The organism is Oceanobacillus profundus, assembly GCF_003515705.1.
Taxonomy (GTDB): domain Bacteria; phylum Bacillota; class Bacilli; order Bacillales; family Amphibacillaceae; genus Oceanobacillus; species Oceanobacillus profundus.
Genome location: NZ_QWEH01000006.1, coordinates 115,344 through 173,014, shown reverse-complemented (window position 1 = coordinate 173,014; position 57,671 = coordinate 115,344). Strand labels below are relative to the sequence as shown.

At 38.7% G+C, this 57,671-nt stretch carries 51 protein-coding genes and 2 pseudogenes (1 of these 53 only partly in view); 12 read left to right on the top strand and 41 right to left on the bottom strand.

Annotation, left to right across the window (positions count from 1 at the left end):
• On the top strand, positions 1-713 hold the 3' portion of the coding sequence (locus D1B32_RS11115) for a polysaccharide deacetylase family protein (RefSeq protein WP_118889346.1). 148 nt of this gene lie to the left of the window's left edge; only the last 713 of its 861 coding nucleotides appear in the window; its start codon lies off the left edge, out of view; it ends in the stop codon at positions 711-713.
• Between the two features lie 48 nt (positions 714-761).
• On the opposite strand, the gene D1B32_RS11110 is transcribed toward D1B32_RS11115, so the two are convergent.
• From D1B32_RS11110 to D1B32_RS11100, 3 genes and pseudogenes are all read right to left on the bottom strand, one after another.
• The gene (locus tag D1B32_RS11110; RefSeq protein ID WP_118889345.1) at positions 762-1,181 is read right to left on the bottom strand and encodes a MarR family winged helix-turn-helix transcriptional regulator; all 420 of its coding nucleotides are present in this window, start codon (positions 1,179-1,181) and stop codon (positions 762-764) included.
• A 71-nt stretch (positions 1,182-1,252) separates the two neighbouring features.
• Positions 1,253-1,987, bottom strand: coding sequence for an SDR family NAD(P)-dependent oxidoreductase (locus tag D1B32_RS11105; protein ID WP_118889344.1), 735 nt, complete (start codon positions 1,985-1,987; stop codon positions 1,253-1,255).
• Positions 1,988-2,000: 13 nt separating this feature from the next.
• Positions 2,001-2,749 (bottom strand): annotated as a pseudogene (locus tag D1B32_RS11100) (SDR family NAD(P)-dependent oxidoreductase).
• 268 nt (positions 2,750-3,017) lie between these two features.
• Between D1B32_RS11100 and D1B32_RS11095 the strand changes: the two are divergent.
• Positions 3,018-3,980, top strand: coding sequence for an aromatic acid exporter family protein (locus D1B32_RS11095; RefSeq protein WP_158586241.1), 963 nt, complete (start codon positions 3,018-3,020; stop codon positions 3,978-3,980).
• A 282-nt stretch (positions 3,981-4,262) separates the two neighbouring features.
• Here the strand turns inward: D1B32_RS11095 and D1B32_RS11090 are convergent, their stop codons facing one another.
• The 5 genes from D1B32_RS11090 to D1B32_RS11070 all read right to left on the bottom strand — a co-directional run bounded on the left by D1B32_RS11090 (position 4,263) and on the right by D1B32_RS11070 (position 11,775).
• Positions 4,263-5,513 carry a nickel pincer cofactor-dependent isomerase, group 22 gene (locus D1B32_RS11090; protein WP_118889343.1) on the bottom strand — a complete coding sequence of 417 codons (1,251 nt, stop codon included), beginning with the start codon at positions 5,511-5,513 and terminating at the stop codon, positions 4,263-4,265.
• 140 nt (positions 5,514-5,653) lie between these two features.
• Positions 5,654-6,652: a 4-hydroxythreonine-4-phosphate dehydrogenase PdxA gene (gene pdxA / locus D1B32_RS11085; RefSeq protein WP_095310108.1), complete on the bottom strand. Its 999-nt coding sequence runs from the start codon at positions 6,650-6,652 to the stop codon at positions 5,654-5,656.
• An 85-nt stretch (positions 6,653-6,737) separates the two neighbouring features.
• On the bottom strand, positions 6,738-8,057 hold the full coding sequence (locus D1B32_RS11080) for a four-carbon acid sugar kinase family protein (protein WP_118889342.1): 1,320 nt from the start codon (positions 8,055-8,057) through the stop codon (positions 6,738-6,740).
• Positions 8,058-8,311: 254 nt separating this feature from the next.
• A complete protein-coding gene (locus D1B32_RS11075; RefSeq protein ID WP_118889341.1) occupies positions 8,312-10,084 on the bottom strand; it encodes a sigma-54-dependent Fis family transcriptional regulator in 1,773 nt (590 codons plus the stop codon).
• Between the two features lie 344 nt (positions 10,085-10,428).
• Entirely contained in the window at positions 10,429-11,775 is a 1,347-nt protein-coding gene (locus D1B32_RS11070) for a gluconate:H+ symporter (RefSeq protein WP_095310102.1), read from the bottom strand.
• Positions 11,776-12,373: 598 nt separating this feature from the next.
• Between D1B32_RS11070 and D1B32_RS24030 the strand changes: the two genes are divergently transcribed.
• Positions 12,374-12,541: a hypothetical protein gene (locus D1B32_RS24030; protein ID WP_187393145.1), complete on the top strand. Its 168-nt coding sequence runs from the start codon at positions 12,374-12,376 to the stop codon at positions 12,539-12,541.
• Positions 12,542-12,750: 209 nt separating this feature from the next.
• Here the strand turns inward: D1B32_RS24030 and D1B32_RS11065 are convergent, their stop codons facing one another.
• The 8 genes from D1B32_RS11065 to rlmH all read right to left on the bottom strand — a co-directional run bounded on the left by D1B32_RS11065 (position 12,751) and on the right by rlmH (position 20,566).
• Positions 12,751-13,536, bottom strand: a complete 786-nt coding sequence (locus D1B32_RS11065; protein ID WP_118889340.1) for an SDR family oxidoreductase — start codon at positions 13,534-13,536, stop codon at positions 12,751-12,753.
• A 317-nt stretch (positions 13,537-13,853) separates the two neighbouring features.
• On the bottom strand, positions 13,854-14,012 hold the full coding sequence (locus tag D1B32_RS23730; protein WP_158586240.1) for a hypothetical protein: 159 nt from the start codon (positions 14,010-14,012) through the stop codon (positions 13,854-13,856).
• A gap of 102 nt (positions 14,013-14,114) precedes the next feature.
• A complete protein-coding gene (locus tag D1B32_RS11060; RefSeq protein WP_118889339.1) occupies positions 14,115-15,560 on the bottom strand; it encodes a carbon starvation CstA family protein in 1,446 nt (481 codons plus the stop codon).
• A gap of 310 nt (positions 15,561-15,870) precedes the next feature.
• Complete coding sequence (locus D1B32_RS11055; protein WP_118889338.1) at positions 15,871-16,755, bottom strand: VOC family protein; 885 nt, start codon at positions 16,753-16,755, stop codon at positions 15,871-15,873.
• Between the two features lie 87 nt (positions 16,756-16,842).
• Complete coding sequence (locus tag D1B32_RS11050; RefSeq protein ID WP_095310095.1) at positions 16,843-17,283, bottom strand: SRPBCC family protein; 441 nt, start codon at positions 17,281-17,283, stop codon at positions 16,843-16,845.
• 204 nt (positions 17,284-17,487) lie between these two features.
• Positions 17,488-18,354, bottom strand: coding sequence for a fructosamine kinase family protein (locus D1B32_RS11045; RefSeq protein WP_118889337.1), 867 nt, complete (start codon positions 18,352-18,354; stop codon positions 17,488-17,490).
• A gap of 397 nt (positions 18,355-18,751) precedes the next feature.
• On the bottom strand, positions 18,752-19,852 hold the full coding sequence (locus tag D1B32_RS11040; RefSeq protein ID WP_118889336.1) for a type I restriction endonuclease: 1,101 nt from the start codon (positions 19,850-19,852) through the stop codon (positions 18,752-18,754).
• A gap of 234 nt (positions 19,853-20,086) precedes the next feature.
• The gene (rlmH, locus tag D1B32_RS11035) at positions 20,087-20,566 is read right to left on the bottom strand and encodes a 23S rRNA (pseudouridine(1915)-N(3))-methyltransferase RlmH (RefSeq protein WP_118889335.1); all 480 of its coding nucleotides are present in this window, start codon (positions 20,564-20,566) and stop codon (positions 20,087-20,089) included.
• 235 nt (positions 20,567-20,801) lie between these two features.
• On the opposite strand from rlmH, the gene D1B32_RS11030 reads away from it, so the two are divergent.
• On the top strand, positions 20,802-20,954 hold the full coding sequence (locus D1B32_RS11030) for an aspartyl-phosphate phosphatase Spo0E family protein (protein WP_095314193.1): 153 nt from the start codon (positions 20,802-20,804) through the stop codon (positions 20,952-20,954).
• A 56-nt stretch (positions 20,955-21,010) separates the two neighbouring features.
• Here D1B32_RS11030 and D1B32_RS11025 read toward each other — a convergent pair whose 3' ends face one another.
• Entirely contained in the window at positions 21,011-22,177 is a 1,167-nt protein-coding gene (locus D1B32_RS11025) for a TraB/GumN family protein (protein WP_118889333.1), read from the bottom strand.
• A gap of 188 nt (positions 22,178-22,365) precedes the next feature.
• Here D1B32_RS11025 and D1B32_RS11020 point away from each other — a divergent pair, with 188 nt between their 5' ends.
• Complete coding sequence (locus D1B32_RS11020; RefSeq protein WP_118889332.1) at positions 22,366-22,923, top strand: GNAT family N-acetyltransferase; 558 nt, start codon at positions 22,366-22,368, stop codon at positions 22,921-22,923.
• A gap of 139 nt (positions 22,924-23,062) precedes the next feature.
• Here the strand turns inward: D1B32_RS11020 and D1B32_RS11015 are convergent, their stop codons facing one another.
• Positions 23,063-23,398, bottom strand: a complete 336-nt coding sequence (locus D1B32_RS11015; protein ID WP_118889331.1) for a DUF3889 domain-containing protein — start codon at positions 23,396-23,398, stop codon at positions 23,063-23,065.
• A gap of 75 nt (positions 23,399-23,473) precedes the next feature.
• Here D1B32_RS11015 and D1B32_RS11010 point away from each other — a divergent pair, with 75 nt between their 5' ends.
• From D1B32_RS11010 to D1B32_RS10995, 4 genes are read left to right on the top strand one after another with little or no spacing between them, the layout of a single operon-like run.
• Positions 23,474-24,037 (top strand): histidine phosphatase family protein, encoded by a 564-nt coding sequence (locus tag D1B32_RS11010; protein ID WP_118889330.1) that lies wholly within the window; start codon positions 23,474-23,476, stop codon positions 24,035-24,037.
• 26 nt (positions 24,038-24,063) lie between these two features.
• Positions 24,064-25,053: a phosphotransferase gene (locus D1B32_RS11005; protein ID WP_118889329.1), complete on the top strand. Its 990-nt coding sequence runs from the start codon at positions 24,064-24,066 to the stop codon at positions 25,051-25,053.
• Positions 25,054-25,056: 3 nt separating this feature from the next.
• Complete coding sequence (locus tag D1B32_RS11000) at positions 25,057-25,800, top strand: class I SAM-dependent methyltransferase (RefSeq protein WP_118889328.1); 744 nt, start codon at positions 25,057-25,059, stop codon at positions 25,798-25,800.
• 19 nt (positions 25,801-25,819) lie between these two features.
• On the top strand, positions 25,820-26,185 hold the full coding sequence (locus D1B32_RS10995) for a YybH family protein (RefSeq protein WP_118889327.1): 366 nt from the start codon (positions 25,820-25,822) through the stop codon (positions 26,183-26,185).
• A 152-nt stretch (positions 26,186-26,337) separates the two neighbouring features.
• Here the strand turns inward: D1B32_RS10995 and D1B32_RS10990 are convergent, their stop codons facing one another.
• From D1B32_RS10990 to D1B32_RS10935, 13 genes and pseudogenes are all read right to left on the bottom strand, one after another.
• Complete coding sequence (locus D1B32_RS10990; RefSeq protein WP_095314251.1) at positions 26,338-26,739, bottom strand: VOC family protein; 402 nt, start codon at positions 26,737-26,739, stop codon at positions 26,338-26,340.
• Positions 26,740-27,024: 285 nt separating this feature from the next.
• Positions 27,025-27,285, bottom strand: a complete 261-nt coding sequence (locus tag D1B32_RS24595) for an FIMAH domain-containing protein (RefSeq protein ID WP_392391109.1) — start codon at positions 27,283-27,285, stop codon at positions 27,025-27,027.
• Positions 27,286-27,288: 3 nt separating this feature from the next.
• A pseudogene (locus tag D1B32_RS10985) lies at positions 27,289-28,548 on the bottom strand (exo-beta-N-acetylmuramidase NamZ family protein); the annotation flags it as partial.
• Positions 28,549-28,771: 223 nt separating this feature from the next.
• Entirely contained in the window at positions 28,772-31,417 is a 2,646-nt protein-coding gene (ggt, locus tag D1B32_RS10980) for a gamma-glutamyltransferase (RefSeq protein ID WP_118889393.1), read from the bottom strand.
• Between the two features lie 259 nt (positions 31,418-31,676).
• Positions 31,677-33,161 (bottom strand): serine hydrolase domain-containing protein, encoded by a 1,485-nt coding sequence (locus D1B32_RS10975; RefSeq protein WP_118889325.1) that lies wholly within the window; start codon positions 33,159-33,161, stop codon positions 31,677-31,679.
• Between the two features lie 35 nt (positions 33,162-33,196).
• Positions 33,197-33,784: a CalY family protein gene (locus D1B32_RS10970; RefSeq protein ID WP_095314208.1), complete on the bottom strand. Its 588-nt coding sequence runs from the start codon at positions 33,782-33,784 to the stop codon at positions 33,197-33,199.
• A 30-nt stretch (positions 33,785-33,814) separates the two neighbouring features.
• Positions 33,815-34,378, bottom strand: coding sequence for a signal peptidase I SipW (gene sipW / locus D1B32_RS10965; protein WP_118889324.1), 564 nt, complete (start codon positions 34,376-34,378; stop codon positions 33,815-33,817).
• A 21-nt stretch (positions 34,379-34,399) separates the two neighbouring features.
• Positions 34,400-34,846 (bottom strand): hypothetical protein, encoded by a 447-nt coding sequence (locus D1B32_RS10960; protein ID WP_118889323.1) that lies wholly within the window; start codon positions 34,844-34,846, stop codon positions 34,400-34,402.
• Between the two features lie 37 nt (positions 34,847-34,883).
• Positions 34,884-36,917, bottom strand: coding sequence for a glycoside hydrolase family 3 protein (locus D1B32_RS10955; protein WP_240033772.1), 2,034 nt, complete (start codon positions 36,915-36,917; stop codon positions 34,884-34,886).
• Positions 36,918-37,432: 515 nt separating this feature from the next.
• The gene (locus D1B32_RS10950) at positions 37,433-38,275 is read right to left on the bottom strand and encodes a carbohydrate ABC transporter permease (RefSeq protein ID WP_095314213.1); all 843 of its coding nucleotides are present in this window, start codon (positions 38,273-38,275) and stop codon (positions 37,433-37,435) included.
• A 68-nt stretch (positions 38,276-38,343) separates the two neighbouring features.
• The gene (locus tag D1B32_RS10945; RefSeq protein WP_095314214.1) at positions 38,344-39,237 is read right to left on the bottom strand and encodes a carbohydrate ABC transporter permease; all 894 of its coding nucleotides are present in this window, start codon (positions 39,235-39,237) and stop codon (positions 38,344-38,346) included.
• An 82-nt stretch (positions 39,238-39,319) separates the two neighbouring features.
• On the bottom strand, positions 39,320-40,648 hold the full coding sequence (locus D1B32_RS10940) for an ABC transporter substrate-binding protein (protein WP_392391108.1): 1,329 nt from the start codon (positions 40,646-40,648) through the stop codon (positions 39,320-39,322).
• Positions 40,649-41,459: 811 nt separating this feature from the next.
• Complete coding sequence (locus tag D1B32_RS10935; protein ID WP_118889321.1) at positions 41,460-41,963, bottom strand: DUF2798 domain-containing protein; 504 nt, start codon at positions 41,961-41,963, stop codon at positions 41,460-41,462.
• A 325-nt stretch (positions 41,964-42,288) separates the two neighbouring features.
• Here D1B32_RS10935 and D1B32_RS10930 point away from each other — a divergent pair, with 325 nt between their 5' ends.
• Together D1B32_RS10930 and D1B32_RS10925 are read left to right on the top strand one after the other, a co-directional pair.
• Positions 42,289-42,840, top strand: coding sequence for a TetR/AcrR family transcriptional regulator (locus D1B32_RS10930; protein ID WP_118889320.1), 552 nt, complete (start codon positions 42,289-42,291; stop codon positions 42,838-42,840).
• A gap of 2 nt (positions 42,841-42,842) precedes the next feature.
• A complete protein-coding gene (locus D1B32_RS10925) occupies positions 42,843-43,220 on the top strand; it encodes a DMT family transporter (RefSeq protein WP_118889319.1) in 378 nt (125 codons plus the stop codon).
• Positions 43,221-43,681: 461 nt separating this feature from the next.
• On the opposite strand, the gene D1B32_RS10920 is transcribed toward D1B32_RS10925, so the two are convergent.
• Entirely contained in the window at positions 43,682-44,218 is a 537-nt protein-coding gene (locus D1B32_RS10920) for a DUF5412 family protein (RefSeq protein WP_095314220.1), read from the bottom strand.
• 214 nt (positions 44,219-44,432) lie between these two features.
• A complete protein-coding gene (locus tag D1B32_RS10915) occupies positions 44,433-46,148 on the bottom strand; it encodes an ABC transporter ATP-binding protein (protein ID WP_095314221.1) in 1,716 nt (571 codons plus the stop codon).
• Positions 46,149-46,517: 369 nt separating this feature from the next.
• Between D1B32_RS10915 and D1B32_RS10910 the strand changes: the two genes are divergently transcribed.
• Positions 46,518-46,877, top strand: a complete 360-nt coding sequence (locus D1B32_RS10910) for a DoxX family protein (RefSeq protein ID WP_316246655.1) — start codon at positions 46,518-46,520, stop codon at positions 46,875-46,877.
• Between the two features lie 408 nt (positions 46,878-47,285).
• Here D1B32_RS10910 and D1B32_RS10905 read toward each other — a convergent pair whose 3' ends face one another.
• The 8 genes from D1B32_RS10905 to D1B32_RS10870 all read right to left on the bottom strand — a co-directional run bounded on the left by D1B32_RS10905 (position 47,286) and on the right by D1B32_RS10870 (position 57,543).
• Positions 47,286-48,488, bottom strand: a complete 1,203-nt coding sequence (locus D1B32_RS10905; protein WP_118889318.1) for a S1C family serine protease — start codon at positions 48,486-48,488, stop codon at positions 47,286-47,288.
• Positions 48,489-48,739: 251 nt separating this feature from the next.
• On the bottom strand, positions 48,740-49,525 hold the full coding sequence (locus D1B32_RS10900; RefSeq protein WP_095314224.1) for an MBL fold metallo-hydrolase: 786 nt from the start codon (positions 49,523-49,525) through the stop codon (positions 48,740-48,742).
• Positions 49,522-50,451, bottom strand: coding sequence for a two-component system regulatory protein YycI (locus tag D1B32_RS10895; protein ID WP_118889317.1), 930 nt, complete (start codon positions 50,449-50,451; stop codon positions 49,522-49,524). Before D1B32_RS10895 ends, D1B32_RS10900 begins: the two co-directional genes overlap by 4 nt.
• A gap of 2 nt (positions 50,452-50,453) precedes the next feature.
• Complete coding sequence (locus D1B32_RS10890; protein ID WP_118889316.1) at positions 50,454-51,785, bottom strand: YycH family regulatory protein; 1,332 nt, start codon at positions 51,783-51,785, stop codon at positions 50,454-50,456.
• Positions 51,785-53,611, bottom strand: a complete 1,827-nt coding sequence (gene walK, locus D1B32_RS10885) for a cell wall metabolism sensor histidine kinase WalK (protein WP_118889315.1) — start codon at positions 53,609-53,611, stop codon at positions 51,785-51,787. Before walK ends, D1B32_RS10890 begins: the two co-directional genes overlap by 1 nt.
• Positions 53,612-53,616: 5 nt before the next feature.
• Complete coding sequence (yycF, locus tag D1B32_RS10880; protein WP_095314230.1) at positions 53,617-54,318, bottom strand: cell wall metabolism response regulator VicR; 702 nt, start codon at positions 54,316-54,318, stop codon at positions 53,617-53,619.
• Positions 54,319-54,459: 141 nt separating this feature from the next.
• Positions 54,460-55,953, bottom strand: a complete 1,494-nt coding sequence (locus D1B32_RS10875; RefSeq protein ID WP_240033771.1) for a M23 family metallopeptidase — start codon at positions 55,951-55,953, stop codon at positions 54,460-54,462.
• 300 nt (positions 55,954-56,253) lie between these two features.
• The gene (locus tag D1B32_RS10870) at positions 56,254-57,543 is read right to left on the bottom strand and encodes an adenylosuccinate synthase (protein WP_118889314.1); all 1,290 of its coding nucleotides are present in this window, start codon (positions 57,541-57,543) and stop codon (positions 56,254-56,256) included.
• Positions 57,544-57,671: the final 128 nt, after the last annotated feature.

The following is a 57,671-nucleotide window of genomic DNA, read 5'->3' as shown; positions in this document are numbered from 1 at the left end:
TCACCGACCTTCGAGGAGGTCCTGAAAATTCCGAGCGAGAACGTCAGACTCCTGTTGATCTAAGGATCTTGCAGCAACGATATCCCGATGTATTTTTCTTGCAGGGCGCTTCAGATCAAAACCAAGTAGCTCTAACGTTTGATGATGGGCCAGACCCGCGTTTTACAAATGAAGTATTAGATGTATTAAACCAATACGATGTGCCGGCAACATTCTTCTTATTAGGTTCAAGAGCTGCTGCTTATCCTGAAATCGTCACGCGGATTCAAAATGAGGGACATGTAATTGGAAACCATACATATTTCCATCCTAATCTTGTTGATGAAGCTGATCTCGGAACACTGGAGCAGGAAGTAATTAGAACGGAAGATGAACTTTATGACATGATCGGTTACCGAACACATTTATTCAGACCGCCATATGGTTTCTTATACGATGAATTAGTCGAACAGCTTGCGAGAATGAACTATTCCGTAATTGGCTGGACGGTAGATTCTTTGGATTGGCAGGAAGACCCGCCAGAGGTTATCGCCTCCAATGTATTAGACATCATGCATCCAGGTGCAATTATTCTCATGCATGATGGGGCAGAGCGGGACGGGGATCGAACGAATACAATCGAATCGCTTCACCAAATTATCCCAACACTGCAACAGCAGGGCTATGAATTTGTTACCGTACCAGAGTTATTGAATATTCCATTTGAGAAATAGAAGATATCTCTTCTATTTCTTTTTATTCCTACCGTTTTACAGAAGAATTTATACGAATCGATTCAACTTCTCATAAATAACCAATAATTGCTGTACTTCCTGCTCGGTTAGCCTGTCAAATAGACTTCCGCGAAGTGCTTTCCCTTCGTCATGCGCTTTTTTAACCATCTCGATTCCATCGTCGGTAATGGCTAAATAAATAATTCGGCGATCATTCTCATCCACAAGCCGAACAGCCAATTTTCGTTGGACAAGCTTTTCAGATAAGTGTGTTAGAGATGGAGGAGTTAGACCTAAGGCCTTCGCAATATCGGATGGCCTGCTTTTGCCATTTCGCTTCAAATGGCCGAGAACAAGAATATGCGAAATCCCAAGGTTTTCTTTAAATTGTTTATTCCACTGAATGATTAAATTGTTCGTAACCTGATCCATGGAATGAATCAGTTCAAAAATCGTTTGTTCTTTCATGTTGTATAACCTGCTTTCTATAAGCGAAGTGCCCCCTAAGAAATAGAGGGCACTTCCTATATATTTCTATACTACTGTGCAGAAAATCCACCGTCAATAACTAATTCAGAACCAGTGATATAAGAAGATTCATCAGATGCTAAGAATAGCGCTGCATTTGCGATATCCTCTGGTTTTCCTAATCGCTGCAGTGGTGTTGCCTGCATTAAACGGCCAAGCAGCTCTTTTGACGTGCTCAGCGCTTCTGTCATTGGTGTTTCAATAATACCAGGGAAAAGTGTATTCACACGTACCCCCTGACGGCCAAATGTTGTTGCAGCCGCTTTGGATAGCGCACGAACCGCTCCTTTTGATGCAGAATAATGATTAAAGCCTTGTCCAATTTGAGCTGTGTAAGATGAAATATTAATAATGGACCCTTTGTTTTGTGCTGCCATATATGGTGCAACATGTTTAATACCAGCAAATGGTCCAAAGCCATTAATGGATAGCATCTTTTGCCAATCGTCCAAGTCAATCTCCTCGTATGGCTTTTCAGATGATATACCAGCGTTATTTACGAGAATATCAATTTTCCCAAAGCGATCGGTCACTTCTTTAGCAAAGGATTTCCAGTCTTCATCAGAGGCAACATTTAATTTCATGCCAACTACATTTTCTTTTTCGCTTACCTTTTTCAGTGCTGTCTCATTAATATCAGCCGCAATAACAGTAGCTCCCTCTTGACTGAATAGTTCTACCATCCCTTCACCAATACCTGATGCTCCACCAGTAATAATAGCAACCTTGTTATCTAATCGTCCCATTATTTTTTCCTCCTTAACGTAATTTAATTGAACCACCATCGACCATGATCGTTTGGCCCGTAATATAATCCGAATCAGTACTTGCTAGGAAGACAGCAGTTCTGCCAATATCCTGCTCTGGTCACCTAATCGACGAAGCGGTAATTTATTAATCATTGCATCGTATAATTCAGGTGCATTGTCACGCCATTGTTCAACACCAGGCGTGAGGGCAATTGGTGATATTAAATTCACATTAATTCCATCTGGTCCCCACTCATTTGCTGCAACTCGAGAAATTGCACGAATTGCCTCTTTTGCTGCAGCATAGGATGTTTGTGTCACTTGCCCATCAATTCCCGCACCAGATGCAAAGTTAATGACCTTGCCATGCGTCTTCTTTAGCTCCGGATAAGATGCCTGCATAAAATGGAATGTAGGATAAAACCCTGTTCCAAACGATAAATCAAAGTGTTCAAGTGTTGTTTCCATAAAAGGAGCCTGTCTGGATACATGTGCATTATTAACTAGGATATCCAATTTACCAAACTTCTTCACAACTTCGGTAACAATCTCCTCGATATTTTCTTTTATCGAGATATCTTTTATAAAAAGTAAGCCTTCTGCATATTGATTTATTTCCGCAAAGGTTGTTTTTCCCTTTTCTTCATTTACATCAACAATGGCAACATGCGCCCCTTCTTTTGCCATTGCAAGAGCAATCCCTCTACCAATACCAGAAGCACTGCCTGTAACAATTGCTACTTTATCTTGTAATCTCATTCCAATTACCTCTTTCGTATATATTTAGACATCTAAATATTTAACATCTAAATAATAACATGTATTTTTGTTAAATGCAATTTCAGCAGAGGGAAATTGTCGTAATCGAGCAGACAAGTAGCAGCATATACGTTAAAAGGGCAGACATACAATTACATGGAACAAGCTACCCTCCGACTGTATACGGTGCTAACCCTAAGATTCATTCTGATACCCATTATGGGTTATAATGGAGTAATTACTGAACAATTACAGGATGGTGTTTCGTATGGTTGGAATGGGCTATCGGACAATAAAAACCGCTATAGGTGCAGGGTTAGCAATATGGATTGCGAGTTTAATCGAGCTGGAATTTGCAACGTTTGCAGCGATTATCGTCATTATGTGTATTGAGACAACAAAGAAAAGAACATTAAATACAATTAAAGAAAAGTTCTTCGCATCTCTTTTATCCATCATTATTGGTATGTTATTTTTTGAATTATTAGGGTATAACCCAATCTCCTTTGCTCTATTTATCCTCTTATTCGTCCCAATCCTTTTGAGAGCTCGTATTCAGAATGGTTTTATCACAAGCATGGTAGTCGTTCTGCATATTTATACGGTGCAGGAAGCGAGCCTGGAGACGTTTTTAAATGAGCTTTATATTATTTTAATCGGGATGGGAATTGCTATCCTTGTTAACAGCATCATGCCAAGTTTTAAAAAAAATATTAACAAGAATATGTTTGAAATCGGAGAACGGTTTAGTGTCATTCTTTATGAACTAGCAGCTTACTTAAGAGATAATGAAAGGCAATGGGATGGGAAGGAAATTATTGAAGCAGAAGAAATCATTCATAAATCTAAAAGCATTGTCATTCAAGATGTAGAGAATCATCTTTTCAGGGCAGAAAACAAAGATTATCACTATCTGCAAATGCGTGGGGACCAGCTGGAAATCCTCAAAAAAATGGTAACAATCGTTCATATTATATCTTCATCAGATCTGCATGTTAAACAAAGGGGAATGCTTGCTGACTTTTTTGAGTACGTAAGTCAAAATGTGCACTCAGGAGATACAATACATAGTGCACTTGAAAGGCTAGAAAATTATGAAGCGTCTATTCGCGAAACAGAATTACCTAAAACAAGAGAGGAATTTGAGGTTAGAGCAAACTTATTTTATTTAAACTTTGAGATTAAAAATTATTTAACGATTAAAAAGAAAGTTTTCGAAGTGATAGATTGATGCAATCGAAAAAAAAGAAAAGCAACAGGGGGAAACCATGTTATGGTAAAAAGGGTAAAATATATATTTATAATACTATTTTTAATTCTTCTAGTTATTCATTTAACCACTGAACTTAAATATGCTTTCGAAATACTTATGGCATTAGTAGCGGTTCAAATTATAGCCTACTCGATAGCCGAAAAAATTGATAATAAAAGACGAAATTAGCGAATAACAATAAATAGGCAAGCTAAGGTATATCCTAAGCTTGCCTATTTATTGTTCGTTAATATGATGTTATTACATAGACGGAAAATAACCATCCGCATCAAATTTCATTTCATGTAAGCCTTCTAATACCTCAATATTTTCCTTATCCTTCAGTTCATTGAAAATTACTTCTGATACAAACAGTTCGCCAATATGAAGGGTGTTTGGAATTCGTACAATTCTTGCGTCCTGTGCTGGCACACCCCAAGTAGCGCGTAGAGCAGCCTTCAACGCTTCACGATCGCTATCAAGGACAATTGGAATTTTAGCTCTATCTAAAAATGTACTTGTTACAACGTTTTCGTTCATTGTTTTTAAATCAATTTTGTCAAATAGCCGTTTCGTTGTTAAATCTGATAGGCCAATTCCTAATGCATTCCCATGGCTTGCCTCACTTAAATTCGAAGCGATAACATATTTTACACTAGGCTTTTCTGGCTCTTCAACACCTAATACACGGATTCGACCAATAATATTTGTGTCCATGCCGGTTCCGCTATAATTTTTACCGATTTCATCAACGACTAATATATCCATTTCGTCAACTGGAAGGCTTGGCATCAAAGCAAATGCACGTTTCAATAATGCTCTTTCGCGATTTTCAATTTCATCTGGATGGATCGCTTCAATGATTGCCGTTTCTTCATGGGCGTTTTCTACAATTGCTATCCCAAATAATGTATTTGAATTACCAATGGCTACTTTACCAACCTCAGGCATCATATCACGAATTCCTCTAATACCATATGTGTGAAGGGCTAATGCTTGCTTATGTTTCCCCATGCCAATCGATGCCATTTTTAAAATGCCACTTTCAATATCCTTTTTAAAATCAGTATGTGGCTTCACACGGCCCATTACAATAATACCATCGGCATGATATGCATGCTTATCAACATAAACGGGAATGCCTGCTGATGTTTTGCCAACCTCTACAACTTCCATAGACGAACGAATTTCGCATCCAGTAGATTCCTCTGTTACGCCAAGACCGTCCAGTACTTCAATTTGCCCTGCGGCAGTTGCTCCACCATGACTTCCCATTGCAGGAATGATGAATGGTGTTGCACCTCTTTTTTTAATTTCATCTGCTACACTTTTGACGATTAGTGGAATGTTAGCAATTCCCCGGCTTCCTACGGTAATCGCAATTTCCATGTCAGGCCCTATTTTTTCGTCTGCTTTTACATGGTTGAATTGTTCTGAAATGGTTCCAGTTATATCGTTCAGGCTTTCTACTTGGAATTTTTGTCTTATTTTTGCGAACTTCGGTAAAGACATTGACGTCACTCCTTCCATATTACTTTTATCCAGTTTTTAAGAAATATCCCTTGTAGTGGGTAGTGCATCTATTCTTCAACAAAATCTTTATGCAAGGAAAGCAAGAGGTCGATGTCAACCTCCTGCTTGATCATTTAGTATTAATTTTCGGGGGCTAGTTCAACCGCCATACGAAGCGCTTCTTTTAGGGATAGCTCGTCCGCAATATTTTTACCAGCGATATCAAAAGCTGTTCCATGGTCTACACTTGTACGGATTGTTGGAAGTCCAACTGTAATATTTACACCAGCTTCTAGACCTAGCACTTTAATTGGACCATGTCCTTGATCATGATATTGTGCAACAACGATGTCAAAGTCGCCACGTTTTGCTCTAAAGAATAGTGTATCTGCTGGAAGGGGCCCTTGTACATTAATCCCTTCTGCTTGTGCTTTTTCAACAGCTGGAATAATTTTTTCTTCCTCTTCGCCATTTCCGAAAAGTCCATTTTCTCCAGCATGCGGGTTAATTCCACAAACAGCGATGCGTGGGGATTCAATTCCTGCTTTTTGCAACGTTTCATGCGCAAGCTTAATCACTGTATATTGACGATCAACATTATTGTTTTTGATAGCATCGATTAGACCAACATGTGTTGTTGCATGAATTACGCGTAACCCTGGAGCAGATAGCATCATTGCGAAATCTTTCGTGTTCGTTAGTTCTGCTAAAATTTCTGTATGCCCAGGGTAGATGTGACCTGCTTTATGAAGCGCTTCTTTATTTAAAGGCGCTGTACAGATCCCTTGGATTTTCCCTTCATTTGCATAAGCAATTGCCTTTTCCAAATAACGGAATGCAGCGTTTCCAGCCTCTGGTGAAACTTCACCCCATGGTAAATCGGCAGAAACTAAATCTAAATCAATAATGTCGATTGTGCCATATTCGTACGTTGCTTCCTCTGGTTGTGTAATGCTATTTATTTGAAGTTCTACATTGGTTACATCAAGTGCTCTTTTCAATATTTTTGCATCGCCAACTACAAATGGACGACATGTTTCATAGATATTTTTATCATTTAAGGATTTGACGATAATCTCAGGTCCTACTCCTGAAGGATCGCCCATTGTTATTGCAATACTTGGTTTTTTAGTGGCCATCATTATTTCCTCCTATTATCCTTTTCTTTTTCGCCAAGCCTATTGTAAAAGGCAATCATAAGCTTGACGTTATACGTTGTAAAAATCATTCATTACAGCTTATCGCATGTCTATGCACTTCCGTAACGGTTTGAAGCGCTTTTGAAAGTGCCTGTTCGGTACCAAATGCACCCGCCTTTGTTACAATCGGAATGCCGTCATACAATCCACCGAATAGCTTACCATATGGGATACCTGCTTCTACTTCACCAATGACTCGAATTCCTTCACCCTTTAATGCTTTACAGGCTGCACCTGCAATATCTCCACCAGTTAAAACAGCACCACAAATGTCCTTCGATTCAATTAACTGACCGGCAATGATTCCCATTGCTTCGGCAATCGTATGCCCTACCTCAAAGTTTGATAATCCTAGTTCTCGTTTCAATTCCTTCACTCGATTCATCGCCTCTTGCCCACGATCGGTCGTTATTACTAGATCACCTTTTCCCAGTAATGCTTGACCTGCTTGAACAACACGATCAATCTCGCGCTTTCGTTCCTCTTCATAAAAGAATGCTTCAGGGGAAATGACAATTTCTTCTACAGTATTCCCTTTTCGTAAATCCCGAATTTGTTGATGGGTAATTGTGTTCACACTGCCTGCTACCACCAATACTGGCGGTCGCTCATCTATTTGCTTGTTAAGTACTACCTCGTCATAGTTGCCTTTGCTTGAAAGGTGAGAGGCAACTCCTGCCGAACCAACCCAAAGGAAATTCTCTTCAAGCATTTCCGCGGCTTCCACAATTGACTTTAATTCTTCATCTGTTGTAGCATCTATAACGATAATTTTGGAGGGAGTATCCGCAGTTATCGCTATCATTTTTTCCAATAAGTGGTGTTTTCCTTTTTGAACATCCGAAATGGAGATCAATTCAATGTCCCGCTTGCTTTGCTCCTGCAATAATTTTGGAAGGTAGCTTTCTTTCACAGGACAGGAGGGGTCGTTTGCAATTTCCGATTCTGCTAATAGTACCCCATGCACATAGTGCTTACCATCCACGGTTGTTCGCTTGCTTTTTGGGAAAGCTGGTACGACAAATGACGTCTTAAATTGAAATACATCCATTACTGCATCAATTTCCTGACCGACATTCCCTCTCATCGTTGAATCGATTTTCTTAAACACTTTTGTTACGCCTAATTTGTTTAATTCTGTTGATAGATTGAAAACAATATCATAAGCTTTTTGAAAATCGAGGGCACGACTATCTGAATTTAAAACGATGACATCTTCACTTAAATGCACTGGCTGTAAGTGTGTATCTGAAAAAAGCACCGTTGTGCTTAACCCTTTTTTCGCAAACTGAACGCCTGTATCATTTGCACCTGTTAAATCATCTGCTATCACTGCCAGTTTCATTCTGTTTACCTCCCCTCTTAACAATCTCAGCATTTGCTTTTTTGCGTTTTTGCGTTTTCGCTTTATTTCTACTTATTGTCTATCGTATATCGCATTATATTTATTTCTATTATCTATTCTAATAACGCTTTCAATAACAATCATAAACCAAAACGTTGCATTTAGCAATGATTTGGTTTATTTATTTTTTAATTTCTATATATTGTTGTATTTTGCATCAAAAAGAGCATTTTTGCATAGAAAAACGCAAGCTATTATTTAAGCTTGCGCCATAAGGTCGATCGATTAATTCCTAAACGTTTAGCCGCTCTGGATTGATTCATTCCTTCATCTTCAAGGACTTTTGCAATCACTTCTTTTTCGATTTCTTCTAATGTACCACTAATGTCAATATACGATAATGCATCATTCCACCTTGCTTGATGTTCCAATCTCTTAAATACAATGTCCACTTCTGCTTTCTCAATATAATAGGATTGTGCCTCCAAAAATAATTGCTCCATTACATGCTTCAGCTGTGCCACATTTCCAGGCCAATCATAGTGGACAAGCTGCTCCAGTGCATCATCCCGAATCCCGACGACTTCATTGCCATACTTCGGATGCAAATCGGAAATAAATACGTGTACTAAATCCTCAATATCTTCTCTCCGTTCACGAAGCGGCGGTATTTGAATCTGTGATCGCGCTAACAATTGGTATAACGCACGATGAAAATCTCCATTTTTAATCTTTTTATCCATATTATCGGTTGAAGATACAAGCCATTGTGGTTTCTGTTCATTTTCATCCTGAAGGACACTTAATAATTCCTTTTGCATATAAGCATTCAGGTTGTCGATATGCTTTAAGAAAATCACTCCATTGGCGTACTTTTGAAAAAATCCCTCCTTCATGAGCTCCTTCAATTGCTCTGCACTTATCATATCGCAATGCAATGTAATCAACAGCTCATCCGAAGCTTTCCTTTTTAAATAAATGGAATGGGCAACTAATTCCTTTCCATTCCCTTGCTCCCCGGAAATCCAGACAGGCTCATCACGTTTTCCGTATCGATTGATTTGATCCAATACCTTCTGGGTTGCCTGACTTTTTCCTGAAATTGGAGTCCGAGAGGGAGGCGTATGCAACTCAATTGCATTTTGCTTTCCATGCTCACTTTGCACAGTCGTTTGATTTGAATGTGCTTTTTCAAAAAATAGTGCCGCTTCACCGTTGATCGGGCATGTTGTTATTTTCCATAATTCATTATTAATGTAAAGGGTTTTTACTTGCTTTGTGTTTGTTAAGATTGTTTCCTGCATAAGTTTTTTTACATCGGTAGCATCGTCTAATTGCAACCAATGAAAATCGCTATGAAATCGCGCATTACCATACGTCATTTCCGCTGCTTGATTGAAAACCCCGATAGCCTGTTCATTACTATCAAGAATCGTTTGCATTAACGCAATATCCTGCTGTAGTCTTGAAAATAAACGATAGGATCTTCTTGTTTCTTCTAACGCATCCATAATCGCTTCTTTACCAGATGTAATCAGAACTCCTGTCATACCTAATTGTTTTGCAGCCTGCATCGTTATGACGTCTCCAATTACTACCCCATAGCCTTGCTTTTTTAAGGCCGTTAATTTTTCTTTTACTTCATTGTCCCTTGTAATCGTTAATGTCTTAACATCTAAATCCAGCAGCTTACATATTGTAGCTGCACCTTGTGTGATATTCGAAAATCCAACAATAGCAGCTTTGCCAGAAAATCCTTTTACAAGTGTTAAAATGCGTAATACATCGTAGCCAGAAACTTGAATATCGATTACCGGGATAGATACCGCCTCTTGTATCATTGAAGCCGTACCGCCACGGCTGATAACAACATGGTAGCCTTCATTTTCAGCATTCTTTGCAATTGCGACACCTTCATATAAGTTACCTAGTTCAATGTGTAATTCAATATCTTCTATCTCTTGACTGATATCTTTCATCATTTCAAGCAGCCCCTCATAAGGGACGATTACCAACGCTTTTATCATTTTACTTCACCTTCTGTCACTAAAATCAAGCTATGTATTTCTTTTATTTTTTAATTACAATGAGTTCTTAACCTAAACCTATTGTAGATTTCCCATTAAAAGTTCTAATCTAGTAATCTGTAAAGGAAGTGAATTCCGTTTCATTTTACTTACTTTGATAAGCTGATAGTATGCAATTTGCAACACTATTAATTATAAGCCATATTCCCTTAAAGTAAAAGTAATTGATAAAGCGATTTCAATACTAATTGGAATATCAGCGTTCAAACGAAATCTGGAAGAAATACATGTAAAAAAACAACCATTTTATAGAACAGAATCTATAACATGGTTGTTTTTGTTTTTTAAATTATGATATCTAATAATAAAGTACATACTAGACCAGATACAGCAACGATTGTGGAGAGTACGGTATATGTTCCAAATGCTTCTTTTAATGTCATACCCAGAGATTCTTTAACCATCCAGAAGCCGGCATCGTTAACATGTGATGCAATAGCACTACCCGCTCCTGTCGCAAGAGCAACTAGCTCTAGATTAACATCGGGAATTCCAGCAAGTGAAGGTATAACCAATCCTGCTGTTGTTAGCGTTGCAACCGTTCCAGACCCTAAACAAATACGTAATATTGCTGCGACCATCCAAGCAAAGAAGACCGGAGACATTGCAGATCCTGCAAAGATATCAGCAACATAATCACCAACACCACCATCAATAAGCACTTGTTTTAAAGCACCGCCACCACCGATGATTAGCAGCAGCATACCTAAGGCATTGATTGCGGAAGAACAAGAATCCATTAATGTCTTAATTGGAATATTTCTTCTCAATCCCATTGTATAAACTGCCAGTAATAAAGAAAGCAACATAGCAGTTGAAGAATTACCAATGAAACGAATCAAACTCACTAACATGTTATCGGAAAAGCCGAAGACCGGCTGAACCATATCAACGATAGCACCTAAAGCCATTAGAATAACAGGAAATAGCGCTGTAAATAAACTAATACCAAAACCAGGCATTTCCTCTAATTTAAATGTCTTTTGGACACCAAACGATGCACTGCCTTCTCTCGTAAATGCAGTCGGCACAATCTTTTTTGCAAGCTTCGGATACAAGATACCCGCAAAAATAACTGTTGGGATAGCGACTATAATTCCGTAAATTAGGACCAAGCCAATATTTGCACCATATTCCGCAGCTACTACGGTTGGGCCTGGATGCGGAGGTAAAAATGCATGCGTTGCCAATGCAGCAGTAACCATTGGTAGTCCTAGTTTAACAATAGAAACTTTTAATTCCTTTGCGATTGAGAATATAATCGGAACAAGTAATACAATTGCTACTTCAAGGAATAATGCGATACCAACTATAAATGAAGCAAATAATACAGCCCATTGAATTCTTTTTTCGCCAAATTTGTCAATTAGCGTTATTGCAATGCGGTTCGCTCCACCTGCATCTGCAATTAATCTACCAAGCATGGCACCCATACCAAAGATTAAGGCAATGTGACCAAGTGTTCCACCTAAACCGCTTTCAATCGACCCAACAACTTCCCCCATAGGCATTCCTAGCGCTAGGGCTACAATAAACGAAACAATAATTAATGAAACAAATGTGTTTAATTTAAATTTCATGATAAAAATAAGTAGTAACAGTACCCCTATTGCAACAATTAATAATGGCATATATTAGCCCCCCAATGTAATTTTTAGCAGTTCTGTTTGCTTTATATAAAGATATTGTAATTTGTTCCTTATAGATAGCAGCATCTCAGTGCGCTCCCACTATATACACTCTCAATAAATGACCAAACTCATTCATCTCAAACTCAATTGGCAGTGCTTACAAAATGAATTTAAAATAGAGAATCAGACTGCCTGCTTTTGTTCTCTGTTCGCCATTAGCGACGCACATAATCGCTATATGTGCTAAATCGCAACATTTTCCTAAGATACCAAGATAAAATTCACAACACTTCCTCTATTAACTGCCTGAAATAGTTTAGAAAGCATTAAACTGTTGTTTTTCGCATCAAAGTCATTTTATACTGTGTTTATATTCTTGTCAAGAGAATAAATAGAGTTGTTTGTGTTTGTTTTTTCAACAGTTTTGTTAAATTAATTGGTAGAGAGGTATTTGTGTAGTGTTTATTCTGTACGGTATAAAATGAGCAGAATTATATTTCATAGCACCCGTTCGATAACAGCGTATAATAGGGTTAACGGAATTTTTCTTATTTACTCTTATATATGTACAATTTGTAATTTAGAAGGAGAGATTCAATTGAGGTGCGGCGAAAAGTGCTTTCTTGTGGAAGCTGAAATAGATGGAAAAAAACTGCTTAAAACGATAAATGCCAGAACACATGCAGAGGCAAGAAAAACCATCCGGAAAGAACATGGTGCAACAACACCTATCGTCGCTGTGCAAGAAAAGAGAAGTAGTCGCTAAATTGCAGAGTAAGTTTATTTACAGAAGGTATTCTTCATTCTAGTCGGCTTAACAGTTATGCATTGAATTGTTGTAAGCCCAACCTGAAGCTTTTTAAGTTCGGATGTGTGCGGAATACTGAAGAAGCAGGGAATCTGTTTCCGATCCCCTGCTTCTCCATATCTAGAACTGTTTAATTTATCCGCGTTTAAATAATATCTAATTGAAACTTAATATTTATAAGACTGCCCACCATCAATTGGCACAACAGCGGCATTAACAAATCCTGCCTGGTCAGATAAAAGGAAGGCAGTTAAGTAGCCTACTTCTTCCGGTTTACCGAAACGTTTCATTGGGTTTGGCTCGACAAATGCTTTTCCAACTTCTTCCCAGCCATCTTCGCCACCCATTTGTTTTAATGATCCTTCAACCATTGGGGTCATAATTGCCCCTGGAGCAATTGCATTAATTGTAATACCGTATTGGCCATACTCAATTGCAGAGTTATGTGTTAATCCAACTACACCATGCTTACTAGCGGCATAGCCTGATTGGTTGCCAACACCACGAATGCCACCTACTGAAGCAGTATTTACTACGTGCCCGCTGCCATTTTCCTTCATCACTTTCAGAACATATTTTAAGCCATAGAATACACCATTCAGGTTAATATCAACAACTTTTTGGAATTCATCTGAACCGAAATCTTCTGTCAGGTTTTGTTTTCCTTCAATTCCAGCATTATTAAAGAATCCATCAATCGTGCCAAATGCTTCTACTGTTTTATCTACATAATTTTTTACTTCATCCTCATTAGCAACGTTCGCCGTTACTAGAAGAACTTCTGCACTAGGTGCTACCTCAAGTACTTCCTTTTTTGTTTCTTCTAATCCCTTTTCATTTAAATCAACTAAAGATAATTTTGCCCCTTCTTTAGCTACTTGTAATGCTACAGCACGACCTAGACCAGATCCTGCCCCAGTGATAAGTACTGCTTTCCCTTCGAACCTTTCCATATATGTCATCCCTCTCTGCTGTTTTTATATTCTAATACTTTTAATTTAATTATATTTAATTAAGGTATTTTGAATATAGTATAAATGTATCGTAATCATTTTATTTTGTCAATTTAAAGGTCCTGAGATTGACCCTTTATACTTTCTCCGTTTTAGTCAGGCGTATTCATTTTTGCACTATTTCTCTTAACGTTTTCGACCCGAGCAACGCCTATCAATGCTTGGATGGTTCTATTCAACTTACTTATGGGACAGTTTTGCATATGGAAAAACCCTGCCACTTCTATATAAAGTGACAGGGTAATTGATGATATTTATCATATTGACTTTAGATTGACGGCTTTTTTACCAATAACCATATAACTTCCGAATACAATGGTGAAAATACCAGCTAGAAACATGATAATTCCAAAAATATTTGTCGCAATACCTTCAAACAGAAAGAACCTGACAAACTCTCCTATATCTTTATCCATCCCCGTAATCTCCTTTTTGGGAACGTAGGGTCAGGATCATCACCCCAAAACAGAAGGTAATTTGGGACAAGGAATCAAAGAGAATCTTTGTCCCTTCACCCGCTACCCTGCTTTCACATCCGAATCCTCATTGTTGCCGGCTGCTTTATGTTTAATAAGTTGTCTTACAAACCATGCAAGTACAGCCAACCAAATAACCATTCCTAGAGTCAGTGAAATACCATAGCTCAGATTAAATCCCTCTGGTGCGTAAAACCAATACGTACTTACTACCGCTGTCATGAACAATGCAGGAATACTGCAGATCCAATGAAACTTGTTATTTTTTAGAAGATACATGGCTGCAGTCCATAACATTACCGCAGCAACAATCTGATTAGATCCACCCACATAGCGCCAGAGGAAGCTATAATCAATCGTAGAAAGATATAGTGCTGGTCCTGCTATAGGAATAATAAGTAATGCTAACTTCCCTTTTCCTTTAAAGTCTTTTTTAGTTATTTGAGTCAATAATTCTGCAAGCATCATTCTTGAAGAACGTAGTGCCGTATCACCGGTCGTAATTGGAAGGACGACAATACCCAATATCGCAAGAATCCCGCCAAATGTCCCCAGTGTTGTTAGACTGATTTCATTAACAACTCCAGCAGGCCCCCCTGCGTTCAGTGCTGTCTGCAATGCACCAGTACTGCCAAAGAAGGTCATTCCTGCTGCTGCCCAAATCATGGCAATAACCCCTTCACCAATCATTGCTCCATAAAACACTTTTCTGCCTTCACTCTCTTTTTTCAAGGTTCGAGCTAGTATTGGACTTTGTGTACTATGAAACCCAGAGATTGCACCACAAGATATGGTTACCATTAATAATGGCCAAATTGGCATCTCTCCAGGATGTAAATTACTTAATGTTAAATTTGGGATTGAGTAATCAAAAAAGAACAAACCAATTCCAATCGACACAGCCATAAAAATTAAAATCGCTCCAAAAATCGGATAAACCCTTCCAATTACTTTATTAATTGGCAGAACTGCTGCAAGTACTAAATAAACGAATATAATAAGAAGCCATGTCGTAAAATTTAGTGGTGTTATTTGCGTCAGTAATTGAGCAGGTGCTGCAGTGAAAGCCGCCGCTACCAAAACCATTAGAAATATCGAAACGATTGTCGTGATGTATTTTAAATTTTCTCCCAAATATTTACCGACAATTGTCGGAAATTGCGCTCCATTATGCCTAAGTGATACCATTCCGGAAAAGTAATCATGTACCGCTCCAGCAAAAATACAACCAACAACAATCCAGATAAATGCTACTGGACCATAAAGCGCACCCATTATTGCGCCAAAAATCGGACCGGTTCCAGCGATATTTAAAAGCTGAATTAAACTCGCTTTCCACCAACTCATTGGCATATAATCAAGACCATCATTGCTTGTATAGGCAGGCGTTGGGTTTTGGTCATTAATGCCAAAAATTCGTTCAACCACCTTCCCATAAACGATATAACCAACAATTAACAACACAATAGATGCTATAAAAGTAACCACCGCTGAACCCCCCTTTTTCTAAAAATTTAAATATAATAATATAATGGATAGTGTGAAAAATCAATGACTTTTGACATTTTTCTACAAATTTCTACTATTTCAAGTAAGTATTTGCCATATAACCAATTATCCAGTTATATAATCAAATATATTTCTTAATATCCAGTAAAAAGAGGTCAGCTTATAGAGCAGATGAGTTATTACACCTTAAAACGAATGGAGTGTAACAAAATTCACCCCTATCTCTAAATACAAAACATGGCCTTAACTCTATACAACCCAAGAGTTAAGGCCATGTTTTGATATTACTTTATTTTGCCAAACGAGCTCTTTCCAATGCGCTAATGTCAATTTTCTTCATTTTCAGTAGTGCTTCAGAAGCTCTGCGTGCCTCATCCTTTGGCCCATTAAACAAAACTTCATCAATGTTATCCGGAACAATCTGCCAGGAAACACCGAATTTATCTTTGACCCAACCGCATTGTTCCGATTCTGGTACGGCAGAAAGCTTGTCCCAGTAATAATCAATCTCTTCCTGGTCTTTACAATTAATAATGAAAGAAAATGCTTCATTAAAAGTAAAATCAACGTTCATTCCATTATCCATTGCTGCTATATTCATTCCAAAAAGATTGAAATCAGCATATTTCACGCTTGCCTCTGCTGAGTGGGATTCACCAGATTCATACTTGCTGATTATCCCTGTTTTAGCATGTTCAACTATTTCGGTGTAGAAGTTTACTGCTTCTTCAGCCCTTCCGCATGCATTCCCAGAGAAAAGCATATTTGGCGTAATTTTTTGTGAAGCCTGGTCCTCGTCTACGAGCATTAACTGCCAGGACAAACCATAGCGATCCTGCACCCAGCCATACAGCTTGCTAAACGGATATTCCCCAAGTGGCATTAATTCCGTTCCCCCGTCTGCTAATGCCTCCCATTTGGTGTTTACTTCTTCTTCGGTCACGCAAGCTACCATTAACGAAACCGTTGGGTTCAATTTGAAATATGGACCCGCACTTATTGCTTGAAATTCCTGACCAGCCAGTTCAAAGCTTACTATTTCAGAGTCACCAGATGGCGTGTCTCCAATAACAGCCACATGCAGTAATTTGGACTGATCAAATAAACCGATATAAAACGAAGCTGCTTCTTTTGCTTCCTTGTCATACCACAAATGCGGAACTATTTTTTGCATAAAACCCCTCCAATATTTAGTGTTTTTACTCTGTATTCTAGTATTTCAAAAATGTCGTTGTTTCTCCACCATTATGAAAAACAGCTTTTAAATTTCTTGGGTAGAGATAGCTTCACTATATTTTTTAAAATTATCAAGTATCGCCTGCCACCCTGCTTTCTGCATCTCAATAGAATTGGTATTTTCAGCTTGGAATGTCTCTACTACCTTTGTGCCATTTTCCTGATCAATAAACGTAATTTCAACTTTTCTACCGTCCTCCAGCGTGTAAGAAATTAACTCATATTGCTTAACTTCATCATAAACGCCTGTGAAATCAAATCCGAAGCTGCCGTCTTTCGCTTCCATTCGTGTAAGGAAGTTACCTCCCGCTCTTAAATCGTTCTCTGCTTTTGGTGCATGCCAGTCATCAGAAGCATTGGACCATTGTGTGATGTGCTTTGGATTCGTCCAGCATTCCCACACTTTTTCAACTGGTTTTTGAACTGTTGTATCAACTGTTATGATTTCTTTCTTACTCGATTCCATTCTTAACACCCCGCTATTGTAGAATTAAGTTAATCATATATGTAAACGCTTTAATGTTCAACTAGGATTCTAGATGAATTTCATTACAAAAAATCCTTTCCCCTAAATTCCTACATATCAAATTTAATCACAATAATTTCTAAGCTGATGGAAACTTCAAGAATCTGTTCACCCTCATTCACAATGGTATACAAATAATCCTTTCTATCCAACATACTTCCTAACAATTCGGTCGACTGATCCTCCATACGATTCACCAAACATGTTTAAGTGAGCTAGTAGATAATATAGTTGATAAAGTTCTTTTCGTGTTTCATATTCCGGTGATAATGGAAACACAGAATGGTACGCATCATAAAAACGTTGTGAAAAACCTCCAAATAACTCTGTAAAAGCCATTTCAAACTCATGGTCTCCAAACAAAATGGATGGGTCGATTAAATAGGGTACTCCACCCTTACCAGTCATCCAGTTTCCTCCCCAGAGATCTCCATGTAATGTACTGGATTTAGGATTATTCGGAATCCATGTATCAAGTTTTTCTAGTAATCTCATTAGTTGTTTGTTTCGCTCTCCAGATATGCTTTTTTGTGATTGTCCTATTTTTATTTGCTCCAATAGGCGAGCATCACGATAATAAGTAAGCCAGCTATTGTGAAGATGATTGTCATGCATTAGCTTCCCGATATAACTTTTACCTTCCCATCCAAATCCAGGACCCTCACTTAAATGTAATGCTGCTAGACGCTCACCTAAGATCTCATCCGTATTATTTTCTTTCTTCCCTTCAATCCATTCCATAAATAGCATTGGTATTTGTGTTTCCTTATCCTTCTGCACACCATAAACAGCAGGAACATTTATCGCTCCTGTTTGACGAATGGCAGAAAGTCCTTCTGCTTCAAATTCGAAAAAGGAAACATCCATTTCTTTATTTAACTTAACAAAGTATTCTTGGTGTTTGGTTCGAACATAATATGCTTCATTAATATCCCCGCCAGTGACAGCATGAATTTCTTGAATTTGTTCTTCTTGGATTTGTTTTAACCCTTTTTGGATGATAGGTTTCATGGTATCGCTCCTTGCTTAAAGAAATCACTCATATATTCCGATTATACTTTGTTGTCCAGTAATACTAAGAAATCAACTTCACCAATAGCATACGTAGTTTTCCCTCTATAATATGTATAAAACTTCATATACAAAAGCTTATAAAAAACCGTATCTTAATGGATACGGTTTTTTATAAATAATCTGATGAATTGTAACCTCTATAGAATCGATAGACAGCAAAATGAAGCAAAATAATGACCAGGGTACACAATCATTAGTAAATTTTATTAATAAAATGATATGTGAAGGAAACAATATGAGACTTAAGCCGTTACTTTTCACTCAAAGTTTAAATCTGGTAGCGCCGTATAGGTAGCACGGATTTTCTGTCTATCCAATAACTAAGAAACTATTATTAGTTAAATTGTTTAGAAACCCTTAAAATTTCATCTTTATATAAAAGTATATCATTTACACTTTCTAATCTATGGGTAGTTTTTAATTCATCATTTAATTGGATATATTTATTACTTGTATTAAAACCTAATCTACAAATCCATTTACGTATATTATCATCTAATAGAACATTAAAATAGCTTTTGTTATCTCGATAGTAAACTCTACTTGCATCTATACTTTCTTTAAGCATCAATTTAATTAAAACATAACCTTCAATTTCCTCTTCAGTAGTTACAATTATTGGTTCATCTGCTACTTTTTCAAGTTCATCAATCAATTCTTCTTCATTTGTTGAAGCTACTTCTTCATTTATTTTTTCAGCTAAATCTGTCTCATTTCCATCGGTAGAACTTAAGGCCTTTTGAAGCTTATCATTTACTTTTTCATTAACAAATTGATTCAGAGACTTTTTTACTATATCTCTAAAATTATCGATTACTTTCTTCGTCTTTACACCTTGATATACATCACTTAAGACAAATTTTATAAACTCTTCATTAGGTTCATCCCATTGTTGAGTTAGAAAATTTTTAATTTCATTAGTATATTTTAATTCGGATGCAGTAGTTAATACATTTTCTACATTAAAAAAGTTCTTTCTAAATTTCGCCAATTCCAGAAAATGATTTTCTCTTAATTCAATTAAATTAAATATGAAAAAAGGCTTTTCATCCATTTTATTAGCTTCTTCTAAATCAGTGAAGAACTTGTATTCAATTCCATTTGTTAAAATTGCAAATTTAGCTTTAGTAGTCCCGAAATACCTAAATAATTGTGAATCATGCTTTTGCAATTTCTCATGTACACTTTTTGCTTCAATTAAAATTACTGGAGCCCCGTTTTCCATTATTGCATAATCAATTTTTTCGCCTTTTTTAATTCCAACGTCTGCTACGAACTCAGGTACTAATTCTTGAGGGTTAAAAATGTCATATCCTAGTGCTTGTATTAATGGCATTATTAAAGAAGTTTTTGTTGCTTCCTCTGTTTCAATGTTATCTTTTAATCTTTCAATTCTACTTGATAGCGTTTTAATCTGTTGAATAAAGGTTTCCATATTAATCCTCCATTTCTATAGTTAAAATTCCCTATAAAAATTATAACAAATAATAGCATAATAATCTGTAAAATTCTATATATTTTGGCTTTTATTTCAATAATAGGATTGTTAAGGAATGAAATTTTAATTAACAGATTAAAAGTATACTCATTCTGGGTTAAAAATTACTTTTTTTGGTTTACTTTTCCGTTATTATTTATAGGTATCATCAAAAACTTACTTCCACATTTTTTATTTATGATAAGCTTCCCCCCGATTAATCCGAAACCCCCGATAAACCTGCTCTAACAAGATCAACCGCATCAACTGATGAGGAAACGTCATCTTAGAAAACGACAACGCTAAGTCACTTCGCTTTTGCACATCATCACTTATCCCTAATGATCCACCAATAACAAACACAATTTTGCTTTTTCCATATGTCGCAAGTTCATCCATTTTCGCAGCTAGCTGCTCGGAGCTTAGCATTTTTCCGTTGATTTCTAGCGTAATGACATACGTGTCTGGGGCAATTTGTGAAAGGATCCGTTCGCCTTCTTTTCGTTTGACCTCCAGCATTTCTGCTTCGCTCATGTTTTCCGGGGCTTTTTCATCGGCAACTTCGATGACATCTACCTTTGCATACGCACCTAATCGTTTCAAATACTCCTGTATTCCTTGCTTTAAATATTTTTCTTTTAACTTTCCGACAGAAACAATCGATATCTTCATAAAGCACATTCCTTTTCGTTCTATTTTTTTCAAGTATATCAAAGGTTTATTAATTATCCTATTTATAGTAGAATTTACCTATATACAGTCATACGACAAATGATTCTGAATTGACACGAGAAGGATAAGAGCTACCTTTCACATATTTTCCTAAAGGTGGAAGTCCTTTCTAGATAAGGTTTCAACAAGGTTTTCTCGGGAAATATACCTACTAAAAGAAAGCGGGTGTTCTTATTTGGAAAACCGAAAGCAACTAGAATTACGGATTGAGCAGTTGAGAGTTAAAATGTATCATGCTTCTAAAGATAATTTAAATGATAACAAGGTCATTGAAATTTCACAGGAACTAGATGCGTTACTTAACGAACTGGACAAGCTCGAAAAATGAAAATGGACATACATGAAAAAACACTTCCGCATTTGAAAGTGTTTTTTCTATATGGATTATAAATTTTCGATAAATACCCGGATGACGTCAGCTCCACCTAAAAGCGTTCCGAGTGAGCTTCCGAGATTTGCGAATACAACAACAAGTAATATCCGCGTTACTTTGTTATTCCAGAATCCTTTTACACTATGGACATCGTCCGATAATCGTTCAAAATCAGCTACATTTGGCCGCTTTATATACGCTTGAACGAAGCCTGCAAACCAACCAGCTGCAAGGAGTGGGTTCAATGACGTAAAGGGTGCTGCAATAAATGCCGTCAGCACGGCTAATGGGTGCCCCAATGCGACAATCGTTCCAATTGCAGATAGCGAGCCATTCCACAGGAACCAGCTAATTGCCTGCTGCAATCCGGCAGACGGGTTCATGAAAAAGGTGTATGCGATGACTGCAAGTACGAAAATCGGAATAGCCCAGCCAATAATTTTTGGTGTCTTGGATTTTGGTGGACGCTCACTTAACTTCTTCAAATCATGCTCTTTCTCGATTTCCTTCGTAATCCCAGGAACATGAGCAGCTCCAAGCACTGCTACAACCTTTTCTCCAGGAGCATCTTTAATTTTTTGGGATAAGTATTGATCTCGTTCATCAATGAGCGGCTTTTTTAATTTTGGAAAATGATCTGTGAACTCTTGAAGCATCGCATTGATTGTATCCTGCTGCTTCATCTTCTCCAGATCTTCTTCGGAAATTTTTTCATTGCTAAAAATACTGCCGACGACTTGCGTTAACAGCAATGCCTTCCCTTTCATTCCGATATTTCCCCAGACACGGGCAAAGGTAATTTGAATGTCGCGATCTGCTAGGACTAATTCAGCGCCTGTTTCCTTTGCGGATTCAATTCCTTGAATCATTTCCTGTCCAGGATTAATGCCAAACTGCTTTGCCATCCGCTTTTGAAAGGATGAAATCGCTAAGTTCATTAATAATAGGGTTGCCTTTTTATCTTTTATCACTTGGAAGATATCGGTATCCTTCCACTTATTGCCCTCTGTAATTGACTGGTAGCGCTGCTCGTCCAGTTCGATACAAACAGCATCTGGTTTTTCTGCTTCAATTACTTCCTTCACTTGTTCAGCACTTTGCTTCGATACATGTGCCGTTCCAATCAGGATGTATTCTTTATTATTTATATGTAATCGGGTTATATTTTCTTCGGTCATGTATAAACCTTCCTTCACTGCGGGTACTATCCATGCTTCCATTCTAATACAAATATATACTAATCATAAACTAGAAAGTGCTTGGTGAGAACTATTATTTTATTCAGCTAATAAAGGAGGATGTATATTCCGTTTTTTCTGACTAAATTTATGCTATGATTACGAATAGAATAAGGGGGAGATTGTAGATGTTTGTATACGAGGTTGATGAACATATCACATTGCGACAGCTTAATTTACAGGATGCGAATCAATTATTTGCGCTAATCGTTAGCAACCGAAGCTATCTTCGGGAATGGCTTCCTTGGCTGGATACGAATGTAAGCTCAGATGATTCCATTGCTTTCATTGAACATATATTGCAATCCTATGAAGCAAAAAAGGGATTAACCGCTGGAATCTTTTATCAAGATAAGCTCGTGGGGATTGCTGGATTTAATGCGTTTGATTGGACGAACCGGATTGGCTATATTGGCTACTGGATTGGACAGGATTATCAAGGATACGGCATTATTACCAGCGTGGTACGTGCGTTGACGGATTATGCATTTACAGAAGCACAGCTGAATCGCGTCGATATCCGTGCTGCTTTTACCAATAAAAAAAGTCGGGCAATTCCGGAACGGTTAGGGTTTAAGGAAGAAGGCATACTCAGGCAATCGGAGTGGCTTTACGACCATTATGTGGACCATGTTGTTTATGGGATGTTAGCGAGTGATTGGGTTGAAAATAAAAGAGACCAATAAATTCAAACATACATACATAAATGAGTACCAGTTGACACTTTAGAGACCGTGGAGCTTTATCCAGCTTTTTTACGAAATGCTTTAAAGTAATTGTCACATTATCCAGTGCATATTGTTGCGAGACAGACCGATTAAAAATTCATCGATCTGTCTCTTCAAACGTTATTTGGACGACCTCATTTGTCTGTGGGTTAATTTCAATATTGACAAAAACACCGAATTCTTTCGTTTCACCTTTTAGCCATAGCTTAAATTTTTCAACCGTGGATCCGTTGGTTGTTTCCTTGCCAATGTGGAGATAGTCAATAATCTTAGCAGATGGGTATTTTTCCTTTGTCTCCTGGACGGCAAGCTTCCCCCATTTTGCATAGGATGGTACGCCTTCATCCTGAACAGCATTTACTGCCTGTAGTGGAAGGGAATAACTAGAAATAAGTACAAATGCAATACCGAGAGCTAAACATAATTTTCGCATAGGTGCTTCCTCCTTTTGTTTTTAGGATGTGTCAATGCTTTGTTTTTATAATACGAAATTAAGGAGAGGGTAATTTTGACAAGGATATGCTTCATTCGTCATGGCGAAACAGATTGGAATTTAGCAAAACGAATACAAGGGAGTACAGATATCCCATTAAATGAGACTGGCAGAAAGCAGGCAGAACAATGTGCAGCCTATTTAAATGCTGCTGATTACGATGTACTCATACATAGTCCATTGAAAAGAGCAAAGGAAACAGCGGAAATAATTAATGCCAAATTACAATTACCAATGGTCGAGATGACTGATTTTCAGGAGCGTTCCTTTGGAGATGGCGAAGGTAAGACATATGCAGAAAGAGAGAAACATCCTGATGGTTTTCCAAACCAAGAGGAGCGGGCGGATTTTAATAAACGGGTCATCACAGCGGTTGAGCACGTTCAGCAAAACTACCCAGATAAACGTGTCTTACTTGTAGCGCATGGAGCTGTCATAAACGCGATTTTGTCTGTCTACTCCGATGGGGAAATTGGATCGGGGAAAACAACATTGTTAAACGCCTGCATTAGCAATCTTCATTTTGAGGGAGATAAATGGAGGATAGAGGATTTTAATCAGGTTGAGCATTTGTCTTAAAATTTTCCGTAGATTGGAGATTTACAATGCCAATTTTAACTGATGAACAAGCTGTCCTTGCCGACCTTACTGCTACGTGTAGCCATTTATTTGGATTCACATTATTCAAAGCAGAGCCAATCAAAAGAGGCTGGCTTAATTTAAAATGGAAAATCACGACCGACTCAGGTGTATTTTTATTGAAGCAGTACAACAAAGAAAGGTTTAAAAAGTATAACCAGGAAGACCTCCTATTCGCGTTTGAACAACAAACTCGCTTGTTTGCACATGGATTGCCGTGTCCAAATTTATATACCTATCAAGGAAGCTCCTTCTTGAAGTCCGCTAAGGGGGAGCATTTCCTCCTGATGGATTACTATGATGGAAAGATACTGCCATCTGGGTCTTTAACTAAACATCAACTATACGATTTAGGACGATTAACAGGGAAAATGCACTGTATTCTAAATGATGGTTCGCTGAGAAGAGCTTCTCGTGCTCAATTTATTCCACCTAGCATAAAGGAACGGTTAGCACATTGGGAAGATACTAAGAAACGGGCCATTGCTACCGGGAAAGAGCATTTGCTGCCACTATTTGAAGCGCAAGCGACTGCAACAGAGACAGTTTGTCTGGAAGCGCTTCATACGAATGATACAGGCTGGGCACATCGTGATTTATGGGTAGATAATGTCTTATTTAAAAGAAATGACGTAGCCGCTATCCTCGATTTTGATCGACTGAAATACGATTATCCGCAGCTTGATGTTGCACGGGCAATTCTATCCGGCGCATTAGGCAGAGAGGGACTGAACACTGATTTTGCTCTTGCTTTTTTAGATGGATATAAGGAATATCATACTGTAAAGCAAGGTTTTTTAGCCAAATCATTATTGCTCCTATGGTATATGGAGAGTACATGGTGGGTACATCCGAAAATGGATGAGGAGGAAGGGCCGCCGCGTCGATTTCAACTGGAGATGGCTTGGCTTGCTGAGAATTTACAGCACTTGGGGGAGCGATTAGAGGGGAGATAAAGTATGGAATTAGATAATTTTCAAGAATATGAGGATCCAATTTTATATGATACCGAAAATGAAAGCTATTTGAGTGATCTAGTCTTTCTGAAAAAATGGGCAGCAAAAACGGAAGGGACACTGATCGACTTAGCATGTGGCACTGGAAGAGCAACGATTCCATTAGCACAAGATGGGCATCAGCTCATCGGAGTGGATATCCACCAGCAAATGCTTCATCAGGCAAAAAAGAAAGCTGTGAATTTACCGATTACTTGGGTAGAACAAGATTGTACGACCCTTGATTTGAAGCTGCAAAGCCCGTTTATATATATGGTCGGCAACTCCTTTCAGCATTTCCTGACAAACGAAGCGCAAAACATGTTGCTCCAGTCTGTAAATCATCATTTAGATAAAAATGGTGTTTTTATTTTTAATGCACGTTTTCCAAATAGTGAAGAATTACTTTCATCAAGCACCGAGGAGTATTGGAAATCGTATATCGATAACGGGGAAAAGGTTGATGTCTATACGATTAGCGAATATGATGCACTTCTTCAAATCCAGCACAATGTAACGATTCGAAAGTACCCTCATGGCAAGGAGCTCCATACGAGCATTCGTTTACGATATGTGTTTCCAAAAGAGATGGAGCGTTTGTTAGCGGAAAATGGCTTTGAAATTTTGCGTGTGTATGGTGATTGGAAGGAAGGTCCTTTAACGAATGAAAGCATGGAAATGATTTATGTTTGTAGGAAGAAGAAGTAAACGAATAGGGGGAGAGATTATGTCACATCAAGAAGCTTTACAGCAATATATTAATGCAACAAATACACATGATTTTTCAAATGTGAAGGATATACTGCATGAAGAAGCCGTTTATTGGTTCACGGACAAAACATGCGCCTCTATTGTAGATATTCAAGCGTACTTTGAGCATGCTTGGGATATGATTAAAGAAGAGGTTTATACCGCAACAAACGTCCAATGGATAAGCGTTGATCAGCAGTCAGCAACTTGTATTTATAACTTTATGTACGAAGGCTATCATCAGGGTAAATTTATTTCTGGCAGTGGTAGAGCAACGAATGTGTTTAAGCTGAATAAAAATGAGCAATGGAAGCTCGTTCATGAGCATTTGAGCAGCCTCTAATATTGGAAGAAGGAGGAGCGTGATGCGCTCCCCTTTCTACTTTCTGGTATTCGAATTATCGCAGGGAATGTTTTCTTTTATATGCAAATCGATAACTGATGTACCACTTCATACTGGCCATTCAGCGAGTCAACCACTTTTGTCATTTTTTCCTATCCTTCTTTTGTATCCGGTTGATATAAATCAAATGCATTGCCATACAAGTCTTCGAAACCTACACCTTTCCCACCCGGAACCGGTTGCGGTTCCCCCTGAAAGATCACGCCGCGTGCCTTCATTTCACGATAATCCTTTTCTATATCATCACTTAAAAACATAATCAACACTTGGTTTGCAGCTTGTCTGCCAATAATCTCTTCTTGCTCCGGTGTATCGGCTTTGACTAATTCTAGCCTCGTTTCATTTGCAGAACCTGGTGAAACGGTGAGGTACTTCCATCCCGGCGAAAACTCTATTTCGTCTCGAACGATGAACCCTAATTTTTTGGTATAATATTGTTTTGCTTCTTCAAGATCCTTAACTAAAATAGAAATTTGGGCTGCTTGTGTAATCATATCAATGTGTCCTCCTTTCTCAATCACGTTACCATCCATTTTGACTACTACACTTTACCACAAAAAAGAGGACTTAATTTCTTTTAGATTGCTAAAATCTCTAAAGCTTAACATTAACAATTGCTTACGGTGTATTTTCAGCTACAAGGGGATTTTATTTAAAAAAGAGTTGCTGTTATATAACGACGATACTATGGTTACTAACTATCCTGCTTCGTTTGTTTGGTTATACAGTTTTTTCAAGATTTCCACACGATTTTCCAAATACCGCTATTCTTTAGCTTTCTAATCCCACTGCGCAATCATATCCGTCGTATCACTACTCAGTTGTCTATAAGCATTATCCGATAGGCTCGTCGCATCTTTTTGCTGGTCTAAAAGCAACTGGAATCCTTGCATATGCTTTGCGACTTTATCTGCGGCCTTTTTCCCTTCAAATTGCTCAACCGCGGTGAGGTGGAGGAGTAATTTACGCTCCGCATCCTTTTCAATATCACCCGATTGTTGAAGGACCCCGATGTTTTGCTTCAATTGCTCTGTGTTCATCGTGTAAAGAAGATATTCTCTTCGAACTTCTTTAAATGCTTGAAGATCCTCGTGCCAATTTGATGCCATTTCTTCTACGGAATCTCCATTTTCAATCGCATCACGAATCCAACCATTTCCGATTAGATTATCAAAGAAGGAAATACCTGCGCTGTTCTCTGCTCGGAATTCAAAGTTTTCCGGGTACATATCATGCAGGGTTTTTACAATATGCAGTCCTGTAATTACAGGCTCATATGCTCGTTTATCTGTCACATGAATCTGTACGCCGTGACTTAATGTGCCACTATGTTTGGAGAAAGTTGGTGTAAACGACGCTGCTCGAAATGTGACACCAGGTAATTCCAATTGATTCAATGCCGAGGCGTACTCGGTACTATTCACAAATGGAGCACCAATGAATTCAAACGGCTTTGTCGTTCCCCGGCCTTCCGAAACATTCGTCCCCTCAATCAGTGCTGCACCTGGATAGACAAGCGCCGTATCTAACGTTGGCATATTCGGTGATGGCAGCACAAACTCTAAATCGGCATCATCATAGTACATTCCGCGCTTCCAGCCATCCATTTCTACAACGTTTAAATCTGCACCAATTTCGAATTCTTCATTAAACAAATATGCCAGCTCACCAACTGTCATGCCATGTTTGAGTGGAATCGGGTAATTACCGACAAAAGAAGCATATTCCGGATCAAGCACCGGTCCCTCTACATGATTGCCACCTAGCGGATTGGGACGATCGAGTACGACAAATTCAATATCATTTTCAGCTGCAGCCTCCATTGCATAGGCCATTGTATAGATATACGTGTAGAATCTTGCACCTACATCCTGAATATCAAATAGTAAAATATCAATATCCTCGAGCATTTCTGGCGTCGGTTTTCTTGTTTCACCATACAAACTATACACTGGTAAGCCTGTCTGCTCATCGATATAGTATTCGACATAATCACCTGCTTGGGCATCCCCACGAACGCCATGCTCTGGACCATACAAAGCGGTTAACTCGACATCCGGATCATGGAATAACCGATCGACAATGCTATTTAGTTCTTGATCGACACCTGTTGGGTTCGTGATTAATCCGACGCGCTTTCCTTCAATAAGATCCTTTTGTTGCTCTAGTAAAACCTCTACCCCAAGCTTGAGCGGCTTTTCACTGTCATTACCCGCATCAGCGTTGAGCCGATTGGTTGCAATTGCAGTTAACGAGCCTAGCACAACTAAGAGCGTAGTTATTATCAAGAACAGCTTTTTCATCAGTTTTTCCTCCCTTTTGGATCTCTCATTTTTAAATTTGCGATGCATGTGAAGAAAGAGCACGGACTTATACCCCATGTGCAAATTTGGACTTCTGCAATTTTGCTATAGACTTCAGTAAATTACTGCAGAACTTCAGCATTTCACCTGTAACCTTCAGTAATTTTTCCCCAAAATTTCGCCATTTTCCCACTCTGATAAAGCACAAGGAAAAAAGAGAGAGCTACTGCCACATATCAAGCAACTCCTCTGCACCGCTCAACAGCGTATCGTGAGCATGCTCGGAAATGGAATCTGCAGCTTTTAGCTGATCTAACAACTGCTTAAATCCTTCTAGATGCTTGATAGCTTTATCCATCTTTTCATTTTCCTTGTAATGTCCTACCGTCGTTAGGTGGGTAATAAGCAATCGCGCAACATGTTCTTCGTAAATTTCATCATCCGCTTGTAATTGCTCCACACGGGATTTTAGACCATCAATGCTAATGAAATCTTCTGCTGATAAACCGATTGCAGTACCTTCTCTCGTTGAGTCTGCTGCCCCAATGAACATCCCTTCATCTAGAACAATGCTATTCACATTTCCGATCTCTGTTGGATTTGCTTCCCAAGCGTGTCCCATCTCTTCAAGCAGTTGCCGGACAGTATCCGAAATGCCATACTCCCAGCGTATGGTTGGATAACTATTGCTATAAATACGCGGCTCCTCAATTGCATCCTTTATCGGCATTCCATAGCCGATGACATTGGCAATTGTCTGCGTGACAGACGTTATAATCGTCGCTCCTCCCGGGGAACCAACGGTCATAAATGGCTCGCCATCCCTTAACACAATTGTTGGGGTCATGCTGCTTAGCGGCCGTTTATTTGGCTGCACCTCATTTGCGCCGCCTGGTACAGCGTCAAAGTCGGTTAATTCATTATTCAGTACAATTCCATATTCCGGTACCATAATGCCCGATCCGAATAGCTGCTCAATTGTCGTTGTATTGGAAACTAGATTCCCCCATTGATCTGCTACTGTATAATGGGTTGTTTGTCCTTCTTGTTTATCATCCACCTGCTGGGAAATGGTTGGTGCACTTCTTTCCTGATACGCCCATGGATCACCTGGCTGTACATTGTCATTAGCCTGATCAGGTGAGATGGTTTCAACCCGCTCTGCTATATAATCCGGATGAAGCAGCCCATCTCTTGGCACTTCAACATACTCCGGATCGCCCATATATGCTCCTCGATCCGCATAAGCAAGATGCATCGCTTCGGCCATGAAATGATATTTTTCCGGTGATTTGATATCATGCCCTGTCAGTTCAAGCTGTTCAAACATTTTCAGGAGCTGAAGCATCGTTAATCCTCCTGAGCTTGGTGGCGGCATGGAAGCAATGTCATAGCCCTGATAGTCTCCCCAGACTGCTTCATCTTCGGTCACATCGTAATTCCTTAAATCCTCTTTTACCATGCTCCCATCAAATTCTTGAACAGCTTCGGCTAATGCTTCACCAATTTCCCCATTGTAAAAAACATCTGTTCCTTGATCGCGTATCAGTTTAAATGTTTTCGCTAAATCTTCTTGTACTAAAATCTCTCCTTCTTCTAATGGTTCACCTTCTGGGAGAAACACATCCTTTGCTGCTGTACGCTCTAATTTACTTTGATTACTTGCAATAGCATTTGCTAAAACCCAATTTACCTCGACCCCTTGCTCTGCCATATCTATCGAAGGCTGTATTAATTCATCAAGCTCCATCGTTCCCCATTTATCTAAAGCTTCTTCCAATCCTTTTAATGTACCTGGAACCCCAACAGAGGTACCACTTTGTACCCTTTCTGAAAATGGAATTACCGAACCAGCAAAGGTTTCGATATCCCAATCCTCTGGTTCCTCGGCTCCATCCTCCCATAAGCGCACTTTTAATTCATCGCCCTCAACACGGAAACGCAATGACTGCCAATCATTCGTTCCCTCATATGGCAACGTAGCAAGTGTTGAACTCGTTGAATCCTTTGATTGAATTAATCTTATTTCATTTGTCTTCGTATTGATTTCAACACCGTAGCCATTTTTGACATACGTTGTTCCCGTAGAACGATATTCATCCGATCGCAGCCACAAACGCAAACGTCGGTCATCGCCGGGATCATCGGTCCGGAAGCGAATGAAAAGCTCGCTATCCTCAACCTCATCCATCACAGCTGTTGTTTGACCATAAGAAGATGAATTACTGCCAGTTGGAGGCCCAAAGTTAATTAAGCCACCATCTTCCGCCAGCTGAAATGTAGTTCCACGTTCAAATAAGGAAAACTTATCGGAATCCCATGGCTCCCCAGATTCACCAGTAAAATCATAGTCAAAAATTGTCGCTTCCTCATCCGATGCGTCAAGGTCGGTAACATTTACTTCACCAATATGAAATTGCTTATCCTCACCCTCTGGATTCATATCAATTGCACCTAGATGAAATTTTCCTGGATCTGTTACTACATTTTCTTTATCTAAAAACATATCTGGCGTTGCCCCTTGAGGAGCCCGCTCTCTGCTGTTAATAATTGAGACATCCTCGGTTTGGGCATCATAATACATGAAAAAACCGCCGCCACCAATTCCAGACATCATTGGTTCCGCAACATTTAATGCAAACTGAATAGCTACTGCAGCATCCACTGCATTACCACCTCGCCTCAGAACATCTGCCCCAACCTCTGAAGCTAATGGATGTGCCGTAACCACCATCCCCTTATCTCCCTCATCGGTCTGTTCATCTAAAATACCGGGGTTTTCTGGTTCGTATCCCGTATTATCATCTGGATCAACCGCATCAGCTAAAGAAACAGGAATACTTACACCAAAGAATAGTAATAAGACCATGAAAATAGATACTAATTTTTGCTTGCTGTTCTTCAATTTTATTCCTCCTTAAAACTCCCCTTTTATACCCACGTACTACTAATTGTGAACTTCAGCCTTTATCATATGGATATCAGCTAGTTTCCTATAAATATCAGTCTTTTTATCACAAATATCAGCTTTTCTCCTCAGCTCATCTACATCCGCACCATTTTCAAATCTATCCGATCAGAAAAAATGCATGCAGCAAGAAAGCTGCTTCCTTGCTGCACCGTAAAAATTACTGCCATTTTTCTATTAAATAGTCTGCTGTGCGTTGTAAATCATCATGTGTCGCGTCGTCAATTCCTTCTTGTATGAAAAGATAGTCAACTAATTGTTGAAACCCTTCTAAATGCTTTACGACCTTTGCTTGATCTCCTTTATTTTCATATTGCTCAATCGCTGTTAAATGCAGTTGGAGAGCATGCGCATCAGACCCCAACTCAAACGCACCCCTCGTATCAAGCCGTTCCACCATCATTCGCATGCCCGCTGCATTCCACGCATGAATGGAATCTGCCGTTTTTTCAGCCGCTTTTCTGCGAATCGTATTTGTTGAGACGGTATTACGTGTTGGATGGACCCGATTCGTTAGCAGGATTGTAACCGATTCCTTATTTGGGCTAACAACGATTGACGTTCCGGTATAACCGGTATGTCCCATCGTATTAAATTCTGCTAGATCATCCATATACCATTCTTGATTAAGCTCCCAGCCGATACCTTGATCCTGTCCTGGAAATGCCTCATTCCAATTCGTATTGATTTGCTCGAAAGCTTCCTCGGTAAGAATTTGCGTCCCTTCATAGTTTCCTTTATTCAGCATCATCTCGGCGAAGACAGCTAGATCTGATGCACTGCTGAATACCCCAGCATGTCCAGCTACTCCATCAAGCGCCCAAGCTTTTTCATCATGAACACTTCCCCAAACAATTCCGCGATTTGTCCACGGCTGATATTCGGTAGCCGCAATACGATGCTGTAAATCAGCTGATGGATCATACATCGTATCCGACATGTTTAAAGGTTCTGTAATAAATTCTCGTACAAAGTCATCCTGCCGCTCGCCACTAACTCGTTCAATTAATACACCCAGCGTAATATAGTCGACATCGCTATACACATAAGCTGTCCCAGGCGGACTTTGTAAAGGCTCGTTTAATACAAAATCTAATAGCTCCTCACGTGTTCCTTCCATTTCGTGAATCGGTTCTGTCGTGCTCGGTCTAAACCCAGACGTATGTGTCAAGAGATGGCGGATCGTTACATCCTCTTTGCCTTGTGCGGCAAATTCAGGAATATACCAATAGACCGGGTCATCCAATTCGAATGCTCCTTGATCCCATAATTGCATAATTGCTGTTGCTGTAAATAGTTTCGATATAGAGGCCACATCAAAAATTGTGTCTTCCTGCATCGAAACAGGCTCATCCATCTCCGTAAATTGGTCGTCCGTATAACGTGCTGCATATCCATATGCCTGATGCTTAACGATTTCTCCATCTCTAGCAATCAGCACAACTGCACCAGGCATTACCCTATCCGCTAAAGCTTCTTCTATTTCATCATCCAAATCATCCAATGGTTGCTGGAGCATCTGGACGCGGTCTGCTTCAACTACTATTGATTCTGCAATGGATGCATTGCTTATTCCACCAGCATGGGGAAATAATAAGATAATCGTCATTATAATGGTTGTTACTGTTAGTAACCGCTTCTTCATTTCATCTCGTCTCCCTTATTAGAGATCGTCGTTTACTATTTATCTTCACCAGCTGTTTGCGTTGCAGTAAATGTCCATTCCAAATTCAAGGAATCACCTTGAAATTGATTTTGGTCTTCTCCATTATCGATAAAATTAAATTTAACGACTAAGTCATCAATGGAATCAACCTCCAAACCTTTTTCACCAAACAACGGATAAAAGACATTCTCATTTACAGCTTCTGGTGTCAGCGATTTTAGTTCTGCAAGCGTCGTTTCATAAATTACCTCATCCAATTTGTCTGCATTATAAAGGAATTCTACTTGGATATGCTCACCGAAATCCTCTGTATTATCACCAGCTGCATCGTTCACCGTATAGTTCGTATCTAACAGCACCTTATCGATATCTAACGTTCCATTGTTTTGTAGTTCAAAGTCTCGAATCATGGAATCTCCTGGTTTGATATTATCTACCTCAATAATTTGTGTTGGATTCACCGCTAAATCTAATGTCCCCGCTGCAAATGTATTGTTTGTTGTTTCCGTATCACTAAAATAAGCAAACGTTCCTCCACCAACGAGCGTTAAACCAAGCACTGCTGAAATAATACCTGCCCCTAATTTCTTTTTAATATTCATCCTGAATTCCTCCTCTAATTTTTGTTCTGATTATGCTCGGATTTCTTTTTCATTCATGAGCTGTTTCACTTCTTTTAACGTGCTTCTTATCATTATCAAGGAATAACCCATTAATAGTATCCCTGGAAAAATGAATAGCAGTGCTGCCCCTTCACGTGAGCTGGTAAAATTCATGACATATCCTGCATAGGGTATCGTGAACCCGGTGTATTGCCCGACAATGTTCTCTGCCAGCACCGGATTGCGGTCTGCACCATTATTCGCATCGCCTTTTGTCACATATTGCTGTCCGCCATTCTTTACTTCCACAATACGGTGGGTTACCAGCACATCTTCTTCTGATTGAAATGTAATCACATCATTTTCCTGAAATCGCTCCCCGGCTCCTCCCGTTTCAATCGCGATAAGCGATCCTGTTTGGATATCAGGCTCCATGGAACCCGACAGGACAGACTTTACTTGATACCCAAACAGATTCACCTCATTCCCTGCTGCCTTAGAAGCAATGGAGAGAAAAAGGACAGACAATAAGACGATAAATAAAATAGTTGATAGAAAGCTAGTACATTTCTTTAATATACTTTTTATACGCATTTGTTCTATTCACTCCCTTGCTCAGCTGGGCTCACTAGTTTCTCCCATTTCCTCTTCATTCACATCTTCCTGCTCTGTTTCTTCTTCATCTTCTTCGGATCCTTCTTCTATTTCCTCATCGTTCGTTTCTTGGACTTCCTCTGTTTCTGTTGATTCAGCCGCTCCGGTTGATGCCCCCTCATTTCCCCCATGCCCGTTCTCCGTATCAGCTTTTTCTTCTTCTAAATCATCTGCTTCTACTGCCTCTTCTTCGTTCACTATTTCTTCACCTGCTTCAGACTGCTCCTCCTCCGTTTCTTCATTCGTTTCTATCTCTTCCACTTGATAGCTGCCAACTGTTATATTTCCAACAACTATTGTGGTATCGGTAAACAAAGCCGTTGTCGGGGTATGCACCTGATATATGATGATAAAAATCAAATAGAGCAGTGCAGATAGCCGCACTCCGATTCGTAAAAAATACCTCAAGCTGCATCCCTCCCCGGCTTGTTCCTTCGATTACGGTTTAGTTTTCTAACCAATGCTCAATTAATCGCAGTCCCTCTGTATCTAAATAACTATGAGCTTTCTTTGAAATTGCCTCATTAACCTGTTGTTGATCAAGCAGTTTTCGAAAGCCCTCCAAATGCTTAATCACCTTATCAGGCAGCCTTCGATCCTCATATTGGGCTACTGCAGTTAAATGGAGATTGAGCGCACGACTTGCTTCTTCATTCGATATTTCTCCAGCTTCATCCAATTGATCGACAAGCTGCTTCATTCCTGCAGCACTACGTGGTATATCAACATAGTCCAGACCCTCCCCAATTTCATAGTGTCCCGGGATTGTGACAGGTAAACTCCCAAACGGGTTAATCTCACCTGCCAGTACACCAGCAACTGCCTCCATGGATACATCTAAATAGCTGTAGCTCGCCACATAGCTGTCTACATCTGGAAAGGCCATCACATCATATGGATTCCGGTGAGCGGAAACAACAATTGGCTTCCCAGTAGCCTGTAATGCTTCAACCAATGCTTGCTGCTGACTATTTGTGTTTGCTGTGTAGGTCGTGATAATCACTTTGTCCACAGTATCAGCAAGCTCTACAGCTTGATCAATTTGCCCTGCTGTCGGACTTGTTGCCGTCGCAAAACTATCTGATTTTATTCCTTTGTCATCCAATAAATCTGCTATCAAACCAGGCTTCGCAACCGATGGTCCAGTTACAAGCACCGTTTCTGCGTCGGATACAGGCAGAACATCCTGTTCATTTTTAACAAGCGTGATGCTTTTTTCAGCGATTTCCTTTGCCGTTTGCAAATTGGCTTCTGTTCCGATATTTTCTAGATTCGCTGGATCTGCATAAGGATCTTCAAATAAACCCTTTTCTGCTTTTGATTGTAAAATCCGGTAAACGGATTCATTTAAGCGATCCTCACTGATTTCACCAGACTGTACCGCTTCAAGCACACTCGTATAAGCTTCTTCCACATTTGCAGGATTTAATAGAATATCCGCTCCTGCTTTAAATGCCTCCACAGGAACCTCTTCCGGTGGCAAAACATCGGCACCAGACATATCCAGGCTATCCGTAATAATTAAACCATCAAACCCCATTTCCTCACGCAATAAATCAGTAAGGATCGGCTTCGATAATGTTGCCGGGAGTCCAGAGTCATCCAATGCTGGAACAACAATATGTCCTGTCATAATGGCATCTACACCTGCATCGATTGCATCCTTAAAAGGCTTCAAATCGACTGCATGCAACGTTTCCAAATCATGATCTATAATCGGTAATCCATAATGTGAATCAACATCTGTATCTCCATGTCCCGGGAAATGCTTTGCCGTCGCAATCACATTTTCTCCCTGTAGTGCCTCGATTTGCTCAACTCCAAGACGGGACACACGATCAGGATCCTCACCAAAAGAGCGAACACCAATTACCGGATTTTCTGGGTTCAGATTGACATCCACTGTTGGAGCAAAGTTCATATTAACGCCCAGTGCTTCCAGCTCTTTTCCAAGAATGCTTCCGGTTTGTGCTGCGTAATTATCCAGTCTTGCCGCACCAAGTGCCATATTCCCCGGAAAGACAGTAGCAGGACTCGTTGCCCGCTGAACAATCCCACCTTCCTGGTCCGTTGAAATATACAGCGGAATCTCCTGGTCTTGCTCCAACGCAATATCCTGTAATCCATTTGATAACGCATTAACTTGCTCCACATCAAGTGGTGTCCCAATATTGTCTGTCCAGTTAAAATAAATCACACCACCAATATGATAATTTTCAATGACCTCTTGAAAGTCTTTGCCCCCACGATTATTCGCAATATTAATCAACTCGTAAGCTGGATCTGTCGGCGTTTTACCATATACATGGACAATAAAAAGCTGGCCAACTCTCTCTTCCAACGTCATTTCCTCCATGATTTCTCGAATCATTGCGTCATGGTTTCCTGCTTCACCTGTCTGATTTGCCAAGCTAGAAAGTGGAATACTGACGATAAGTAGTGTCAGTAACAAAATGGTTAACACGTATTTTAACTTCACATATATTCCTCCTTTGCTCCGTCTAATTGCAACATTAAATCCGTAGAGAGGATCTTTCACCCCCATACACGTCCTAACCAGGTGCTAGCCAATTCTTTTTAAAAAACGAAACAATAATAGCTTGTCCTACTTATATAACCTGCCACTCCTCCCATGATTGATTCAGTGGTGTCAAAACCGTGCAGTAATTTAGATTAACTAGACAATAGCAAACCCCATTTAAAAATGTTGTTTTATTATGTAAAAAATGAATTATTTAATAAAAATGAATATTTATTCCTAGAATAACAATATTACATCCCTCATAGCATAGGAAATTAGTTGTGTGAAGCGGAAGGAAGTAAGCCTTAATACGTTCAAAATTAAGCCGGTATTCACACACTTTCAGCATAATGACGTTTATTAGTTACATAGTGATGACGAATAAGGAAGCCGTTTTTCTACACAAAAAAACAACAATCCGTAATGGATTGTCGTATCCTGTTTATTTTTTGCTATAGGTTACGGTTACAATGTTATCCTTTAATCGCACCTTCCGTTAAGCCCTTCGCAATTCTCCTTTGGAAAATCGCATAAAGAACAATAACTGGAATGATTGCAATCACCAGGCTTGCAAACAATGTCCCCCATGCATTCGTATATTGTGCTTCACTGCTAATAAAGTCAATTGCCAGTGCCAGGGTATAGTTATCACTTGTATTCAAAAAGATTAATGCCATAAAATATTCATTCCAGAATTGTATTGCATTCATAATTGTAACGGTAATGATCCCCGACATACTTAATGGCGTAATGATTTTCCATAAAACCATATACGGTGACATTCCGTCCATTGCAGCTGATTCTTCCAATGATTTCGGAATCGTGCTAATAAAGCTCGTTAACACAAAAATCGTAAATGGAAGCTGGCTTACCGCATAGACGATTGCTAATCCATAAATATTATCCAATAGATTAAGCTCCGCTAAGAGAAAGAATAATGGTATCCAGCCTAGTACCATTGGAATCATCATCGCTGAAATATATAATAGAAACAACGCTTGGCTTCCACGAAATTGAATGCGTTCAATCGCATAGGCGGTCGGGATTGCGAGTACTAACGTAAGAGCAGTTCCAATAACCGTAACAATTAAGCTATTAAAAACACTTGTATCAATATTATAGTTTGTCCACGCTGTAACAAAATTATCGAGACTAAATGACTCTGGAAAGCCCCATGGGTTCCGATAGATTTCAGCATTTGATTTAAACGAACCTAGAAACATCCAGAAAATCGGATACAATACTGCGATTGTCCAGAGAATTAACGGGATGCGAATCCCTGCTCTCCCTAAAATTTGTCCGACACTCCGCTTCACAATCTATTCCTCCTCTCTCTTATATAGAAATTATTCAAAAAGTCTGGTTTATCCTTTTTTGAACGCAATTAGTATTCGATTTTATCTCGACGCATAAAAAACTGGAGAACAAGCACCGTCAATAGGGATAGAATCAAAATCATAACACCAATCGTTGCCCCGTAACCAAAATTATATTGGACAAATGCTTGCTGATAGAGATACGATCCCATTACATGTGTTGCATTATTTGGGCCACCACCAGTCATTACCTGGACAATAATAAACGATCCATTTAACGTTGTAATAACGATATAAAGAATTGAAATTTTAATTTGCGGCCAGATCAATGGTAACGTAACTTTCCAAAATTGCTGCCACTCGTTCGCCCCGTCAATTTCTGCTGCCTCATAGTAGCTTTTGGAGATATTGGAAATCCCGCCAATAAGCATGAGCATAAATAATCCAATTCCTGCCCAAATGGAAGGGAGGACAAGACTTGGTAATGCCCAGGTTTCATCACCGAGCCATGGCTTTGCCAAGCTCTCCAAGCCGAGAAATTCCAGACCAGAATTAACCAATCCGAGACTCGGGTTATAAATAAATGTCCATAAAATCCCAATGACTACAACAGACATAATATTAGGAAAGAAAAATACAATTCGGTAGAAAGGAGCTTCCTTAATTTTTAATTGGGTTAAAGCAACTGCAAAAAATAGTGCTAAAATCATAATTCCGATTACTTTCGTTACAACTAAAAAGTAATCATGCATAATTGTATTTGGGATGATTGCATCCTTCACTAATTTTATGTAGTTTGCAAACCCAATAAATTCCTTATTTTGTGAAGAGCCCGACCAATCAAAGAAGGAGTAATACAACCCACTAAACAATGGATAAAGCGTAAAAACAGCAAATAATATAAAGGTCGGGATTAAACAAAAAGCTAGGAACAAATACTTTTGCTTTTTAGACTGTACCATCTGATCCCACCTCCTGCCTTTTTAATAGAATCCAATTAAATGATCAGCAGGAGATTCGAATCCCCTGCTGATAGATAACTATTTAATTACTGCCACGATATTCAGCTGCAGCCTTTTCTGCCTCTTGGACAAATTCCTCTGCTGTCATATTTCCAAGCATGAGCGACATGAGGGCATTCCCAACAGGAACCTCTAAATCGGCACTCATTGGATGTGGTTTATTATAAATCGTCACTTGGTCTGGATCGTTAATCATGGCGTTTGCTTCAGTTAAATATGCAGGAACATTTTCGTTTTGCGTTAAATCCACTTCCGTAATATTCATCATGGCACCCGTATGCTCGGAGAATGACATCGCATATTCACGTGTAAATGCAAATTCAACAAAGGCCTTTGCCGCTTCCGGATTCTCCGCCTCCTCTGCAATTGCTAGTGGACGCAGGTCTGGTACAATCGCATAGCTCTCATCCTCAGCCTGCATTGGGGAAGGAATAAAGCCAAAATCAAAGCCCTCTGGGATATCATTTGCCATTTCATTTGGCAGCCAGAACCCTACTGGAATAAAGGCATTTTCATGCAGTAAGAAATTCATTTGTGACTGTGTATGGTTTAATGCACCAAGTCCGGAATCAAACATTCCTTCCTGCTGCATTCTTTCTACACGCTTCATGATCTCTAAAACCGGATCACTTGTCCATGCACCTTCTGCACCTGTAATTAAATCAGCCAGCAATTCCTCCCCACCAGCTGCACCAAATGCCGGATAAAGTGCACCACGCAGGAAGTAATATGGATGCTGCCCACTCGTTACATAAGGATCGATTCCTTCTGCTTCTTTAATCTCTGTCATTGAACGCATTAAGCTTTCAAAATCTGTTGGCACCTCGTACCCCTTTTCTTCAAATAACGCTCTGTCATACCATGTACCCCATGTATCAAATACTAGCGGCAAGGAATATATATCACCGTCAAATGTTCCAGGTTCAACAATGAAACTATCCATTAACTTGTCGCCACCCTCTAGCTCAATACCTTCTACCCATTCGGTTAAATTCATCAACTGACCATCTTCTACCATTTGTGTTTCACTGGATCCCGCACCATCAATGTATACGACATCTGGTGGATCGTTGGACACCCAACGGCTCCGCATTTCCTCATTAATATTTGGACCAGCATGCTCAATTATATTGACATCTGGATATGTCTCTTTAAAGTCTGCAATAACTTCCTTCCACCAAGCGTCACCATAACCACCAACAAAATACTGGATTTCTAAGTCACCTGAAATGCCACCATCTGCATTGTCACCGGAAGGACTTTCTGAATCTGTCTGCTCTTCTGGTTCTTCATTTGTATCATCTTGATCATCATTCGATGAACAAGCAGCAGCAAAAGCAACCATCAGCATCATGACAAATAACACCATCATTCTGCCAGTTAATAATTTTTTCAACTTTATTTCCCCCTTTTATCTTTACAATAAATAAAGCATCGAAACAGCTCTCTACCTGCTATCTCTTTTTCATAAAAGAAAGGCCTCCTTTCCATCATTCATTCTTTCTATGAAAAAAAGATTTCTAGCCATAATGGAAGCTGTTTCCTATTAAGTGATGGATGCATCTTGTCCGATAGTGCAGAGGAACTACATCACCTTCTAAATTATATTGACCATATTCTTAATTATGCTTGGAATTTTTCAACTGCCCACAAGGGGAGGAATACGAGTCTTGCTGGAAGTCCATTTTTCATTTCCTGAATTATTTCCCGGGGAATATCGACAAATTTTGATAAGGAGAGACCACCTCTTGCTGTTTTGCATAAGGGCTTTTCGGTAATTATAGAGGTAGGATTATATTAATACATAAATGCGATATAATGATTACGAATTGTTAATTTTGAGTAAATTTTCTAACATATTAACAGGTTATCCAGAGTTTGTGGATAACTGTAGATGGGGCCGACTATCTACCTTTTTAGGTTCACTATTTTATTCTTATAGCAAATGTTAACTCCTAAAGATTTGTAGCTCGATTCATATTTGTTTTGTCTTTTCGCTTCCATATAGTTAGATTAAAAATAATGTTTGGTCCGAATATTAAGTAAGCTCTTATGCTAAGTGAGACAAATAACAAAAACCCATTTCGAGTGCCGAAATGGGTTCCAAGTTTGTATAGTTTAATTACTTTCTTCTGTTTTTGTGGTTAACACAAATCTATCGACTAAGCACTTAATCTTTCTGATTTCCGTGCCTGGGATGCATGTATTTTTTTCATTATAAATCGTGCTATCGGCTGTGCGATTAAAACTTCAACCCAAAATGCGATGAAAAAGTTACGTGGCCAATTATAAAAGAAAGTTTGAATAGATTCCAAGCTAATTTCTCTCATGCCAATCCAAGATCCGATAACTGTAAGTAAAATGGACAGAATGGTTACGCTGAATAATATCGTGAATAATATTCTTGCATTAAAACCGTCATTTGGTTCAATAAATTTTTGTACAAGTTTATTAACGATGGGGTTTGCAACAAGTGTTACCAATAAAATGACGCAAATCCATATAAATGGAATTACTTGCAGGGTATCAAAATAGACCTTTTTACTGAAACCAAATTCAAATCCCATAATAAGAGGTGCGATAATATTGACTGAAAGTATCGATATTATCGCTAAAAATAATGCGAATTCTTTTCCGTTTTGTGGTAATCGTGTTTCGCCGTGCATATTGAACATCTCCATTTAAAAAGTTTTTCAGATGGTAGACGTATCATGAGACATATATTTTTGGTCCATAAAAAGACCAATATCTCTACACACTGATTTTATCAGTATAGCACTTTTTGGGGATAAATGTCCTGTCTTCTATATCAAATTTATTAACTATCTCCTTGCTGTATTTAGGGAGATTTAGCTAGCAAGAACCTGCTCAACTGACCCAGTCTTATCAAATTATTTTATTAAATAATAATACTACACGGGAAATCAATTCTATTGACAAAAATACCGTCTAGACGGTATAGTTACAAATATAAAAATTTCGGAGGTTACTATGCCTACTTCAAAAACAACGAATACGAAAAAAAGCTTGCTGATTGCTGCAGCTGAAATTGTAAAAGAAGAAGGAGTTGTTAAACTCACATTAGAGGCTGTCGCCCAAAGAGCGGGCGTGAGTAAAGGCGGATTACTATACCATTATCCCAGTAAGGAAGCGTTAATTAAAGGAATGGTGGAAGATTGGAAAAATAATTATTTTGAAAGCATTATAGCGTTAGCTAAAGACGATACAAAAGAGCTAGGAAAATGGAGCAGGGCTTATGTTCAATCTACCTATTCTAATTTAGAGAACGATAAGCTACTGAGTTCTGCAATAATGGCCGCAATGTTTATTAATCCAGAGTTACTAGATGAATACCGTCAACAATATGATCGTTTGCTTACAAAGTTAGAAAATGATGGGATTGATCCAATCAAAACAACAATTGCCAGATTATCTATAGATGGTTTGTGGTTTTCCGAAATATTTGGTATGCAGCCATTAAATAAAGAACTGCAAACAAACGTTTTTAATGAGTTAATCAACATGATTGAGGAGGAAGATTAACAATGGCTTATCTATATCTTGCACTCGCAATCATTGGGGAACTTATTGGCTCTTCTTTATTAAAAGCATCTGAGGGGTTTTCAAAGCTTTACCCTACACTAGGTTTAATTGTAGCTTTCGTTAGTTGCTTTTTCTTCTTATCATTATCACTGAAAACCATTCCTTTAAATGCTGCGTATGCAATCTGGTCAGGTCTTGGACTTGTTGCTACTGCAATTATTTCAGTTTTAATTTGGAAAGAAAAAATTAACATGGCTAGTATTGCAGGAATAACACTGATACTTGCCGGAGTAATAATCTTGAATTTATTTGGACCAGGGCACGATGAATCTAGCCATGAAGCAGGTGAAACGCTTACAGTCGATGGAAAAACGGAATGAAGCTGGGACATAACAAACGTGTTTGAATGTTAAAGAAGAACGATGCATAAGCTTAGCATCGGAAATATACGCAGAGGCATAGGTGAGCCCCCTTGTGCTATCGCACTACGGTGTCTCACCTATGCCTCTGGATGCGCGAATTATATTTCCGGAGCGAGTTATTTGCACTAATTATGTTCTGTTTTTATTTCATTCGTTTCTTTTTTAGCATTATTTAATTTTTTGAGATACTCTTCCCTCAGACCCGAAGTATTGTTATCTTCTTCGTCTACATTGTTTGATGTTCATTTGCATCATTATTTTCTGTGTCAATACTTGAAATATTTTCTGCTGAACCTACATTATTTGATGTACCTTCTTTTTCATGAAATATTACTCTTCTTTCCTTTTTATTTCACTATTTAACCATAACATAAGACATTCATTTAAGATTAATTTCCACCTTTTCCCATTAGGGGAACCTAATATCCGTATGAATCTCCTTCTTTTAAATTTAAGATATGCTTGTTAATCGATACCGTACTGTTATTCTTCCAATCCACTTCAACTTGATCTATTGAGTCTTGATAATAAATACGTTTTTTAAACCATAGCGGCCCATTTAATTCTCCCCTTACTCCAAATGAACCTGCTGCCCCTGCGTCGTAACGATAAAAATCAATTGTATAATTATCATCGGGGGAATTGACTGTCTTTACATGTTCACTTGCTCCTAATAACGATAATAACAGGGTAAGTGATACTCCTAAAAAAAGTCCGATAGATAGTAAGGATGACAAAATAATCGTTATCCAGCTTCTAGTTTTCGTTCGCCAGTTTCGTTTATCTTTAAAACCAAAAACTCCTAAGTAAAAGGCTAATAGACTCATTATAAGTAACATATAATTTGGTGGTGCAATTAGCCAAGCATGAGTAAAATTAGAATACAATGAATAGGCTGCTAATCCTAAGCAAACAAGTATTAAATAAAAAGACCAGAAGTTATACCTTCTTTCCATAAGACTCCACCTTGTTTTCTTTCTTCTGCATGATAAGTAGTTTTCTCACAAAATTCCATATACTGTTTTCTCTAAATTCAGTTTACACTAAACTAACTATTTATTAAAACCCCTTGAAGGACTTCGTTAATGCTCTTTTTCAAAAAAAAGCAGAGTGATTGCGATTCACTCTGCTTTTTTAAGTTCCTTTTCCTATTCAAAACACTTCATCGTTCTAGTTCATCTGTACATTATGCAACTGTGCAAATAAACCATTTTGTTTCAATAACTCTTCATGACTTCCTTCTTCTTCAATACCTTTTTTCGTTACAACCATGATACGGTCTGCATTTTTAATTGTTGCGAGTCTGTGCGCAATCACAAGGGTTGTCCGGTTTTTCGCTAGGTCATTCAATGCTCTCTGGATAATCATTTCCGTCTCTGTATCTAAGGCTGAAGTCGCTTCATCGAGAATTAAAATTGCTGGATTTTTTAAGAACATCCTGGCAATTGCTATCCGTTGCTTCTGTCCCCCGGATAGCTTCAAGCCACGCTCTCCGACTTGGGTTTCATAACCATCTGGTAGTTCCTTAATAAATTCTTCCATGTGGGCATTCCTTGCTGCGGTTTCAATTTCTTCATCAGTTGCATCAAGCTTCCCATATGCTATATTTTCCCGAAGTGTCCCGGTAAAGAGGAATACATCCTGTTGCACAACGCCGATCTGTTGACGAAGGGATTCCTTTGTCATATCTCGAATGTCCATCCCATCAATCATTATACTCCCAGCATTTACGTCATAGAAACGTGGAATTAGAGATGATATCGTCGTTTTACCGGCACCTGAAGGTCCAACAAATGCTATCGTCTCCCCAGCCTGAATGTTAAAGCTCATATTGTTTAAGACAGGAGCATGAGCTTTCTCATAGCTAAATGATACATCTTGAAATGCAATGTTTCCTTTTAGCTCATTCACATGTACAGCATTCGGGCGATCTTGAACATCTGGTTCAACATCTAACATTTGTGCGAAGCGTTTGAATCCAGCCATTCCTTTTGGATACAGCTCTAACAACGCACTGATTTTTTGAATTGGACTAAATAATACGTTCATCATTAATACAAAGAATACTAGTTCTCCGGCACTTAGTTGTCCATTAAACGTCATCCACGCGCCGACAACTAAGACGAGCAATGTAATTAAACGCATCATCATGTAAATGTTCGAATGTACGAATCCCATTACTTTATAGGCTGCGATTTTTGCCTTTAAAAAGCTATTGTTATTTACTGCAAAACGCTTGATTTCATGTTTTTCATTTGTAAAAGCTTGAACAACACGAACTCCAGATACAGCATCTTCAACTTGTGCATTGACACCTGCAATGTCCTCATACATCTTCTTCCATGCTCTGCTCATGCGAATATTACTGAACGAAATAAGAAACACAAGGATTGGCACAGCAATTAAAATGATCAGGGATAACTGCACATTGGTTGAGAACATAATGATAAAAGCACCGATAAAGGTCATAATTGCGATGAAAAAGTCCTCTGGTCCATGGTGTGCAAGCTCTCCAATATCAAATAAATCATTGGAGATTCTACTCATAATATGTCCTGTTTTTGTGTTATCGAAGAATTTGAATGACTGTTTCTGTACATGATGAAACAGGTCACGCCTCATATCTGTCTCGATATATATCCCGAGCTTATGACCTAAATAGGTCACGATATATTGCAGATAGGTACTTAATAAATATACGAATAATAAGAGTACACTTACCGTGACAATTAGATTCCAGTCATTGCCTGGAAGTAATTTATCAATAAACCATTGTACCGCCACCGGAAACGCAAGCTCGAGAATGGCAACGATAACTGCTGATGTAAAGTCAACAATAAATAACCGCTTATGCGGCTTGTAATACGAGAAAAATCGACGAATCATTCACTGCACTTCCTTTTTTTAATCTACCATTGATTATAATGAGAATCATTCGCAATTGCAATTCCTAGATCCAGTTAGAAATAGCCCAGACTGAACCATATTCAATGAAATAACACCACCTGCAAACTATCTTTATCTGATATAGCACCATCTCTATGCAATATAGCACTACCCTTATGAAAACTTGACATTTGACATTTACCAATCTGAGCGAATTGCCTTCGTTGCGCTCATAAGCAAAGGAAAGTTAAAACTTTCCTATCTGCCATAATCCCCCATGTTTTTTATCTGATGAAGGAAAGTTTGTCCATGCAGCTGCATAGTTATGTAGCAATAGATACTTTTATTAAAATGAAAGGGATGCATACGATGAAATGGATTTGTTATGCGACAGGTTATGTTTTTATTATTTCTGGCATGATGAAATTAATCAATCCAGATTTCAGAGAAATTTTTGCGGGTGTTGGATTGCCTTTTCCAGAGGTTATGTTATTGCTGGTTGCTCTTGTCGAGCTAGGTTGTGGAATGTTAATTGTTGGTAGGATGTATATGAATATTGCAGTAGCTCCTCTAATATTCATTATGCTTGGAGCACTTTATTTTACAAAGATTCCTTTAATCGGAACATCTGGCTTCCTTAACTTTAGCTTTCAAGCTAGATTAGATATCGTCTTAATTATTTTGCTGCTACTCATCTGGCAACATGCTCGTGGACAAAAAGCCATCTGAATTTCCAGGCAATCAACAAAAAGAAAGATTTATTTGTGGATAACTCGTGTATAACGACAATCCTGTCTGTATAACTTTGAGTTATCCACAGTTTTATACACATATGCACAAGTGTTCGTAGCTATTTTGTTATAAACGCTCATTTTTTACACCATATATTGATTCATCATTAATAATTATCCACCATTTGTGCATAACTTTCGTTTTTTGTGGATTACTTTTTCAAAAATTATAGATTATACACATAATAGATAACGAAGCAAAAGTGTTTCCCATAATAGTATAGAGAGAATATAGCATTTAATCATCGATAAGCATGTCTCTAAGTTTATACACAGTCTTCAAATTTTCTTTTACCACAGCGAAAGCTACCTTCTGCTACATTTTTAGAAGATAGCTTTATATCTTTTACTGGCTTCCAAGCTCTATGTCTGTTTCGACCCGCTCGCCATTCCGATAATATGTCACTTGAATCGTATCGCCAATTTCCTTTTCTTGATACAGTACTTTACGTAAATCAATCATATTCATAATTGGATTCCCGTCCAGCTCCGTGATGACATCCAAACGTTCTAATCCTGCCTGATCCGCTGGAGACAATGGCTCTACATTCCAAACGTAAACACCACCATCTACTTCAGAAGGTAAATTTAACGTATCTCTCCACTCGGTTTGTGGTACTTCATCAAGCGAATAAATTTCAACACCTAGATATGGCCGTGTTACTTCTCCTGTGGTCTCCAATTCTTCAATAATTGGTAAAGCATGGTCAATAGGAATTGCAAAACCAATTCCTTCTACAGCAGCCTGGTTAATCTTCATCGAATTGATTCCAATAAGCTGACCATAAATATTAATCAATGCACCACCACTATTTCCAGGGTTAATCGCGGCATCCGTCTGAATAACCTCCGCTTGCCAATCTGCACGACCATCTTGATTAAAATCTTGGGGGATTGTGCGCTCTGTTCCACTGATTACTCCTTGGGTAACTGTGCTTGAAAGATAAAGACCCAATGGATTACCAATTGCAATTGCTGGCTCACCAACTTTGATACTTTCTGATGTGCCAATTTCAATCACTTTATCTACAGCCGCCCCATCCATGCGCAGCACTGCTAAATCTGAAAAGAGGTCACTCCCAACAATTTCTGCCTCAATGTGAGTATCATCGTAGAGAACTACTTCCACGGTGTCTGCACCTTCAATTACATGATGATTTGTTACGACAAAAGCAGTTCCATCATTATTCTTATAAATAACGCCAGATCCTGTACCAGCTTCTATCCCTTCTTGCTGCTCAAAGAAATCAGAACGCTGTTGAATATTCGTAATCCCAACAACTGTTGGTGTCACTTCCTCAACAACCTCTGTTATCTGAGTCGTCACATCAACGGTTACAGATGTATTAAGGGGTTGATTACCATTTTGTTCATTTGTCTCAATCGTCACTTGGTCACGAGCGTCGTCTCCACCATTCGTTGAATTCATAAATTCAGGCATAACAAGTCCAATAAATAGGACACCAATCACAATTCCTATTATAAGCGGGGCAAGCCATCTTCCCTTTCGTTTCCGATATGTCCGGTAATTCTGATCATAATATCCCATCTCGTAGTCCCCTTATTGATATGATATATGGTAAAGAGATTGTTCAAAAAACCTGCTAAAAATCAAGAACTGAGGACATTCGACTAACTGTCTTCACATCTTGCTGCCATAAAAGGTACATTATGCGCGTAAGCCCGAAAAACAATCGAAATTCTCGGTTCCTTTTTCCTTCTTTTGAACACATACTATAGTATTACCTTAAACCGGAAATTATTAAACAATTATATCTAGGGAAACCAATAAAATAATGACTATACAACCTCATACAAAGGAGTTGGTTCCTTTGGATCCGTATCGTGCAGATCGATATGAATACCTCTTTCTTGGAGAACACCTTGTACAGACATTCGAGCTAGGTCCTTCATATTATTATCCAAACTCAAATGGGCAAGATAGATTCGTTTCGTACGGTTACTAATTATATCTGCAAGTGCTAATCCGCAATCTTCGTTTGAAACGTGACCAGAATCACCTAATATACGGCGCTTAACGCTCCACGGATAACGACCCATCCGCAGCATTTCTACATCATGATTGGACTCGAAAATATATGCATCCGCGTCTTCTACTGTTTTTTTGATTCGCTCCGAAACATAACCAAGATCTGTTACGAGCGCTACTTTCTTCCCATCATGCCGAAAAGTATAAAACATTGGCTCTGCCGCATCATGCGATACACCAAATGATTCAATATCCAGATCATCAAACGTCTTCACTTCATTCATCCCGAACAAAAACTTCTGATCTGTTGTAAGCTTTCCAAGCGAATTCTCCATTGCTTTCCATGTCTTTTCATTCGCATAGATTGGGAGATTATATTTCCTTGCCATAATCCCTAATCCCTTAATATGATCGCTATGCTCATGCGTTACCAAAATTCCTGAAAGGGCTGCAGGATCAACCTGTACCTTGCTAAATAACTGGTCCATTTGCTTCCCGCTTAGCCCAGCATCTACAAGAAATCGCTGTTTGTCTGTTTCGACATAAAATGCGTTCCCCGTACTTCCAGATGCCAAAACACTAAAACGTAATGTCATTCTATTTCACTCCGATTTCCTACCTCAATACTTTGCTCTAAAGCATGTAGAGCTGCTTCTTTTATCTCACTTTCTTCTGGTAGACTTCCAATTCTTGTTATATTATCGTTGATTGTATTATTGAGAAATTCCTTATCCGTACCTGCATAAACAAGCCCCTCAATCGCATTTACAAAGTAATTCCTACTTTCATTTACCGTTACTTTCCATGTCGGTGCAAACACATGCGTACCTTCTGTCGGTATTCGCGACAGAAATCCTAATCTCACCTCGGTAACCGCATCATCCTGTATAAGGTTATTCCGCTCAAACAACGTGCCAATGGCCTGGATAGGCGGATTTATTGTTTGATCCGACCCTTGCTTGCTCGACTCCCCTAGCATCATTTGGGTGTAGTGAGTTACCTCGTTATCTTGGTTTAAATATGCAAGGATAATCGCACTCCCATTCAAATATATTGTCCGGCCTTCCTTTGACTGTGAGAAAATCAGTACTCTATAATCTTCATTCCAACCCCAGAAGTTATATTCATCGGCATAAGCCAAATAAGGTGCCAGCAATTCTGTAACTCGACTGTCACTTGCATTAATAGGGATTGGGATTGGCTCATTCAGCTGCGCCACGACAAACTCATCATCAATCACTGCCGCCGTTATATTATTGATGCTATTTAACATGCTTTTTTCTTCTTCGGTAAACTTCTTTTGCGAAACGCTAATATAATTGGACTCAGCAACATCCGATTCTATCTCTGTTTGAATCTTAATATTCTCCGATTCCAGTTGTTCTTCCAAACTCGTTTCTTTACTTTCATCCAATGCCGGACGTTCTGAATCCTGCTGTCTATCTACATATTGAATTAATAAGTAGATGTTCAAAATAAGGAAACTGAGAATAAATAGTGTTTTAATGTGGCCCCACTGCATTCTCAATCTCCCCCTTCTGGTTTTGCTGGTTCATTAAACGTATGCTGAATCCAGCGACCATTATATTTGATATACCATACCGGTTCCAGTTCAACATTTTCATTGTATGAAAAATCGGTATCGATATTTAGCCGATAGCCAAGTGTAACAGCCTGTATATTTTCTATACTATAGTCTGAATGATCAGGATTAAGGATATTGTTTTTAATAACTTCCCCAGATGCTAGCTCTACAGGTGTTTCATTAATAACAGACGGTGCAAATAAAATCAGTGGTCTATTATATTTAGTCAATTGCTGACTGTTCAATTGTTGCTCAATCATAGACATATTGTCATTGTTAAAGACAGGATATCCTTCAAAATACATCCGATAATTTATTAGACCTTGCATCGTGTTCATTTCTGCTAATCGATAATCACTTGTCCAACCCTTATGATTATTAATTTGCAAAATACTTCTATCCAATAATGTTGTTGGAGAAAGCAATGGATCCGTATTATTATCCTCTGTTAAAATATTTATATATTCCATCCCAATACCGTTTTCATCCACTCGCAGTTGACGACTATCTGTAAAATAACTTTCACCTATTTCTGGAGTTCTGGACTCACTTACTACAGATGGGGTATCAAATAATACGTCGCGCATGTCAGGCGGATTGATTCGTTGAAAGGACATTATTTTTTTCGGTAACACAATTTCACCGGTAGGCAAGTAAATATCTTTACCACCTTCATCCATTAACGTGTACAACCGAAATGTATCCAAATCAAATCCATCCATATAAGACCAGAGATGGTTAAAATCATTGGTATCCGTTATCTTGCCCGTTACAAGCCCGCCATCATCCGTAACTAGCTCAACAAGTAATGTGGCTGTGTTTTCATCAAATTTAATATAAATACGTTCAAATAAAGCATTTTCGGGTAAATGGACATCTTCATCAGCTAATTTGAAAATACTACTCCCTAATAATTCTACCGGGAATTTTTCCGGAAAAATGATCTCTACCTCATAATCGCTTGGCGTTCGATTTGCAACCGATTGAATCGTAACATCAGATAAACTCCAGGAATTCATCCGATTATATAGGATCTCTCGCTCTGTCGGATCTTTAAAGCCATAATAACTGCCATTCGCATGTAAAATGATGTCCATCGGCTCAATAATGCTTCGTCTATTTTCTTCTGTTCCACCAATGTCAACCTCATCAATTGTCTCGTTATTTAATGCCGTTTGACTTGACTTGATGCTTCCTGTCCCAAGGGTAAGGAGTAAGCTTGTTCCAATTAAAACGATTAATATCAACGTTTTTGCTGTTTCTAATTTCATCAGAATCCCCTCCGCTTCTTATTCATAAGCGGTAATGTGAAGAGAATCGTTGTCCCTTCGCCTTCTTTACTTTTCGCCCAAATGGTCCCGTGATGTGCTTCCACTAATTCTTTCGTAATTGCCAATCCTAAACCTGTTCCACCAAACTTCCTTGCTCTTGCTTTATCTGCTCGGTAAAATCGTTCGAAGATTTTTTCCAGCTTATCATAGGCAATCCCCATTCCTTGATCCTTGATGCTAACAAGCAGATAATGACGCTTTACTTCAAGTTTTAAACGTATTAATCCGCCTTCTGGAGAATATTTAATCGCATTTGAAATAATATTATCTAGAATTTGCGTCATTTTGTCTTTATCCATCCAGACATAGCTTTGTACATTTGGAATTTCGCGAACGAGTTTTATCTTTTCAGGAGAATTCATTTCAAACCGATCAATCACATGATGGAAAAAGCTCGCAAATTCTGAGCGCTCTTTATGCATCGGCAGCTCATCCGAATCCATTTTCGAAAGCTGAAGCAGATCATTTACCATACGAATCATCCGATCCGTCTCACCTTGCGCAACACTGAGAAACTTCGGAGCAATATCTTTATCCTCCCAAGCCCCATCGGTTAATGCTTCTAGATAGCTCTTCATTGTTGTTAACGGCGTCCGCAACTCATGTGATACATTGGATACGAAATCACGACGCTCTTGTTCTACCTTCTCCTGTTCCGTTACATCACTAATTACCGTAATGAATCCTGTTATTTCCTCTTCGTCGTCCAATACAGTTGAAAAGTTTGCTCGTATTAGGAAAGGATTATCATCATCACTAAAATCAATAATCATTGATCCACTATCTTGCAGATCGGTTATATCAATAATCTTACCTTCGAGCTGCAGAACGTCCAGCAAAAAGTCACCGATAACCTCTTCTGGATTATTACCGATCAGTCTTCCTGCCGCCTCATTCATTAACGTAATCGATCCACTATTATCCGTAGCAATAACACCATCGGACATATTGGAAAGGACAGAGCTCAGCTTTCTTCTCTCTTCCTCAATCGTTGCATACGAGTGCTTCAATCGACTATTCAAATCATTAAAGGTCTCAGCTAGTTGTCCGATTTCGTCCTTCCCATATATATTAACCGTTTGTGTAAAATCTCCATTTGCCATGATCTGAGCTTGCTCTCTCATTTCCTTAATCGGCTTTGTAATGGTGCGAGCAACAAGAATTCCCAGTATTGCCGAAATACTGATTGCAAGAATAGACCCTTGGAAAAAGATTCGATTAATGCCTTCTACTTGATCATATACACCTTCCAATGAGGATTGAAAATAAATAACACCAACAGCTAAGCCCTCTGAATCAAAAATTGGCTCTACCTGAACATATACACTTTCCCCATTATCGTTAAATTCACTTTTTCGCTGGGAATCAAAAAATAATGCTTGCTGAACTAAATTCTGCGTTGATTTTTTTCCAATCTCGTCCATTTCGTTAATTCGATTCGTCCCCAACACAACCCGCTGAGTATCAATTACTTGTACGGTCGTAGCTGCATTATCGGTACTTATATCTTCTACAATTTGCTGTACCTCTTGCTGTAAGGATATGTCACCATCCTCTTCATTTCGCTCTCTTTCAAAGGCTTGTTCGAGGTTGTAGTTTAAAAGTTCCACCCGCTCATTAATGGAGGTTTTAAAGCTTTCAAATAGATCATCCTCCAGCCTGATGGTAAAGAATGACCCAATCACTTGAACAGCAAGCAGCAATAACAAGATATAAATAATAATAAACTTTAATTGTATCGAACGAAAAAAACCAACTTTATTCATCACAACTACTCCTGCTCAGGATTACGTAAATAATATCCTACACCCCGTCTTGTCACGATCCACATCGGGTTACTCGGATTCTCCTCAATTTTCTCACGAAGCCTGCGTACAGTAACATCAACAGTACGAACATCTCCGAAATAATCATAGCCCCAAACAGTTTCAAGCAAATGCTCTCTCGTCATTACTTGTCCAATATGGCGAGCTAAATAATGCAATAATTCAAACTCACGATGCGTTAACTCGATTTGTTCCCCTTTTCTTGAAACAACATATGCATCGGGGTGAACAATGAGATCGCCAATAACAATATCCTTTGTTGCCTTTACCGTATCATCAGGGACCTGCTGTCTGCGCAAATTAGCTTTTACCCGTGCAATCAACTCACGATTGCTGAACGGCTTTGTCACATAATCATCTGCACCAAGCTCCAGTCCAAGTACTTTATCAATTTCTGAATCCTTAGCCGTCAACATGATAACCGGCATCGTCTTTGTCTTTCTCACTTCACGAAGTACTTCATTTCCATCTTTATTTGGTAACATGATATCTAATAAAATTAAATCAGGATTCTCACTTTCAGCAAGCTCAATAGCAGTATCACCATCATTTGCTATAATTACTTGATAGCCCTCTTTTTCTAAATTAAATTTTAATATATCTGCAATTGGTTGCTCATCGTCTACAACTAATATTTTTTGTGCCATCTCATTTCACTTCCTTTTTATCCATTCCTTCATTCTATTCTATCGTACTTTTGCTCATCTGTCTTTACCTAGGAAACGTCTAGCCTGCTACTAAATTTTTCGAAAGGAAGAAGGCCGGCTCAGATAGAGCCGGCCTTCTTATTATTCACTTACATATTCTGTTGGATTCTTAAGGCTGCCATTTTTATATACTTCAAAATGAAGGTGAATTCCTGTCGAATTTCCTGTAGAACCCATCACACCAATTTTACTACCTTTTTCGACAACCTGACCTACTTCCACATCAATAGAGGATAGGTGTGCGTAGATTGTTTTCATCCCATTATTGTGATTCATCACAATCTTATTGCCATAGCCACCGTCGTTATAATCAGCAGATTCAATAACGCCATTATCAGCAGCTAAAATATTACGATTGCTTGGGCGTGCAATGTCAATTCCTTTATGCATCCTTCCCCAACGCTCACCTAAATGGCTGGAAATATATCCACCAACTGCTGGCCAAACCATGTCTCCAGTTCCTCGTGAGGAAATTACCTTTGTGCCTTTGATAACAACCTTATTTATAGGTTCTTCTGTAACGGCTTCATCTAGGGATTCTTTTGCCGTTTGCTTGCCATTTTGCTTCTTTATTTCATATAAAACTTCTTTTTTTCCGTCTTTACCTTCTTGTTTTACTTTTTCCTCGCCTTTATACATGTCCTCTGATTCAATAACTTCTGTTTTAAAAGGAATTGATTCCTCAACCGCCTGCTTTTCAGTCACGACTACTTGTGCAAACGCATCATATTCTGTCACGTTTATTTCCTGGTCAATTTTCAGTACAGTTTCCTCTGTTAAATCGGGATTAAGTTCTAGCAGTTCTTCTGTCGTTAAATCATATTTTCCAGCAATTTCCCCTAAAACTTCTCCTTCTTTAACGGCATGTATCTTGTCTTGCAGCGTTCCTTTTTCAAGCATTTGGATACCTTGTTTTTCCGTTAAAATTTCATCCGGATCTGCGGTTTCCTCGGAGATAACAGCTTCCTTTGAAAATGCAATATCTGTGACAATTGTTTCTCCGACATCAGGAACCCCTTTATCTTGCTTTTGTTTTTCTTTTGTTCCCTTATCAGCTGCAGATTTCTGCTTTATAGCTTCAATTTTTTCCCACTCGTTTTCATCTACATATTTTGTCGTATAGGCTTTTAGAACTGCTTCAGCTGTCTCCTCATCTTTAAAATAACCAACGGTTTCATTTGCAATATTCAATTCCACTGCATCTGCCATTACGGTCATTTGCTCATCCAGCTTTTTTGTTACTTTTTCATTATTGTATTTCGGATTAAAAACCATTTCAGGGATGAAAGTGATGTCTTCACCAATGGTTAATTCAATGGCGTCATAGTTATTCTGATGCTTGGCCAGTTTATCATCGATCACTTGCTGGATAACATCCTGATCGTCAATCTTTCCAAGGTGCTCACCATCTATGTACACATGATATATTGTTTCCAATGTATCTTCTGCCTGTACAGGATTTAAGCTTATCCCAACTCCTAAACATGTCATGATTGCTGTCTTGCTTAAAAAGCCCCATTTTCGTTTATGTTTCATTGTTTCTTGTTCCTTTTCTTCACTTGTACGATAAAGCATTTTCTAGTTCTCCTTTTAATCGTATAAATCTATATAAAGCGCTATGGATTTTTTATAAAACTCATTCTACCAATCTACCATAGCTCAACAGGTTAAAAAATGGATTGTCGAATAATGTAAAGAAATTGTATTATTGCAACCAAAAATTTACTTTAATTAATAATAAATACGATAGACAATCATTCAATTAAAAACAGGACCTGTGAGGAAACTCCCCACAAGCCCTGTAACTCAAGAAAGAAATAGCTAGTAATAATCCGTTCATAGCATGCACATTATTGGTAAGCCAACCAAGTAATTTTACGGACGATATACACTACGTACAACATTTGTCTGAGAACGATCTGGCCCAACAGAGAAAATTGATAATGGTATCTCTGTTAATTGGGATATTCGCTCAAGATAATGGCGCGCATTATCAGGAAGCTCGTCTAAGCTTCTCACACCTGTAATATCCTCTGTCCAGCCTGGCATTTCTTCATAGACCGGCTCACATTGTGCCAGTACACTTAAACTGGCAGGGAATTCCTTCATGATTTCCCCATTATATCGATATGCTGTACAAACTTTCAGTGTCTCAATACCTGTCAGTACATCTATAGAATTTAAGGAAAGGTCCGTAATTCCACTTACACGCCGTGCATGTCTGACAACAACACTATCAAACCAGCCCACACGACGTGCTCTTCCTGTTGTTGTTCCATATTCGCGCCCTATTTCCCGAATCTGATTACCAATCTCATCCTGAAGCTCTGTTGGGAATGGTCCATCTCCTACACGTGTCGTATATGCCTTCGAAACACCAACAACATGGTTAATTTTTGTAGGACCTACACCCGAGCCAATTGTTACGCCACCAGCAATTGGGTTCGATGATGTAACAAATGGATACGTACCTTGATCAATATCAAGCATCACACCTTGTGCCCCTTCAAAAAGGACACGACGCCCATCATCAATTGCATCATTTAAAACAACCGATGTATCGACAACATATGGCATCATTTGTTGACCATATTCATAATACGCTTCTAAAATCGGTTCTATCTTCAGTGGTTCCACTTCATAAACCTTTTCAAATAAACGATTTTTCTCTTTTAAATTTTGCTCTAATTTCTCACGAAAGGCTGCTTTGTCCAATAGATCTGCAATCCGGATTCCAGTTCGTGCTGCTTTATCCATATACGCAGGTCCAATTCCTTTTTTCGTTGTACCGATTTTATTTTCACCCTTCTCTTCCTCTTGAAGAATATCCAATTCCAGGTGATAAGGTAAAATAACATGTGCACGGTTGCTGATACGAAGGTTGTCAGTAGAAACCCCATGCTCATGCAAATAAGCAATTTCTTCTATAAATGCCTTCGGGTCAATGACCATGCCATTACCTAATACACAGATTTTATCTTTAAAAAAGATTCCGGATGGGATTAAGTGCAATTTATATGTCATATTATCAAATTTAATCGTATGACCTGCATTGTTACCACCTTGATAACGAGCTACTACTTCTGCATTTTGCGATAAAAAGTCGGTAATTTTCCCTTTCCCTTCATCGCCCCACTGTGTTCCAACTACTACTACTGAGGACATAAGCACACCTCCATAATTTTAACTTCATTGTATGACTTTTTTGTTGACAACTGTAATTTTATCAATAGAAAATACACTAGTCAATCTAAAACACACACATTTAATTTAATTAATCAATTAATGTACGG

Bases quoted from the DNA above. Each gene is read 5' to 3' on its own strand.
- D1B32_RS11110 (WP_118889345.1), bottom strand. From the start codon at position 1,181: ATGAAAGAACAAACGATTTTTGAACTGATTCATTCCATGGATCAGGTT.
- D1B32_RS11070 (WP_095310102.1), bottom strand. From the start codon at position 11,775: ATGCCATTATTAATTGTTGCAATAGGGGTACTGTTACTACTTATTTTT.
- pdxA (WP_095310108.1), bottom strand. From the start codon at position 6,652: ATGGCCACTAAAAAACCAAGTATTGCAATAACAATGGGCGATCCTTCA.
- D1B32_RS10910 (WP_316246655.1), top strand. From the start codon at position 46,518: ATGAAATGGATTTGTTATGCGACAGGTTATGTTTTTATTATTTCTGGC.
- D1B32_RS11015 (WP_118889331.1), bottom strand. From the start codon at position 23,398: ATGCGAAAATTATGTTTAGCTCTCGGTATTGCATTTGTACTTATTTCT.
- D1B32_RS11095 (WP_158586241.1), top strand. From the start codon at position 3,018: ATGGTTGGAATGGGCTATCGGACAATAAAAACCGCTATAGGTGCAGGG.
- D1B32_RS10895 (WP_118889317.1), bottom strand. From the start codon at position 50,451: ATGCAGTGGGGCCACATTAAAACACTATTTATTCTCAGTTTCCTTATT.
- D1B32_RS10930 (WP_118889320.1), top strand. From the start codon at position 42,289: ATGCCTACTTCAAAAACAACGAATACGAAAAAAAGCTTGCTGATTGCT.
- D1B32_RS11040 (WP_118889336.1), bottom strand. From the start codon at position 19,852: ATGGAAACCTTTATTCAACAGATTAAAACGCTATCAAGTAGAATTGAA.
- D1B32_RS11065 (WP_118889340.1), bottom strand. From the start codon at position 13,536: ATGGAAAGGTTCGAAGGGAAAGCAGTACTTATCACTGGGGCAGGATCT.
- rlmH (WP_118889335.1), bottom strand. From the start codon at position 20,566: ATGAAGATATCGATTGTTTCTGTCGGAAAGTTAAAAGAAAAATATTTA.
- D1B32_RS11105 (WP_118889344.1), bottom strand. From the start codon at position 1,987: ATGGGACGATTAGATAACAAGGTTGCTATTATTACTGGTGGAGCATCA.
- D1B32_RS10970 (WP_095314208.1), bottom strand. From the start codon at position 33,784: ATGAATATTAAAAAGAAATTAGGGGCAGGTATTATTTCAGCAGTGCTT.
- D1B32_RS10935 (WP_118889321.1), bottom strand. From the start codon at position 41,963: ATGCACGGCGAAACACGATTACCACAAAACGGAAAAGAATTCGCATTA.
- D1B32_RS10940 (WP_392391108.1), bottom strand. From the start codon at position 40,648: ATGCTGATGGTTGCTTTTGCTGCTGCTTGTTCATCGAATGATGATCAA.
- D1B32_RS10995 (WP_118889327.1), top strand. From the start codon at position 25,820: ATGTCACATCAAGAAGCTTTACAGCAATATATTAATGCAACAAATACA.
- D1B32_RS11000 (WP_118889328.1), top strand. From the start codon at position 25,057: ATGGAATTAGATAATTTTCAAGAATATGAGGATCCAATTTTATATGAT.
- D1B32_RS10925 (WP_118889319.1), top strand. From the start codon at position 42,843: ATGGCTTATCTATATCTTGCACTCGCAATCATTGGGGAACTTATTGGC.
- yycF (WP_095314230.1), bottom strand. From the start codon at position 54,318: ATGGCACAAAAAATATTAGTTGTAGACGATGAGCAACCAATTGCAGAT.
- D1B32_RS10975 (WP_118889325.1), bottom strand. From the start codon at position 33,161: ATGAAGAAGCGGTTACTAACAGTAACAACCATTATAATGACGATTATC.
- D1B32_RS10915 (WP_095314221.1), bottom strand. From the start codon at position 46,148: ATGATTCGTCGATTTTTCTCGTATTACAAGCCGCATAAGCGGTTATTT.
- D1B32_RS24595 (WP_392391109.1), bottom strand. From the start codon at position 27,285: ATGAACACAGAGCAATTGAAGCAAAACATCGGGGTCCTTCAACAATCG.
- D1B32_RS11020 (WP_118889332.1), top strand. From the start codon at position 22,366: ATGTTTGTATACGAGGTTGATGAACATATCACATTGCGACAGCTTAAT.
- D1B32_RS11025 (WP_118889333.1), bottom strand. From the start codon at position 22,177: ATGACCGAAGAAAATATAACCCGATTACATATAAATAATAAAGAATAC.
- D1B32_RS11075 (WP_118889341.1), bottom strand. From the start codon at position 10,084: ATGATAAAAGCGTTGGTAATCGTCCCTTATGAGGGGCTGCTTGAAATG.
- D1B32_RS10990 (WP_095314251.1), bottom strand. From the start codon at position 26,739: ATGATTACACAAGCAGCCCAAATTTCTATTTTAGTTAAGGATCTTGAA.
- D1B32_RS11055 (WP_118889338.1), bottom strand. From the start codon at position 16,755: ATGCAAAAAATAGTTCCGCATTTGTGGTATGACAAGGAAGCAAAAGAA.
- D1B32_RS11005 (WP_118889329.1), top strand. From the start codon at position 24,064: ATGCCAATTTTAACTGATGAACAAGCTGTCCTTGCCGACCTTACTGCT.
- sipW (WP_118889324.1), bottom strand. From the start codon at position 34,378: ATGCGTATAAAAAGTATATTAAAGAAATGTACTAGCTTTCTATCAACT.
- ggt (WP_118889393.1), bottom strand. From the start codon at position 31,417: ATGGTCTTATTACTATTCTTTGGTGTAAGTATTCCTGTTTCTTTAGCT.
- D1B32_RS11045 (WP_118889337.1), bottom strand. From the start codon at position 18,354: ATGAAACCTATCATCCAAAAAGGGTTAAAACAAATCCAAGAAGAACAA.
- D1B32_RS10900 (WP_095314224.1), bottom strand. From the start codon at position 49,525: ATGACATTACGTTTTAGTGTTTTGGCATCTGGAAGTACGGGGAACGCA.
- D1B32_RS10920 (WP_095314220.1), bottom strand. From the start codon at position 44,218: ATGGAAAGAAGGTATAACTTCTGGTCTTTTTATTTAATACTTGTTTGC.
- D1B32_RS23730 (WP_158586240.1), bottom strand. From the start codon at position 14,012: ATGGATAAAGATATAGGAGAGTTTGTCAGGTTCTTTCTGTTTGAAGGT.
- D1B32_RS11080 (WP_118889342.1), bottom strand. From the start codon at position 8,057: ATGAAACTGGCAGTGATAGCAGATGATTTAACAGGTGCAAATGATACA.
- D1B32_RS11090 (WP_118889343.1), bottom strand. From the start codon at position 5,513: ATGTCTTTACCGAAGTTCGCAAAAATAAGACAAAAATTCCAAGTAGAA.
- walK (WP_118889315.1), bottom strand. From the start codon at position 53,611: ATGAATAAAGTTGGTTTTTTTCGTTCGATACAATTAAAGTTTATTATT.
- D1B32_RS10905 (WP_118889318.1), bottom strand. From the start codon at position 48,488: ATGGGATATTATGATCAGAATTACCGGACATATCGGAAACGAAAGGGA.
- D1B32_RS10890 (WP_118889316.1), bottom strand. From the start codon at position 51,785: ATGAAATTAGAAACAGCAAAAACGTTGATATTAATCGTTTTAATTGGA.
- D1B32_RS11050 (WP_095310095.1), bottom strand. From the start codon at position 17,283: ATGGAATCGAGTAAGAAAGAAATCATAACAGTTGATACAACAGTTCAA.
- D1B32_RS10875 (WP_240033771.1), bottom strand. From the start codon at position 55,953: ATGCTTTATCGTACAAGTGAAGAAAAGGAACAAGAAACAATGAAACAT.
- D1B32_RS10945 (WP_095314214.1), bottom strand. From the start codon at position 39,237: ATGGTACAGTCTAAAAAGCAAAAGTATTTGTTCCTAGCTTTTTGTTTA.
- D1B32_RS10870 (WP_118889314.1), bottom strand. From the start codon at position 57,543: ATGTCCTCAGTAGTAGTAGTTGGAACACAGTGGGGCGATGAAGGGAAA.